Source organism: Bianquea renquensis (assembly GCF_014384895.1).
Classification (GTDB): domain Bacteria; phylum Bacillota; class Clostridia; order Lachnospirales; family Bianqueaceae; genus Bianquea; species Bianquea renquensis.
Genome location: NZ_JACRSQ010000021.1, coordinates 1 through 53,074, shown reverse-complemented (window position 1 = coordinate 53,074; position 53,074 = coordinate 1). Strand labels below are relative to the sequence as shown.

General features: G+C 53.2%; 42 protein-coding genes and 1 riboswitch. Of the genes, 33 read left to right on the top strand and 9 right to left on the bottom strand.

Annotated features, from left to right (window positions below; translation table 11 throughout):
* Positions 1-143: 143 nt before the first annotated feature.
* Positions 144-1,121: a helix-turn-helix domain-containing protein gene (locus H8730_RS12910; protein ID WP_177718911.1), complete on the top strand. Its 978-nt coding sequence runs from the start codon at positions 144-146 to the stop codon at positions 1,119-1,121.
* A 148-nt stretch (positions 1,122-1,269) separates the two neighbouring features.
* Here H8730_RS12910 and H8730_RS12905 read toward each other — a convergent pair whose 3' ends face one another.
* Complete coding sequence (locus H8730_RS12905) at positions 1,270-2,544, bottom strand: hypothetical protein (RefSeq protein ID WP_177718914.1); 1,275 nt, start codon at positions 2,542-2,544, stop codon at positions 1,270-1,272.
* 641 nt (positions 2,545-3,185) lie between these two features.
* Between H8730_RS12905 and gyrB the strand changes: the two genes are divergently transcribed.
* From gyrB to H8730_RS12800, 21 genes are all read left to right on the top strand, one after another.
* Complete coding sequence (gyrB, locus tag H8730_RS12900) at positions 3,186-5,096, top strand: DNA topoisomerase (ATP-hydrolyzing) subunit B (RefSeq protein ID WP_346726582.1); 1,911 nt, start codon at positions 3,186-3,188, stop codon at positions 5,094-5,096.
* A 19-nt stretch (positions 5,097-5,115) separates the two neighbouring features.
* Entirely contained in the window at positions 5,116-7,635 is a 2,520-nt protein-coding gene (gyrA, locus tag H8730_RS12895; protein WP_177718916.1) for a DNA gyrase subunit A, read from the top strand.
* A 47-nt stretch (positions 7,636-7,682) separates the two neighbouring features.
* Positions 7,683-9,215, top strand: coding sequence for a CAP and S-layer homology domain-containing protein (locus tag H8730_RS12890; RefSeq protein WP_177718918.1), 1,533 nt, complete (start codon positions 7,683-7,685; stop codon positions 9,213-9,215).
* 18 nt (positions 9,216-9,233) lie between these two features.
* Positions 9,234-10,544: a class II aldolase/adducin family protein gene (locus H8730_RS12885; RefSeq protein ID WP_177718921.1), complete on the top strand. Its 1,311-nt coding sequence runs from the start codon at positions 9,234-9,236 to the stop codon at positions 10,542-10,544.
* Positions 10,545-10,564: 20 nt separating this feature from the next.
* The gene (locus H8730_RS12880) at positions 10,565-11,710 is read left to right on the top strand and encodes an NAD(P)-dependent malic enzyme (RefSeq protein WP_177718924.1); all 1,146 of its coding nucleotides are present in this window, start codon (positions 10,565-10,567) and stop codon (positions 11,708-11,710) included.
* A 71-nt stretch (positions 11,711-11,781) separates the two neighbouring features.
* Positions 11,782-13,269 carry a glycerol kinase GlpK gene (gene glpK, locus H8730_RS12875; protein ID WP_177718926.1) on the top strand — a complete coding sequence of 496 codons (1,488 nt, stop codon included), beginning with the start codon at positions 11,782-11,784 and terminating at the stop codon, positions 13,267-13,269.
* A gap of 111 nt (positions 13,270-13,380) precedes the next feature.
* A riboswitch (cobalamin riboswitch) is annotated at positions 13,381-13,602 on the top strand.
* A 109-nt stretch (positions 13,603-13,711) separates the two neighbouring features.
* Positions 13,712-14,950, top strand: coding sequence for an ABC transporter substrate-binding protein (locus tag H8730_RS12870; protein WP_177718928.1), 1,239 nt, complete (start codon positions 13,712-13,714; stop codon positions 14,948-14,950).
* A gap of 61 nt (positions 14,951-15,011) precedes the next feature.
* A complete protein-coding gene (locus H8730_RS12865) occupies positions 15,012-16,040 on the top strand; it encodes a FecCD family ABC transporter permease (protein WP_346726581.1) in 1,029 nt (342 codons plus the stop codon).
* Between the two features lie 13 nt (positions 16,041-16,053).
* Complete coding sequence (locus H8730_RS12860) at positions 16,054-17,214, top strand: ABC transporter ATP-binding protein (protein ID WP_177718930.1); 1,161 nt, start codon at positions 16,054-16,056, stop codon at positions 17,212-17,214.
* Between the two features lie 3 nt (positions 17,215-17,217).
* A complete protein-coding gene (locus H8730_RS12855; RefSeq protein ID WP_177718933.1) occupies positions 17,218-18,225 on the top strand; it encodes a magnesium chelatase ATPase subunit I in 1,008 nt (335 codons plus the stop codon).
* Complete coding sequence (locus tag H8730_RS12850) at positions 18,218-20,131, top strand: VWA domain-containing protein (protein WP_177718936.1); 1,914 nt, start codon at positions 18,218-18,220, stop codon at positions 20,129-20,131. Before H8730_RS12855 ends, H8730_RS12850 begins: the two co-directional genes overlap by 8 nt.
* A gap of 11 nt (positions 20,132-20,142) precedes the next feature.
* Entirely contained in the window at positions 20,143-23,748 is a 3,606-nt protein-coding gene (locus H8730_RS12845; RefSeq protein ID WP_177718938.1) for a cobaltochelatase subunit CobN, read from the top strand.
* Positions 23,736-24,761: a radical SAM/SPASM domain-containing protein gene (locus tag H8730_RS12840; protein ID WP_177718940.1), complete on the top strand. Its 1,026-nt coding sequence runs from the start codon at positions 23,736-23,738 to the stop codon at positions 24,759-24,761. The genes H8730_RS12845 and H8730_RS12840 overlap by 13 nt, the downstream gene beginning before the upstream one ends.
* A gap of 40 nt (positions 24,762-24,801) precedes the next feature.
* The gene (gene cobN, locus H8730_RS12835; RefSeq protein WP_177718942.1) at positions 24,802-28,545 is read left to right on the top strand and encodes a cobaltochelatase subunit CobN; all 3,744 of its coding nucleotides are present in this window, start codon (positions 24,802-24,804) and stop codon (positions 28,543-28,545) included.
* Entirely contained in the window at positions 28,542-29,390 is an 849-nt protein-coding gene (locus H8730_RS12830; RefSeq protein WP_177718944.1) for an ABC transporter ATP-binding protein, read from the top strand. Before cobN ends, H8730_RS12830 begins: the two co-directional genes overlap by 4 nt.
* Positions 29,390-30,127 (top strand): ABC transporter permease, encoded by a 738-nt coding sequence (locus H8730_RS12825; RefSeq protein WP_177718946.1) that lies wholly within the window; start codon positions 29,390-29,392, stop codon positions 30,125-30,127. Before H8730_RS12830 ends, H8730_RS12825 begins: the two co-directional genes overlap by 1 nt.
* A 20-nt stretch (positions 30,128-30,147) precedes the next feature.
* Positions 30,148-30,924 (top strand): sirohydrochlorin cobaltochelatase, encoded by a 777-nt coding sequence (locus H8730_RS12820; RefSeq protein WP_177718949.1) that lies wholly within the window; start codon positions 30,148-30,150, stop codon positions 30,922-30,924.
* The gene (locus H8730_RS12815) at positions 30,921-31,577 is read left to right on the top strand and encodes a precorrin-8X methylmutase (RefSeq protein ID WP_177718951.1); all 657 of its coding nucleotides are present in this window, start codon (positions 30,921-30,923) and stop codon (positions 31,575-31,577) included. The genes H8730_RS12820 and H8730_RS12815 overlap by 4 nt, the downstream gene beginning before the upstream one ends.
* 217 nt (positions 31,578-31,794) lie before the next feature.
* A complete protein-coding gene (locus tag H8730_RS12810; RefSeq protein ID WP_177718953.1) occupies positions 31,795-32,862 on the top strand; it encodes a LacI family DNA-binding transcriptional regulator in 1,068 nt (355 codons plus the stop codon).
* A 100-nt stretch (positions 32,863-32,962) separates the two neighbouring features.
* Positions 32,963-34,180 carry a hypothetical protein gene (locus tag H8730_RS12805; protein ID WP_177718955.1) on the top strand — a complete coding sequence of 406 codons (1,218 nt, stop codon included), beginning with the start codon at positions 32,963-32,965 and terminating at the stop codon, positions 34,178-34,180.
* 16 nt (positions 34,181-34,196) lie between these two features.
* Complete coding sequence (locus H8730_RS12800; RefSeq protein ID WP_177718957.1) at positions 34,197-35,558, top strand: alpha-L-fucosidase; 1,362 nt, start codon at positions 34,197-34,199, stop codon at positions 35,556-35,558.
* A 45-nt stretch (positions 35,559-35,603) separates the two neighbouring features.
* On the opposite strand, the gene H8730_RS12795 is transcribed toward H8730_RS12800, so the two are convergent.
* From H8730_RS12795 to uxuA, 6 genes are all read right to left on the bottom strand, one after another.
* Positions 35,604-35,804 (bottom strand): hypothetical protein, encoded by a 201-nt coding sequence (locus H8730_RS12795; RefSeq protein ID WP_249289893.1) that lies wholly within the window; start codon positions 35,802-35,804, stop codon positions 35,604-35,606.
* A complete protein-coding gene (locus H8730_RS12790; RefSeq protein WP_249289892.1) occupies positions 35,791-36,018 on the bottom strand; it encodes a hypothetical protein in 228 nt (75 codons plus the stop codon). The genes H8730_RS12795 and H8730_RS12790 overlap by 14 nt, the downstream gene beginning before the upstream one ends.
* An 84-nt stretch (positions 36,019-36,102) precedes the next feature.
* Positions 36,103-36,447, bottom strand: coding sequence for a hypothetical protein (locus H8730_RS12785; RefSeq protein ID WP_249289891.1), 345 nt, complete (start codon positions 36,445-36,447; stop codon positions 36,103-36,105).
* A gap of 3 nt (positions 36,448-36,450) precedes the next feature.
* Positions 36,451-36,768, bottom strand: coding sequence for a hypothetical protein (locus H8730_RS12780; protein ID WP_249289890.1), 318 nt, complete (start codon positions 36,766-36,768; stop codon positions 36,451-36,453).
* Positions 36,769-37,140: 372 nt separating this feature from the next.
* Complete coding sequence (locus H8730_RS12775; protein ID WP_177717540.1) at positions 37,141-37,989, bottom strand: SDR family NAD(P)-dependent oxidoreductase; 849 nt, start codon at positions 37,987-37,989, stop codon at positions 37,141-37,143.
* Positions 37,990-38,001: 12 nt separating this feature from the next.
* Positions 38,002-39,045 (bottom strand): mannonate dehydratase, encoded by a 1,044-nt coding sequence (gene uxuA / locus H8730_RS12770; RefSeq protein WP_177717539.1) that lies wholly within the window; start codon positions 39,043-39,045, stop codon positions 38,002-38,004.
* Positions 39,046-39,207: 162 nt separating this feature from the next.
* Here uxuA and H8730_RS12765 point away from each other — a divergent pair, with 162 nt between their 5' ends.
* The 11 genes from H8730_RS12765 (at position 39,208) to H8730_RS12715 (ending at position 50,717) form a co-directional block, all read left to right on the top strand.
* A complete protein-coding gene (locus tag H8730_RS12765) occupies positions 39,208-40,089 on the top strand; it encodes an AraC family transcriptional regulator (RefSeq protein ID WP_249289889.1) in 882 nt (293 codons plus the stop codon).
* A gap of 64 nt (positions 40,090-40,153) precedes the next feature.
* Positions 40,154-41,110, top strand: a complete 957-nt coding sequence (locus H8730_RS12760; RefSeq protein ID WP_177717538.1) for a DUF4349 domain-containing protein — start codon at positions 40,154-40,156, stop codon at positions 41,108-41,110.
* A 246-nt stretch (positions 41,111-41,356) separates the two neighbouring features.
* Positions 41,357-42,403: a DUF3829 domain-containing protein gene (locus H8730_RS12755; RefSeq protein WP_177715487.1), complete on the top strand. Its 1,047-nt coding sequence runs from the start codon at positions 41,357-41,359 to the stop codon at positions 42,401-42,403.
* Between the two features lie 111 nt (positions 42,404-42,514).
* Positions 42,515-42,790, top strand: coding sequence for a metal-sensing transcriptional repressor (locus tag H8730_RS12750; protein WP_177715489.1), 276 nt, complete (start codon positions 42,515-42,517; stop codon positions 42,788-42,790).
* 159 nt (positions 42,791-42,949) lie between these two features.
* Positions 42,950-44,845 (top strand): heavy metal translocating P-type ATPase, encoded by a 1,896-nt coding sequence (locus H8730_RS12745; RefSeq protein ID WP_177715491.1) that lies wholly within the window; start codon positions 42,950-42,952, stop codon positions 44,843-44,845.
* Positions 44,846-44,957: 112 nt separating this feature from the next.
* Positions 44,958-45,611 (top strand): class I SAM-dependent methyltransferase, encoded by a 654-nt coding sequence (locus H8730_RS12740; RefSeq protein ID WP_177715493.1) that lies wholly within the window; start codon positions 44,958-44,960, stop codon positions 45,609-45,611.
* The gene (locus H8730_RS12735; protein WP_177715495.1) at positions 45,586-45,843 is read left to right on the top strand and encodes a heavy-metal-associated domain-containing protein; all 258 of its coding nucleotides are present in this window, start codon (positions 45,586-45,588) and stop codon (positions 45,841-45,843) included. The genes H8730_RS12740 and H8730_RS12735 overlap by 26 nt, the downstream gene beginning before the upstream one ends.
* A 278-nt stretch (positions 45,844-46,121) precedes the next feature.
* Positions 46,122-47,123, top strand: a complete 1,002-nt coding sequence (locus tag H8730_RS12730) for a uroporphyrinogen decarboxylase family protein (RefSeq protein ID WP_177715497.1) — start codon at positions 46,122-46,124, stop codon at positions 47,121-47,123.
* Between the two features lie 20 nt (positions 47,124-47,143).
* Complete coding sequence (locus H8730_RS12725) at positions 47,144-48,466, top strand: amino acid permease (protein WP_177715499.1); 1,323 nt, start codon at positions 47,144-47,146, stop codon at positions 48,464-48,466.
* A gap of 158 nt (positions 48,467-48,624) precedes the next feature.
* On the top strand, positions 48,625-49,581 hold the full coding sequence (gene msrB / locus H8730_RS12720) for a peptide-methionine (R)-S-oxide reductase MsrB (RefSeq protein WP_177715501.1): 957 nt from the start codon (positions 48,625-48,627) through the stop codon (positions 49,579-49,581).
* A gap of 83 nt (positions 49,582-49,664) precedes the next feature.
* Entirely contained in the window at positions 49,665-50,717 is a 1,053-nt protein-coding gene (locus H8730_RS12715; RefSeq protein ID WP_177715503.1) for a patatin-like phospholipase family protein, read from the top strand.
* Here H8730_RS12715 and H8730_RS12710 read toward each other — a convergent pair.
* The gene (locus H8730_RS12710; RefSeq protein WP_177715505.1) at positions 50,712-52,253 is read right to left on the bottom strand and encodes an ABC-F family ATP-binding cassette domain-containing protein; all 1,542 of its coding nucleotides are present in this window, start codon (positions 52,251-52,253) and stop codon (positions 50,712-50,714) included. The two genes, H8730_RS12715 and H8730_RS12710, sit on opposite strands and share 6 nt — an antisense overlap.
* A 276-nt stretch (positions 52,254-52,529) precedes the next feature.
* Positions 52,530-52,838 (bottom strand): hypothetical protein, encoded by a 309-nt coding sequence (locus H8730_RS12705; protein WP_177715507.1) that lies wholly within the window; start codon positions 52,836-52,838, stop codon positions 52,530-52,532.
* Positions 52,839-53,074: the final 236 nt, after the last annotated feature.

Here is a 53,074-nt window from a genome sequence, read left to right as displayed (position 1 = left end):
TGGCGATAGACATTATACCAGAAAAGGGAGGTCAATGCTCTTTTTATAGCAAATTTCCCTTAAAATCAAGGTTTTTATTAGATTTTGCAACAAAAAAACAGGTAGTTTTTGACACTACCAATCATCAAACGGAGGTAATGGAAATGATTTTAGCTGATAAGATAATCAGACTGCGAAAAAAGAATGGCTGGTCGCAGGAAGAACTTGCCGGGAAAATGAATGTGTCCCGTCAGGCGGTATCCAAATGGGAAGGTGCGCAGGCTATCCCCGATCTTGAAAAAATTTTGCGGCTCGGTGAACTTTTCGGTGTAACCACCGACTATCTGCTCAAGGATGACATAGAGGACGAAGAATTCACAGATCCCAATCTTGACTCCAGTGTAAAGCGTATCACACTCGCAGATGCAAATGAGTTCATGGAATGGAGGAAGTCAGCATCTATCTGGATTGCCACGGCGACCTTCCTCTGTATTCTGTCAGTCATACCGCTTTTCATTCTCGGCGCAGCATCAGAGATTCCTTCTGTTGGTATATCGGAGAATTTTGCCGGCGGTGTTGGTCTTATCGCTTTATTTAGCATCGTTGCGATTGCAGTGGGCATTTACATTTACACCGGCATCAAGAACGCTCCCTATGAGTTCCTCGATAAAGAACCCTTTGATGCCGAATACGGCGTCAGAGGGATGGTACGAGAAAAGCAGAAGGCGTATCGGAATACCTATGTAAAGGGAAACATCATCGGTGGATGCTTTTGTGTTCTTTCCCCCATTGCCCTGTGTGCAGGTGTTTTTACCGAAAACGAATTTTTGATCACTGTGATGCTTTCGGTTACTATGCTGATTGCAGGCATCGGTGTTGTCTTCTTTATCATCGCAGGCGTCCGTTGGGCCAGTATGCAGAAGCTCCTCAAGGAAGGGGAATTCTCTGTTCAGGGGAAAAAGGTAAGCAGAGTAAAAGAGTCCATGGGGACAATATACTGGCTTGTCGTTACGGCTGTTTATCTCGGATGGAGTTTCGTTACAAACAGCTGGCACTCGACTTGGATCGTGTGGCCGGTTGCCGGTGTCCTCTTTGCGGCAGTGATGATACTGTGCAATCTGTTTGTCGATAAAAACCATTGAGCTTGGCCTTCAGAATCCATGTGCATGAAAAGCGATCCCCCTTTCTTCATCAAGGGCAAAAGAGAAAGGGGGGTTTTTCTAATTCAAGATTCCACTTGCACAGTAAACGTTAGCCCGTCCGCTGTCGGGCAAAGTTGGGAGGTGGGGATTAAGGGTCCGTCAGCTCCAAATCTCTCGCCACCATACCGTGAAACATGTCCATCGCCCATGACAGTTGCGCCGGATCTGTGTAGGAGGCGATCACGGAGAGCAGGCGGGGGCCAGCGACAACCTGAGCGAAAGCCTGAAAGAAGACTTGCCCCTCTTCCTCCATCCGTCCCAGGGAGACAGCGCGGCAGATGCCGTTTCCCACGGGAAACTCCTCGGGCGTCTCATCGGTGAATAGGGTAAACATCTCTTCGATAAAGGAGGCATTGCCGTCTTCGGAGACCCCGGAGAAAATTCGGATGCGCCGCCAACCGTCGGGCTCCGCGTCATAAAAGACATGGTGGACACGGCCGTTGATCGCATCCCTGCGGTACAGGAAAGATCCGGGAATCGAGATTGTAACATGGCCGATGGTATAATCCAGACGGCCCCGGCGGTAGCCGATGGGGTATTCCGACACATAGGGGGGAAGCGTTTGGACATCTATGGGGGGATGTCGGTTTAGCTTACACAGCTCGAGATATTCTTCTTTTGGAAATGGGAGCGTGGGGGAAGCGGAAGCGGCCAGCTCCAAATAATCCAGAATCGTTTCGTTGATCTTTTGATCCTCCTCGCTTCGGATCCCCGGGCGAAAGCAGCAATCCTCCCATAGCATAGTCAAAGCGTTATTGCGGTAAAACCGGCCGTCGATGCGCTGATGGAACCAAATGAAAAATTCCTCTGCAAAAGGCCGTATGCCAACCTCTTGTACTTGCTGAACCACAGACGCAATGGAAAACCGACCGGTGGGAGTGTCAAAGGTGCCCCCGACAGACTCTGGACAGGGGGCATCGAGCGAGCGGCACATGACCATGCTCTGCGGAGGGCCAGATCCCCGCAGATAGCACTCGCCAATGGCGACGAGCTGCCTCAAATGATGCTCATAGGCCGACTGAAGCTCCGCGAAATCTCGATGGCCGTAGTACCCTGTAGCGTCCACCATGCGAATGTCGAGCCCGGATCTTGCCACAAAGACGTCGATGAGCTGGATCAGATAAGCGTGGTACCCGGGCCCCGCCGGGCATCCGGAAAAGTCGCCCACGAGAAACGTCGTAGTCCCCTTCACTGTCTGCCTTTTCTCAAAGGACAAGATGAGATGTCCCGTGTGCATAAAGGAAAGGAGCATACAGTCCTCCTTGTCCTCGACTGCATGCCCGAACTCCCTAGCAAGCCCCCTCAATAATTGCCGGCAATCCTGCTCCTGTGGTATTGGCGTATCGAATACAAACCCGATCATGGTGTTCTCCTTTCTTGTATTTATGAAACACCATAATTATATCCGATACAGGTTTGCAAAAACAGAACATCCCAAGTCAAAAAAGTGAGAAAATTTGACATGAGAGATCAAGTTTTTTGTCTTTGTTTGTAAATATTATGTGAACAGGGATACACGGCAGCTCTCGAATGTATAGGGAGATACGCAATGGCTTTGTGCGAAGATCCTTGTAATTTACTAGGATTTATGGTATAATATGCGAAAAGGGTGGAGCCAAGCCATCGGCAACAGTGGAGCTCATGCGAGCGCTGTCGCACTGTTGCCGGCGATTTGGTGAGCGAAGCGAACACGGAAATCTTTGCAGTTTCGTGTGTGCCCGGATGCCGTCAGACATATCTGGCGGTTCCAACAATTGCGCTGCGCTTCGAGATACGGTTGACGCGATTGATATGACATAAAGTAAAACAGGAGTGGAATGAATGAAAAATAACGATACGATGGACCAGATGGGGTTGCAGGGCGAGGGCCTGGACGCCAAAGATGTAGAAGCTAGAGAGATCCTCCTGTCCAAGAAGGATGAGCAATGGGGCGAAGAGGCCGGTGCCGGGGAGCCGGTTCGAGACTATCATGAACAGAGCAGCGCGGCGTCGGCAGACCTGACGGTGACAGGAGAGTACAGCGCTAGTCAGATCCAGATTTTGGAGGGACTGGAGGCGGTCAGACGCCGGCCAGGCATGTATATAGGCAGCACATCAGCCCGCGGGCTGCATCATCTAGTCTATGAGATCGTGGACAATGCAGTTGATGAAGCATTGGCGGGATATTGTGATAAGATTGCCGTCACGATCAACGAGGACAATTCCATAACGGTCATTGACAACGGGCGAGGAATCCCGGTGGATATCCAGCCCCAGGCTGGAATTTCCGGCGTCGAGGTCGTCTATACCATTCTGCACGCCGGCGGAAAGTTCGGCGGTGGAGGATATAAGGTATCGGGAGGTCTCCACGGCGTTGGCGCCTCCGTTGTGAATGCGCTCTCTGAGTGGGTGACAGTCCAGGTCCATCTCGGAGGAAAGATCCACGAGATCCGCTTTGAGAGAGGGAAGACGGTACAGCCTCTTCATGTTGTGGGTGACACGGACATTACAGGGACCCGCGTGGATTTCATGGCGGACAGTGAGATCTTTGATGAGGTCAACTACGACTTCGAGACCCTTCGGCAGAGATTGCAGGAGATGGCCTTCCTGACCAAGGGACTTAACATTGAGCTAACAGATCTGCGCCCTGGGCTGGAGCAGCAGATGACCTTCCACTATGAAGGCGGAATCCGAGAGTTTGTGGCGTACTCCAATCGGAATAAAGAACCCATCTACGATAAGATCATGTACGCCGAGGGCATGAAGGATAATGTATACGTGGAGGTCGCCTTCCAGCACAATGACTCATACAATGAAAATATCTTCAGCTTTGTGAACAATATCCATACGCCGGAGGGCGGGACGCATCTCGTTGGATTTAAAGCTGCGTTCACACAGGTTCTCAATGATTACGCCCGAAAGAATGGGCTGATCAAGGAGGCGGATAAGAATCTGTCCGGCGAGGACGTCCGAGAGGGACTGACGGCTGTTATCAGCGTAAAGCTGGAGGAGCCGCAATTTGAGGGACAGACGAAGCAGAAGCTTGGGAACGCGGAAGCGAGAGGGGCTGTGGCCGCGGTTTTAACCGATGGACTGACCTTTTTCCTCGAGCAGAATCCTCAGGTCGCAAAGCTGATTCTGAGCAAGGCGATTTTAGCTTCCAGAGCTAGAGATGCGGCGCGGAAAGCGAGGGAGCTCACCCGGCGCAAGACGGCGCTGGAAAGCACCAGCTTGCCCGGTAAGCTGGCCGACTGTTCTGACAAGGACCCGAAGAACTGTGAGATCTACATTGTTGAGGGGGACTCCGCCGGGGGCAGCGCAAAGTCCGCAAGATCAAGACAGACGCAGGCGATCTTGCCCCTGCGGGGCAAGATCCTTAACGTGGAGAAGTCACGGCTCGACCGGATTCTCGGCAACAATGAGATCAAAGCCATGATCACGGCATTCGGAACCGGAATCTCGGAAGATTTCGACATCAGCAAACTGCGCTATGACAAGATTATTATCATGACCGATGCCGACGTTGACGGGGCCCATATCCGCACCCTCATGCTGACATTTTTCTATCGTTTCATGCCGCAGCTTATCGAGCAGGGAAAGGTCTATATCGCGCAGCCGCCCCTTTTCCGCGTGGAGCGCAGCAAAAAGGAAGTCCATTACGTCTACAACGAGAAGGAACTGGACAAACTGATGGAGCGCCTAGGCCGGGATGAGAACAACACGGAGATTCAGCGGTACAAAGGGCTGGGAGAGATGGACGCCGAGCAGCTCTGGGAGACAACCATGGACCCGGCTAAGAGAATCCTTCTCCAAGTACACCTGGACGACGCATCGGCGGCGGATCAAATCTTCACCATGCTCATGGGCGACAAGGTGGAACCGAGGCGGGAATTCATAGAAGCCCATGCGAAGTTTGCCAAAAATATCGATATATAGGAACGAGGGGTAACCACAGATGGATGAAAATAGCAATAAGCAGCACGACCGGATCGAGGTTGTCGATCTGGAACAGGAGATGCGCAAGTATTACATCGATTATGCCATGAGCGTTATCGCGGCCAGAGCGCTACCTGACGTCCGGGACGGGATGAAGCCAGTGCATCGGCGCATCATGTACGCCATGAGTGAACTGAATTTGAGCCCGGACAAGCCCTACCGCAAGTCCGCGCGTATCGTCGGTGATACCATGGGTAAGTATCATCCCCACGGCGATTCCTCTATCTATGATGCCATGGTGCGAATGGCGCAGGATTTTTCCACCCGCTATATGCTGGTGGACGGACATGGCAATTTCGGCTCCGTCGACGGGGACGGCGCTGCCGCCATGCGATACACGGAAGCCAGGCTCTCCAAGATCTCCATGGAGCTGCTGGCGGATATCAACAAGAATACAGTGGATTTTGTGCCCAACTTCGATGATTCCCTGAAAGAGCCATCGGTACTGCCCTGCCGGTTCCCCAATCTTCTCGTCAACGGGACGGGCGGCATTGCCGTCGGCATGGCCACCAACATTCCACCCCACAATTTAAACGAGGTCATCGACGGCGTGGTCAAAATCATCGATAACTATACGCTGGAGAACCGGGAGACGACCATGGAGGAGCTGCTGGCAATCATCAAGGGGCCAGACTTTCCGACCGGCGCCACCATCTATGGCACCCAGGGGATTGAGCAGGCGTACCGCACCGGAAGAGGGCGGGCGGTAGTCCGCGCGAACCTGGAAGTCGAGGAGATGCACGGAAACCGACAGCGCATCGTAGTATCGGAGATCCCGTATCAAGTCAACAAGGCGCGGCTTGTGGAGCGCATCGCAGAGCTGGTCAAGGAGAAAAAGATCGAGGGGATCTCGGACCTGCGCGACGAGTCAGACCGGAGTGGAATGCGGATAGTCATCGAGTTAAAGCGGGACGCCAATGCGAAGCTTTTGGTCAATCAGCTCTATAAAAATACACAGTTGCAGGATACCTTCGGCATCAACATGTTGGCCCTTGTGAATAATGAGCCAAAGACGCTGAATTTGAAGCAGATGTTGACCTACTATCTGGAACACCAGAAGGATGTGGTGACGCGCCGCACCCAATATGATCTGGAAAAGGCACAGGCTAGAGCCCATATATTGGAAGGCCTGCTGAAAGCGCTGGACTATATCGATGAGATCATCCGCATCATCCGCGCATCCAAGGTGGTGGCGGAGGCCAAGGAAGGCCTCATGAACCGGTTTGATTTCACCGACGCGCAGGCGCAGGCCATCGTCGATATGCGGCTGCGAGCGCTGACGGGTCTGGAGAGGGAGCGCCTGGAGAACGAATACAATGAACTGGAAGCCAGGATTGAGGAATACCTGGCCATCCTGAGCAATGAAAAGATTCTATATGGCGTCATCAAAGAGGAGCTTCTGGTGATCAAGGCAAAATATGGCGATGAGCGCCGGACCTTCATCACCTACGAAGAAGGGGAAATCAATCTGGAGGACCTTATCAAAAATGAGCGCAGTGTCATCACCATGACCAACCTAGGCTATATTAAGCGCACATCGCTGGACATGTACCACAGTCAGAACCGTGGAGGAAAGGGAATCAAGGGGATTGAGACCCGGGACGGCGATTATGTCAAACAGCTGTTCATCGCCTCCACCCACGACTATCTCATGTTCTTCACCAACAGGGGCAAGGTCTACCGGATGAAGGCCTATGAGATTCCGGAGGCGGGCCGGACAGCCAGAGGGATCGCCATCGTCAATCTGTTGTCCCTGGATGGGGAGGAGCGCGTCAGTGCCGTAATCCAGGCGAAGGACATGGAGGAGCACGGCTATCTGCTCATGGCCACGCGGGGAGGACAGATCAAGAAGACGGACCTATCCGAGTACAGCAATATCCGAACCAATGGGTTGATCGCCATATCTTTGCAGGAGGGGGATGAGCTCATTGAGGTGAAGAAAACCGATGGACGAAACGATGTCTTTATGGCTACCCGCAAGGGACAGCTCATCCGTTTCAACGAGGCAGATGTGCGGGCGACTGGGCGCAGTTCCATGGGCGTCCGGGGGATCACCCTCAATGAAGAGGATGAAGTGATAGGAATGCAGTTAGGCAACCAGGGCGACTCCGCGCTGGCGGTGACGGAAAACGGCATGGGAAAACGCACGGCTCTCTCCGAATTCTCACTGCAGCACCGCGGTGGAAAAGGCAATCTGTACTACCGGATTACCAAAAAAACTGGCGATGTGGTGAGCTTCAAGCTCGTCAATAAGGAACAGGATTTGATGCTGATCACCGACGGCGGCATCATCATACGCCTTAGGGTGGAGGATATCTCCGAGATCGGGCGGATCACGTCGGGCGTCAAGCTCATGGGTCTGGAGGGCGACACAAAAGTTGTCAGCATCGCGAAGATCCGTGAAGAGCAGGTCGAGGAGGATACCGACGACCCACTGGCCGGCATGGATTTTGACGACGTGGCGCCTGAGGACGAGTAAACAAAAAGCAGATACAGCTGGATGCGCATAAGAGAGAGGGATTGTTCATGAGATCAGGTCGGCAGACGACATCCACCGGAAAAACCATGATGGGCAGATTCCTACAGAGTGTTGGCATCCTGTTGTGTCTGCTTGTTTTCATATCCCCCACTGCCATATTGGGGAGCAGCATCCCTGCCAACAAGGCGGAGCAGGGAGATCTTGAGGAAGGCGGCAACCAGGATATCACGGATATCGAGCTTAAGTACAACGCCCTAGATCAGATCAACGCAATCAGGAGTCACATGGGGCTACCCGGATTTTCCATCGCATCGGCCCTCAACAATATGGCGAAGAACCATAGCCGCTACATGAGCTCCGGCAATATCACCAGCTGGGAAGAAAACCCGGACGATGCCGGTTTCACCGGCGTCTACCCCCTGAATCGCGCCCAGTACTGCGGGTACGACAAAGGATATGTTGTGGAATTCAACGGATATCGGAAGAAGGATTACCAGGATTTTTTAGAGTCGTGCTTGCAGGACCCGATTCTGCGGATTTCGCTTCTTAACCCCTCCTATACCGATATCGGGTTTGGAAAGGAAGGCGAGTATTACTGCATCGTCGTGGGGGGAAGTTCCGACCAGACAGACGGGCAGGCACAACTTGTGATCTACCCCTACGCAGGGCAACAGGATGTCAAAAATGTAATGGCCACCAGTCTCACGAAGCGCCCGGAGGATATGTCTGTGCTTGCCGGTCAGGTGGGCTTGCCCATTACCCTGAGCTATTACAGCGCAGGCAAGCGGGAACTGCGTTTTGAGAATGTAGAGGTGTCCGTGACGGGCTCCAAGGAGGGGCAGGACTGGGACGTGCAGATCCGCTATATGCTGCCGCAGAGTGAGCGGGACTTGTGGTACAGCATGATCATGTATCCGGATGAAAATTTTCGGACCAATACGAAGTATACCGTCAAGGTTCGGTTTGAGGTCTGGCATCAGGAAGAATTCCAGGAGATTGTGCAGGAGGAATGGTCCTTCACAAGCGCTGGTTCAGCCTACATTGGGGAAGTGACGAAGATGGCAGCGCTGGAGTATCTGGCGCAGGCAGTGGAACTCCCTGTCCAGGAGGATATTCTCGACACAGTATCGGAGCCATACCAGGATCTGCTCCCCAGCCAATTGAGTGAGGAGGACGTGGCGCTGGCACAGATCGTGTATACGCTAAAGGAAGCGGGCGTGCTGGGAGATTCCGCGCTGCTGGACCGGTTTGGATATACCACGAGGGAACAAGCTGTCATATGGCTCATGCGGATCCTTGAGATCTATGGAGCGCCGATTTACAACTCTGTCGTTCTCAATTATCGGAATACCTTCGAGGATATCAACCAGTGCTCAGAGGAGGGAAAGCCTTATGTGCAGCGGGCGTATCAGCTGGGATTGATCCGCGACCAGGGCGGCGGCGTCTTTGCCCCGCAGAGCTATATTACAAAGGCGGAGATGGAAGAGCTGGTGGCACTGGTGAAAGAGCGAGTCACCATTCCATGGCCCCAGGGGGAGGAGGAGCCAGAGGAGTCGGGTCGCGAAGATGAGGGGTTATAAAAGAAAGGAGTGGATTGCATGAATTTTGAAATGTTGCACCCGGCGGATCAAATCGTCATGATCATGAACCGGATTTATAGCTATGGGATGACAACCACATCCGGCGGGAACCTATCCATCATGGATGAGGAGGGCGTTATGTGGATAAGTCCCAGCAGTATCGACAAGGGGAGTCTGCGCCGGGAGGACATCATGCGGGTGCTGCCGGACGGGACGATTGAGGGGATCCACACTCCCTCGGTTGAATACCCTTTTCACCGGGATATCTACCGCAAACGGCCAGACCTGAAGGCGGTTTTGCACGCCCACCCGCCGGCGCTGGTAGCGTTCAGCATTGCCAGGAAGACGCCGGACACAGCACTGATTCCCAACGCAAGGCTGTTGACCGGCGATATTTCCTACGCGCCCTATGCGACTCCCGGCAGCCAGCAGCTGGGGGATAATATCAGCGCAGAGTTTGAGAAGGGCTACAACACGGTGATGATGGAAAATCACGGCGTCGTGATCGGTTCGGATCAGGGACTTTTCAAGGCCTTCATGGTCTTTGAGACGCTGGACTTTTGCGCGCGCCTGGAGATCAACGCCCGGACCATTGGAAAGACGACGAGACCTTTATCCAATGCGGAGTTGGAACTATTTCAACAGAAAACTCACCCGGCCCTCGGAGAGTTTGAGGCGGAGGGGCATACCAGCAAGGAACTGGAGATACGCCGCGATATGTGCCGGATGATCAGCCGGGCGTATGACAATCAACTCTTTACAAGCGGACAGGGAACATTCTCCTGCCGGCTCCCCGACAACTCTATGATCATCACGCCCTACGCCATGGACCGCAAGTACCTGAACCCGGAGGACCTGGTTCTGGTTCGAGAGACTCCAAAAGGAACCCTCCGCAAGGAGGCTGGCAAGATACCGTCCCGGTCGCTATTGCTGCACCATGAGATTTATCGCCAGCATCCGGGGATCGGGGCGGTGATCGTGGCGCATCCTCCCAATATCATGGCCTTTGCCGTCACAGAGTGCTCTTTTGACGCGCGGCTCATACCCGAGAGTTACATCATGCTGCGCACCGTTGCCAAATATCCTTTTGGCTGCACCTTCCTGGAGCCGGATCGGTTGGCGGAGGAGCTGCGGGAGGAGAATCCGGTGGCCATCATCGAGAATGACTGCGTGATCACCACAGGCGAGACGCTGCTAAAGGCATTTGATCGCCTTGAGGTCATGGAGTATAGCGCGAAATCAGTCATTGACGCGGCATCGCTGGGCGGAATCGTCAAGATTTCCAGCGCGGAAGTGGACGACATTGAGGACGCCTTTGGCTTACATTAGAAAAGTGGAGGAAAGGAAACATGACACAACTGGAGAAAGCATTAGCCCTTCATGAACAGTGGAGAGGAAAGCTTACCATCGAATCCAAGGTGAAAGTCGATTCCAGGGAGCAGCTTGCCCTGGCATACACACCGGGGGTAGCGGAACCCTGCAAAAAAATTCGGGATAACAGGGACGATGTCTACACGTATACGATGAAGGGCAATACAGTGGCGGTCGTCACAGACGGGACAGCGGTGCTGGGGCTGGGCGATATCGGCCCGGAAGCCGGTCTGCCGGTTATGGAGGGAAAGGCCGTCCTGTTTAAAGAATTTGCCGGCGTGGATGCATTCCCCATCTGTCTTGCCACCAGGGATACCGAAGAGATCATTGAGACAGTCAAGCGGATCGCACCTGGCTTTGGCGGCATCAATCTGGAAGATATCGCAGCGCCCCGATGCTTTGAAATCGAGCGGCGCCTAGCGGAGGAATTGGATATCCCAGTGTTTCACGATGATCAGCATGGAACCGCTATTGTTGTGCTGGCGGCTCTGATCAATGCCCTGCGCGTCACCGGAAAGACCAAAGAGGCGGCGAGAGTCGTTGTCAACGGTGCAGGCTCTGCGGGAATCGCCATCAGCAAATTATTGTTGGCGGATGGATTTGCCGATGTCACCCTGTGCGACCGCGCAGGAATTTTGGAGGCGGGAATGGCGGGCATCAACTGGGCGCAGGAGGAGATGATCCCCCTGACCAATCCCAGGGGGTTAAAAGGAGGGTTGGCGGATGCCATGCGGGGCGCCGACGTCTTTGTGGGCGTTTCGGCGCCGGGAATCGTGACGGCGGAGATGGCATCGTCCATGAACCAGGACGCCATCTGCTTTGCCATGGCCAACCCGGTACCGGAAATCATGCCGGATGTGGCGAAGGCCGCAGGGGTTCGGGTCGTGGGAACCGGCCGGTCTGATTTTCCCAACCAGATCAACAATGTCTTGGTGTTTCCTGGTCTATTTAAAGGCGCGTTAAAGGCGCGGACGAAGATTACCGATGCCATGAAACTGCGGGCCGCCTATGCCATCGCGGATCTTATCCCGGAAGAGGAACTGTCAGAGGAGTGCATCATAGCACAGCCCTTTGACCCGCGGGTTCCGGAAGCGGTGGCACAGGCGGTCATGCGTGAGGCTTAAGGCGCGGAGCAATCGCTCCAGAGCGGAGATTACAATGAAAAGGCGCTTGCAGAGGAGGCGAAAAAGAGAAGATGGCAAAAATTTTGGCGCTGGATTCCGGCACCACCAGCGTGCGCGCCATGGTATTTGACGAGCGCGGCCGCGAGCTGGGAATGTGTCAGCAGGAAATTCAGCAAGCCTATCCTCACACCGGATGGGTGGAGGAGGATCCCATGGAGATTTGGGATAAGCAGATGCGGGTGTGCGCGCAGCTGTTGAAACAGCTGAATATGGAGGCCAGGGAGATTGACTGCATTGGGATTACCAATCAGCGGGAGACGCTGGTGGCATGGGATCGGACTACCGGAAAACCCATCTATCCCGCCATCGTTTGGCAGTGCCGCAGGACGGAGGCGTACTGTGGGCAGCTCAAAGAAAGGGGGCTGACCGAGTGGTTCCAGACAAAGACAGGATTGATCCCGGACGCTTACTTTTCCGCGACAAAGGCCGCCTGGGTTCTACAATATGTGGAAGGCGCCAGGGAGATGGCGGCCAGAGGTGATCTGCTCTTTGGCACCATCGACACGTGGCTGATCTGGAATGCCACCGGCGGTAAAACCTATGCCACGGATTATTCCAATGCATCCCGCACCATGCTCTTTAATATTCAGGATTTGGATTGGGACGCGGAGATCCTGGAATTCTTTGGTCTATCGCGGGACAATCTGCCGCAGATATACGAGAGTGGCGCTGACTATGGCGTTGTGAGATCGGATATTCTGGGCGCGCCCATCCCGATCACGGCTGTTCTGGGAGACCAGCAGAGCGCCTTATTTGGGCACTTGTGTCTGGAGAAGAGCGAGGCCAAGTGTACATATGGCACAGGCGCGTTTATTTTAGCCAACATCGGGCAGAAGCCCATTGCATCGAAACAGGGACTTCTCACCACTGTCGCGTGGGGATACAAGGGCCGCGTGGATTACGCCTTTGAGGGCAGCATTTTCATGGCGGGCGCAGTGGTCGGGTGGCTTCGGGACAATCTGGGCATTATCCGCAAGGCGTCAGATACGGAGGCCATGGCCACATCGGTGCCCAGCAGTGAAGGCGTTTATTTCGTATCCACCTTTCAGGGGCTGGGCGCACCCTGGTGGCAGAACGGCCGCCGGGCCAGCATTCAAGGCATGAGCCGCAAAACCAATGGGAACCACATCGTCCGAGCGGCGTTGGAATCCGTGGCCTACCGGGTGCGCGATGTGGTGGGAGCCATGGAGCGGGAGATGGGAATGCCCTGCAAGACACTGCGTGCAGACGGCGGAATGACAGCCAATCACTTTTTAATGCAATTTCAAAGCGATATTTTACAAATTCCCGTGAGTACGGGGACGGAGGCGGAAGTCACCGCCCTCGGGGCGGCCTACATGGCGGGACTCGCCGGTGGCGTCTGGCGGGATGCCGCAGAGCTGGCTGGCTTTGTGGCGGAGGCCGAGCGGTTTTATCCTCAGATCAGTGCGGTAGCCGCCGATGAGCTTTACGATGGTTGGCTGGAGGCCATCGGCATTTCCGCCAAAGAGATAACATAAAAGTACAAAAATTACCTGCTTTTGTCTATACCAAAACAAAAACAAGGGTGCTATAATGAAGTCGAAATACAGGAAACAGCCGATTGTAACCACGTGCTTATAAATGACAATTGAATTAAGAATCTTTTAAGTGTCTGCCGCGGCCGACGACTGCGGCAGAAGAATAGTGAATGGGGTATAAGCCTCAACGGAACCGCCGCTGTAAGCGCAGAGTCTTTGTTCCTTGACGCAAGTCAGTCACTGGGAAACTGGGAAGGCAGAACAGAGACGCAGGAGAGATGGATGTTCTCCCTATGCGCGAGTCAGAAGACCTGCTTAAAAGATGTGCCAGAATGCGCCTGCGATATTTGGGTGCTGGTACACGCTTATTTGTGTGGGAAAACGGCCGCGCAGCCAAATGGGTTACGCGGCTTTTTTTAATGAAAAAAATTGGAGGCAAAGTATGAAATCACGACAGGTAAAACAATGGATGGCTTTTTTATTGGCAATGGGGCTGGTGTTATCAGCTTTGGCGGGCTGTGGCAAACAGAGCAAGGAGTCGTCAGAGGCAAACGCCTCTGTGGGCGATTCTTCGGAGGTGTCCCAGGAAGAGTCTTCCCAGGCGGAGAGTTCTGATGCGGATTCCGCCGCTGAGGATGTGGACGGCGAGCTGGTTTTCGACTACACGCTGGAGCTGGAGTATGCCACAGGATTCCATGTGGACTACTACAAGGGCGGATATATCATGTTCACCGCAGGGTCTGAGGCCGACCGGCAATTTCTCATTGTGCCGGAAGGAAAAAGCGTTCCAAAAGATTTGGATGCGTCGGTTTCCGTCCTGCAAAGGCCTATCGACCGGATTCTCATGTCCAGCAGTGGAATGGCCTCTCTCTTCGCAGCCTTCGGGGGATTGGACCATATCAAGCTTGTGAGTACCGATATCGACGGCTGGTATGTCGAGGATGTTGTAAAGAAGATGGAGGCGGGCGAAATTTCCTTTTCTGGTAAATACAAGGAACCGGATTACGAGATGATTACAGCCAACAATATTCAGCTGCAAGTCGATACCACCATGGTCAATAGCTACCCGGAGGTGCTGGAAAAGTACACAGAATTGGGGATCCCCTATATCGTGGAGACCTCATCTAAGGAGGATCACCCTCTGGGCCGAGTGGAATGGGTCAAGCTGTGGGGAATCATCTGTGATATGGAGGAGGAAGCCAACGCCTACTTTGAAGAGCAGAAGGCCATTGTAGAGAGTGTTACATCTGCGGAGAAGTCCGACGTCACCATCGCCATGTTCTATACCACCAGCAGCAGTGGAAAGTGCTACGTGCGAAACGGCGGCGATTACATGGCGAAGATGATCGATTTGGCTGGCGGCAAGTACAATCTGGCGGATCTCAATCCGGACAAGACCGGCACCAGCACCGTGACCTTCGAGGAGTTGTATGCGTCCATACAAGATACGGATTACATTTTCTTTGTCAGCTTTTCCGATAAATATACAACCTTGGACGAGATGATTGCCGGAAACGAGTTGTATGCTTCCTGCAAGGCGGTGAAGGAGCAGCACGTTTGGTATACGTCGGCTGATTTCACCCAATCCACGGCGGCGATCGGATCGATCATCAAGGATATGAATGACATCATTGCCTCTGGAGGTACAATCACGACAGAGCATTTGATCAAGATGGAGTAAGCTTCCCTTGTGCGGCCGGAGGCAGTGCCTTCGGCCATATTTCATATTTGGAGGTAAAATTGTGAAACGAGACCGTGTCAAGACAGTTTTTCGCTATGAATGTATTATCGTGGCGCTGTTTCTTCTTTTCTTTGTCTTGGTGATTGTCAATATCAATTCTGGAACGGTGTCCATTCCGGCAAAGGAGATCATCCGAATCATTCTACTTCGAATCCGAGACGAATCGGTGGAGAGTAATATTATCTGGAAGATCCGGCTTCCCAGGATTCTGCTGGCCGCGATTTTGGGAGGTGCACTTTCTGTATCGGGTTTTCTGTTGCAGACCTTCTTCCGCAACCCCATAGCCGGACCCTTTGTTCTGGGAATCTCATCGGGAGCGAAAATGGCGGTGGGATTTGTCATGATCATTGCGCTCCAATATTGGAAGAGTGTGCCGTCCTCGGTCATGGTGGCGGCGGCCTTCGTCGGGTCACTGCTGGTCATGGGCATGGTTCTTCTATTTTCCCAACGGATCGGCAGTATGTCCATGCTGCTCGTCATCGGCATCATGGTCAGCTACATATGTTCTGCGATTACGGATTTCTTCATAACCTTCGCAAAGGAGACGGACGTGGCCAACCTTACATCCTGGTCCATGGGCAGCTTTTCCGGCGCCTCCTGGAGCAATGTTAAGTTTTCGGCAGTCCTCTGCCTCTTTGGTCTGGTGGCGGCCTTTCTACTGTCGAAACCTATCGGCGCATATCAGCTGGGAGAAGGGTATGCACAGAGCATGGGAATCAACATCAAGGCCTTTCGAGTCGCGTTGATTCTCCTGTCAAGCTTATTGTCCGCCTGTGTCACGGCTTTCGCCGGTCCCATTTCCTTTGTGGGCATCGCGGTTCCCCACATTACCAAAATGCTGATGAAGACATCCAAACCCGCTTGGATTATCCCGGTCAGCTACCTGTGCGGTTCAGTATTTTGTCTGTTCTGCGATCTGATTTCCAGGACAGCCTTCGCGCCGACGGAGATGGCGATCGGCACCGTGACGTCCATCTTTGGCGCGCCGGTGGTGATCTGGCTCATGATCAAACGCAAGAAAAATGCCTGAGAGGAGGGATCGCATGTATTTTCGCACGGAGGATCTGGCGGTAGGATACCACAAGAAGGCGTTGATCCATGATATCAACATCGCCATTGAAAAGGGAAAAATTCTGACGCTCATTGGGCCCAACGGATCAGGCAAGTCTACGATTCTCAAAACCGTCATCAAGCAGCTGCCAAAGATTCGCGGGAAGATCTATATCGATGGCGTGGATCTGGATGAGATGACCAATCACCAATTGGCGCAGCAGGTGGCCGTTGTGTTGACGGACCGAATTCGCACAGAGCTCATGACATGCGGGGAGGTTGTGGCGACGGGGCGATACCCCTATACCAATCGCCTTGGCAAATTAACCAGGCGAGACCATGAGATCGTGCAAGAATCCTTGCGGAGGGTTCACGGGGAGGAGCTGGAGGATCAGGATTTTTCAGCGATCAGCGATGGACAGAGGCAGCGGATCATGCTGGCGCGGGCTATCTGCCAGCAGCCGCAGATGATTATTTTGGATGAGCCCACGGCATTTTTGGATATCCGCCACAAGATCGAGCTGCTGGATATTCTCCGGGAGATGGCGCAGGAAAAGGGGATCACGGTCATCATGTCGCTCCATGAGATTGACCTCGCCACCAAAATTTCGGATTACGTCTGCTGCGTCAAGGGAGAGGTCATCTCAAAGTGCGGACCGCCGGATGAGATCTTTGACGATCAGACGATCAACAGTCTCTACGAGGTGAGCCATGGGTCTTACAATATGCTCATGGGCAGTGTGGAGCTGACGAAGCCGGAGGGCAGTCCAAAGGTATTTGTCGTGGCGGGGGACGGGAGCGGTATTCCCTGTTACAGAGCTTTACAGAAGAAAGAGATTCCCTTTGCCACAGGCCTCCTCTATGAAAATGATGTGGATTATCAGGTGGCAAAGGAACTGTCGGACCGGGTAGTCAGCACCCCGGCTTTCGCACCTGTGGAGGAGGAGAGACTCCGGCAGGGAGAATCCCTGATTCGGGAAGCATCGCTGGTCATCGACGCAGGCGCCTGGGAGGAGCGGGGCAATGCGTATAACCGTCAGCTGCTGAGGGTGGCAAGAGAGGCGGATATACCTGTGATCCGCGATTATCCGGCGTGGCTGAAAGACGGTCAACATTCAATAGAGGCGGCCGCGAAGGCGGCAGAACGGAGGTAACGGATGGAACGCAATGTTTATCCATTTTCAGCCATCGTGGGGCAAGAGGATATGAAGCTAGCACTGCTTCTCAATCTGATCAATCCTGCCCTGGGCGGCGTGCTCATACGAGGTGAAAAAGGCACAGCCAAATCCACGGCAGTGCGTGGATTATGTGATCTGACGGAGGAGATCGATGTGGTCAAGGGCTGCGCTTTTCACTGCCAGCCGGGCCGTCCGCCCCTGTGCGCGGACTGTGAGGGGAATGAGCACCCGGAGACTGTGCGGTATCGCCGCCGGGTGGTGGAATTGCCCATCAGCGCTACGGAGGATCGTGTCGTAGGCTCTCTCAATATTGAGGAAGCCATCCGGAAGGGAAAGAAAGAGTTTGAACCGGGGATCTTGGCGGAGGCCAACGGAAATATTCTCTACGTGGACGAGATCAATCTTCTCGACGATCATCTTGTGGACATTCTTCTGGATTCCGCAGCCATGGGTGTCAATACGGTGGAGCGGGAAGGCGTCTCATACAGCCATCCCTCCCGGTTTGTGTTGGTGGGCACCATGAACCCTGAGGAAGGGGATCTGCGGCCCCAGCTGTTGGACCGATTTGGATTGGTGGTGGAAATTCGGGGAGAACAGGATTTGGCACTGCGCAGCGAGCTTATTCGCCGCCGGCTGGCATTTGAGAGGGATCCGGAGGACTTTGCAAATCAGTGGCGCCCAGAGCAGGCAGCACTGCGAGAGCAGATCCGCAGGGCGCAGGAGTCGCTGGATCAGATTGTGATTCCAGAGGAAATGTACTTGGATGCGGCTAAGCTTGGCGTGGCACTAGGGGTGGATGGACATCGAGCGGATATTACGCTTCTGAAGACAGCGCAGACGTTGGCCGCCTTCTGGGGGGACGGGGCTGTGGCGCGGAACCACATTGTGAAGGCCGCAAGGATGGTATTGCCACACAGAATGCGAAAGCTGCCCTTTGATAACACGGACGGGCTGCCATCCGATCTGGAGGCGCTGCTTGATGCATAGTCAGCTGTATCCCTTTGTAGCCATTGTGGGACAGGAGAAAGTGAAGAGAGGCCTGATTTTAAACCTCATCGAACCGAGGATTGGCGGGATTCTGCTCTGCGGTGAGAAGGGCTGCGCCAAATCCACCATTGTCAGGGCGCTGGGCGCGTTGAGCGGCGTCAAGATCGTGGATCTGCCGCTCAATACAACAGAGGATATGCTCATCGGGAGCCTCGACTTTGAGACGGCTGTGCGGGATGGCAGGCGGGCCTTCAGCGGCGGCCTGCTGGAGCGGGCAGACGGCAATATCCTCTATGTGGATGAGGTCAACCTATTGCCGGACAGCATTGTCAGCACTCTGATCTGTGCTTCTGTCAGCGGCGAAAATTTGGTGGAGCGGGAAGGAATCTCCTATCGCCACAGCTCCCGCTTTGCACTTGTGGGAACCATGAATCCCGAGGAAGGGCGGCTGCGCCCACAATTCTTGGACCGATTTGGCCTATATGTTCCCGTCGCAGGGGAATGCGAGCTGGAGAAGCGAACGGAGATTATTCGCCGCCGGCTGGCTTTTGAGAAGGATCCGGTTTCTTTTGTGGAGCGGTACGCCCAGGACACAGAGGAACTGGCGGAGCGGATTGCAAAAGCTCGGAAGCGGGTTCCATTCATTGAGCCGGACCCAGCGGTGCGGGAGCTTGCGGCTAATTTTGCCGCCCAGGCGGGCACAGAGGGAAACCGCTGTGAGATCATTTTGATTCGCACGGCCGCCGCCATTGCGGCATATGAGGGCCGCGAGTATATCAATGCCCAGGACATTAAGGAAGCGGCAGAATATGTTATGCCCCACCGCCGGCGGCAGACCTGGGAGAAGCCTGATGAGCAGGGCTCTTCGGAGCAACCGGAACAGGAAAATCGCCAGCAGCAGGAGCAATCCCGGGATGAGACAGAGCAGTCCCCGAATCAAAATTCCATGCCGGACTACCGACATGACGAGGAAGGCCAGCAAGATGGCCAGGAGATGGAGACGTCCGGGGTGCAGGAGTTTGAACGGCCGGACGGGGGTGAGGAGCAGCTGGAGGAGGGAGAGCAGATCTATTTGCTTTCTGCAATTCCGTCGGCTCCCCGGGATCGGCTGCTGCGAAAGGGCAGTGGCCGCCGGAGTAAGAGTAAAAGCGGAACGAACAAAGGGCGGTATGCCGCTTTTACCCAGCACAAAACGCCAAAGCAGCGGGATCTTGCGCTGGACGCGACGCTGCGGACAGCGGCCGTGTACCAGAAAGACAGGCGCCCCACCGGCGGAGTTCTAGCCATCGATGAGTCAGATTTTCGGTACAAAGTGCGGGAGAATCATGTGGGCGCAACGGTGGTCTTTGTCGTGGATGCCAGTGGCTCCATGGGGGCGTCAAAGCGGATGAAGGAGACGAAGGAAGCGATTCTCTCCATGCTGTATGATTCCTATCAGAAACGGGATAAGGTGGGGATGGTGGCATTTCGCAGGCAACAGGCAGAAATTTTGCTCGATGTCACGTCCAGCGTCAACCTGGCCCAGAAAAAGTTGCAGCAATTGCCCACGGGTGGGCGGACTCCCCTGGCATCAGGTTTGTTTCAGGCATGGCAGATGCTGAAAGGCCGGCGGTATAAAGATCCGGAGATGCTTCCCATCCTCGTCCTCGTCACCGACGGCCGCGCCAACGCGCCGCTGTGGAGCAGTGATCCCGTGGAAGACGCGCTGAAAGTGGCGGGTCAGATTCAGGCGGATCACATACAATCCATCGTGGTGGATACAGAACAGGATTTTATCTCCCTGCATATTGCGAGACAGGTGGCCGACGCGCTGGATGCTACGTATTACAAGGTTGATGAGCTCCGGGGGGAGGTTTTGAAGTCCATGGTAAAGCAGGAGACGCGGCGGGCGGCGCTGCTGGATTGAGGAGGAATTCCATGCGGGTCTTGATCATTGGGGATGTATTCCACACAAAACAGCTGGAGGCGATTTTGCGGCAGGCGGGGATTGCGCCTGTATTTGCTAATTCACGCCAGCTGCCTACAACTCCGGCTGATGTGCTGGAGGCGGATATGGCCATTGTTGGGGCAGACCACGGGGATCACCGGCCGGTGAAGGGATATTCTTTTCTTCAGAAGATTCCGCTGGTCATTCCCATCACGGGGGAGAACATTGCCGCGGGAATCGCCACCGTTCCGGAGGAGGATGTCCGCACCCTGAGTCTGTATTTTGGCTACGGCGGCAAGGAAAACCTAGAGAACGCCGCCCTCTATATGAGACGCATAGCCGGTGAACAACTGCCCATCCCCGCAGCACCGGTGAAGACTCAGTTTGCCAGTATGTATTCTTTGGATGGCCAGCTGTATGACAGTCGGGATGAGTTCTTCCAGGCGCAGGGGCGAACATACCCTGTCTATGTGGGCATGCTGAGCTATCGCTCCAGGTGGACGGATGCGGACATGGACACAGAATATCAGATTATTCGAGCGCTGCAGGAGCGAAATATCGGTGTGATTGCGGCGTATTCGGAAAGCACTCCGGACCGGGAGATTGGCTGCCCCTCCTTTGAGGAGACAGTGGAGGCATTTTTCTGTCAAGAGGGCCGGCCTGTCATTTCTCTGCTGATTAATTTTCAATTTTTTGGAGTCAAGGGTGGGGCCGGACAGTCCATGTTTGACAGGGCGGCGGCGTATTTTGCTGGGCTGGGTATCCCAGTCCTGCGGCCCACGGGGAGCAACGGACTGGGGTTGGAGGACTGGAGGGCCAGTCAAAACCCGCTGGCGTCGGAGCTTGTTGTGAATTATCAGGTTCCAGAGTTACAGGGAATGATTGAGCCAGTCTTCATCAGCTATGGGGGAGGAAAGCGAACCCATCTGGCCATTCCGGAGCGGATTTCCCGGCTGGCCGGCCGCGTTGAGAAATGGGTGGGGTTGCGCAGCAAGCCAAACCGGGAGAAAAAAATTGTCCTCATCCTACACAATGCGGTGTGCTCAGGGGTGGAGGCTACCATTGGACAGGCCTCGGACCTGGACGCCTTTGAGAGCGTGGTCCAGATCTTAAAGCGAATGCGGCAAGAGGGCTATACTCTGGAGAATGTACCGCCGGACGGGAAGGCGCTATATAGGCAGATCATGGACCGCAAGGCCTACAGTGATTTCCGATGGACGAGCGCCGAGGATATCCAACACAGCGGCGGGGTCTTGTATGCCATGCCCCAGGAGGAGTATGAAGAGTATTATCAGAGCTTGAGCGAAGAGGCGCGGGCCCGCATGGAGGAGAGCTGGGGCGCCGCACCGGGGGAGGCTATGGTGCTGAACGGGCGGCTTCTGATCACAGGCATTGCCTATGGAAATGTGGCAGTTATGGTACAGCCGAAGCGGGGCTGCTATGGCGCCAAATGTACAGGCGAGGTCTGCAAGATCTTGCAGGACCCACATTGCCCTCCGACGCACCAATACTTGGCAAGCTATTGGTATATGGAACGCAGATTTAAGGCCGATGGGTGCATCCACGTGGGGACCCACGGCAGCCTGGAATTTTTGCCTGGAAAGGCTGTCGGGTTGGGAGAGTCCTGCTTTAGCGATGCCGCGCTGGGGAGCTTGCCCAATCTATACCTGTATAATACAAGCGCTACAGCGGAAGCTCTTGTGGCAAAGCGGCGGAGCTACGCGGTGACGTTGGGACATTTGCCGTCCCCCGGCAGCGCTGGGGACCAGGAGGCACGGAAATTGGCGGCGCAGATCAAGGAGTATCTGGACGCAAAAGGGCAGGAATTGGGGCAAGCGGAATCACTCCGGGAAATCATCTTGGAACAGGTGGCAAGTCTGCCCGCGGCGAAGAAAATCCTGGACCGGGAAGAGGATTTTGATGTCGGGGTCGGTATGGTGCGCGACCTGATTCTTCGGTCGGAGACAGGGCGCCGGGGAGCCAGACGGCACATATTTGGCGCCGTGCCGTCGGACCAGTGGATGGAAGAGTATATCCAGGAGGTCTGGCTGTCGGATCAACAGCTGATGGAACAGCTGGATTCAGAATTGGACGCTGTGGAGAGAGGTCTTTGGCTCAGCCAGTGGATTGCTATGGCCCGCCAGGGGCGGACACCGGAGGAAAGTCCCTTTGGGCAGATCCTGACGAGGGATGCAGCGCGGCTTGTGGGGCAACTCGAAAGCAGTGCGCGCCATGAGATGGAAAGTCTAATGGGCGCCCTCTCCGGGGCCTATGTCAGCCCAGGGCCCGCCGGGGATGCGATGAGCAATGGCCGTGGCATCCTGCCCACGGGGCGCAATCTCTATGGCGTGGAAACGGATAAAATTCCAACCCAAGCAGCGTATAAGCGAGGGGAACAGGCGGCGGAGGCCCTTCTCGCTGCCTATCGGGAAGATGCAGGGCGGATACCGGAAAAAATCGCCATGAATCTAATTTCCATGGATATCGCCCGCACAGGCGGCGAGCAGATGTCTCAATTTCTATCCCTGTTGGGCGTCAGACCCATATGGGATGGGGAAAATCGTGTCATCGGCCTACGGCCTGTGCCTTTGGAAGAACTGAAAAGGCCACGCCTCGACGTAACGGGCCATATCTCCAGCGTTATGCGCGACGCCTGGCCATCCGCCATTGCTATGCTGGACCGGGCGGTCCATCTTGTGGCGGAGTTGGATGAACCGGAGACCATGAACTATGTCCGCAAAAACGCCCAGACCATGGGCGAGGCGCGGATTTTTGGCGGAGCCCCCGGCACCTATACCAACAGTGTAGGGCTAGCCCTCAAGGCCAGCGCGTGGAAAGATGAGCGGGATCTGGCCCGGTATTTTATCGATTCTTCCTCCTACGTCTATGGGGATGGAAAACAGGGGGAACAGGATGTGGAGGCATTTGTCGCCAATGTAAGGCAGATCGATGTATCCTGTGATATAACCAGCTCCCGCAAGACAGACGGGGGAGCCAGCAGCTATAGCGCAAGGGTTCAGGGTGGACTGCAGATGGCGGCCCGCCTGGTGGGAGGCAAGGAAATCCGCCAGTATATGGGGGAGAGCAGCGCTGCCAGGGAGATTCGAGTCGTCAGGATGCAGGACCATGTGGAGAATGCCATTGCGGATACGCTCCTCAATGATTTTTGGAGAGAGCAGATGATGGGACAGGGATATAGCGGCGCGGCGGACCTCATGCGGCGCATCCAAACTGTATTCGATACACAGTGCGTTCTTGAGAGTGTGTCCCATGAGACGCTAGACGCGATTGCACAGCAATATTTCCTGGATGAGAACATGCGCCAGTGGTTTACTGAACACAACTCCTATGCTCTGGAAGAGGGGATGCGGCGCTTTCTGGAATTGGAGACGAGAGGAAAGTGGAAAGCCGAGCCGGAGACATGGCGAAAGCTGAAAAGTGTGTATCTCCAAGCGGAAGGAGATCTGGAGGATACGATTTCCGGTTTCGGGGAGATTCAGGCTGGAAATGTGGATATCGTGACGGACTCCCAAATGGGGCAGTGGGCGGAGAGGCTGAAGAAGACAGACGAGGAGATTGGAAAATGGGACCGTTAGCCTTGCTGGTTTTGCGGATTACCCAGCGGTGCAACCTCGCCTGCCGCTATTGCTATGCGGCTGGCGAGAGGGAGACGGCAGAGGAAGATATGACGGCGGAGATGGCGATTCGCGCAGTAGAGGAAGCGTGTCCACCGGGAGGGACGCTAAAGATTCAATTTACTGGCGGGGAACCCCTGTTAAACCTTCCTGTGATGGAGGCGGTCTGGCAGTACGGACAAAGAAGCGGCCGGCACCTGCGGCTCGCCGTGCAGACCAATGGTACGCTTTTGACGCCCCAGACCTTGAGAGCCCTGGAGAGGATGGGGTGCGCTTTGGGAGTCAGCCTGGACGGCAACGGTGACGCCAATGGGCTGCGCGTCTTTCCTGATGGAAAACCAGCCTTTTCGTCCATCATCGAGGGTATCCGGGAGGTGGCGAGGGCAGGGATGCGCTGTAATCTCACCGCAGTGGTGTCGGATGTCAGCGCACCGCATTTAGGTGGCTTGTTGGAGTTAGCGCTCTGGCTGGGCTGTGTAGGGGGGATTGGTTTAGACCTCTTTCGCCCCATGGGCCGCGGGGCGATACAGGATCATGCCCCCTCCCCAGAACAGTTGGACCATGGTTTGCGGGCGCTGCTAAATCAATATACCCTTTTGAGGGAACTAGGTGTACCCCTTGTGGTGAAAGAGCTGGAGCGAATCCGGCGGCTTCAAGATCATCCCGGGGTGGAAGAGGCGTACTGCTATGCACAGACGGAGAGATCTTTGGCGGTGGATCCGGGGGGAAGGATCTATCCGTGCTCGTCCTTCGTGGGCCAGGAAGACTATTTGCTGGGAATTCTGGGCCAGGAACTGGACCGAGCGGGCGCGGTGAGGAGCCGGCTAAAGGCCCCCGCCCTTTGTCAGGAGTGCGGCCATAGGGCTCTATGCCGCGGCGGGTGTCCGGCAGGCCGAATTGGGACGGCTGGATGTAGGAGTGACTTAGATTGCAGAATGCACCAAATTATGATGGAGTATTGTGCTGGAAAATAGTTAGCTAGATGAACGGTTAGCTTCAGAATGGAGGGTTACAATGCGTTTTTTTTGTCTGATCGCTACGGAAGACCGGCTTTGGAACATGAAGAAGGCCTTTCGCATGTTGCAGCAACAATATGGGGATGTTATCCAAGGAAGCTGCTATTCTCTCTGGGATGTGTGCCAGAAGCCGGATGCGTATGCGGCCATGATGGAGGAGGCAAGAGGATGTCAGTACGCCATCGTGTATTTTCACGGAGGTGCTCAAATCCTGCCGGATTTTCGGGGCTTTTGGAAACAGATTACAGCCTGGATGCCGGCTTATTTCGAATCCTCACTCCCCGACGAGATCGCGGAGTTAATGCCCTCGTCCGGTGTGACTCCGGAGGAGTACCGCACGGTGCAATCCTATTTCCAGTATGCGGATGCGGATAACTTTGCGGCCATGTTTCTGGCGATTGCCAGCGCCCGATTTGATATGCCGTGTCCGGTTCCACCGCCGAAACCGCCTCTGAGCCGGGGATTCTACCGGCCTGGTGGACCGATTCCCAGAGAGGAGGAGGAGGCTGTGCTGCGGGGAGCCGCCGAAAGCGGCCGGCCTGTAGTGGGCCTGATCCTCCACCAATCGCAGGTCCTCAACGGGAATACAAAACATATCGAGGCCATCATTGAGCGGTTGGAGGCGTTGGGGGCCTACCCTCTGCCGCTGTTCACGCGAATGGCAAACGACGAGGATGATAAACAGGGAATCAAGTATGCCATGGGGGAGTATTTTATCTGGCGAGGACGAAAACTGCCGGATGTGATTCTCGTATTAGCGGGTTTTTCCCTGACGCAGATGGGTTCCCCCGGCGATGGCAACAAGGTGCAGGACCACAGTATCTTTGAGGAGTGGGATGTCCCTGTCCTCCAGGTGATGAATACACGGTTTTCCAAGGAGGAGTACGAGGTGCGGCCAGAGGGAATCGACAGTATGTCCCTGGCCACCACAGTCTTTCAGCCGGAGTTGGATGGACAGATCATTACAGTGCCTTGCGCCACACAGGAACTGGTGGAGGAAGATGGGATCACGCGAAAAGTATGGGTCCCAATCCCTGACCGAGTGGACCATCTCTGCAAGTTAGCCCTCCACTGGGCGAACTTGCGATATCGGAAGCCAGAGGAGCAAAAGATCGCCATTTTATTCCACAATACGCCTGGCAATGACAAGATTGGCTGCGCCGAAGGGCTTGATACCTTTGAATCCGTGTACCGAATGGTGAAGCAGCTGGAAGCGCGAGGTGTCCTGACGACCATTCCGCTGCAAAGCGGGCAGGATATAGCAAACCATCTGTTGTCGGCCCTGACCAACGACACGAGATTCCTCTCCCCGGAAATCATGATGGAGCGGGCAGCGGACCGCATTCATCCGGATCAATGGGGACAATGGTTTTCCTCCCTCAGTGGGCGGGTCCAAGCGCAGATGGCGGATTGTTGGGGCGAGGCTCCCGGTACGGTTTTGACGGAGCAGGGCCAGCTGATGATTCCGGGATTTCTCGATGGAAATATCTTCATTGGGCTCCAGCCCTCCCGCGCCTTTGGGGAGCGAGCCGCCGAATTGTACCACAGCACGGATGCCACGCCGCCCTACAGCTATGTGGGATACTACCGATGGCTGGAGGAGGTGTTCGGCGCGGATGTGGTGTATCACATTGGAACCCACGGCAGTCTGGAGTGGCTGCCGGGCAAGGAGGTGGGTCTCTCATCTCAGTGCTACCCGGATATTTGCCTGGGAACTGTCCCCAATCTCTATCTCTATCACATCGGAATTACGGGCGAGGGGATTCAGGCTAAGCGGCGGTCGGCTGCCGTGATTCTGGATCACTTGATTCCCTCCATGGAGGAAGCGGAGAGCTATGAAACATTGGCGGTCCTGGATGAGGCGTTAAAGGAGTATTATCATGCCAAGCAGACGCGGCCTGTACAGCTTCCGCAACTGGGGAGCCGGATCTATGAGCTGGCGCAGGAGACGGAACTGCTGACGGATCTGTGCCTGACCAAAGAGGAATTTGAGCGGGATCCGGATGGCGCCATCGGTAGAATCCATGTCTGGATGGGGGAATTGAAACAGTCGGCGGTGCGGGATGGACTTCATGTCTTTGGGGAGACTCCGAAGGGCAAGCTGTACGATAATCTTATGCGGCTGTTGGTGAGGGTAAAGAATGGCTCTGTCCCTGCACTCAATGACAGCGTGCTGATGGCTCTCGGCTACAACGCCAGCGAGATCAAGGATCAGCCCTCCACACTTTTTGGGCCCAAAACGGGGCAGGAGGTTTATGAGGAGGCCATCAGCAGGGCCAGGGAGATGGTGGGCCAGCTCGCCCAGGAGGAATACAACCCAGCTGCTATTGCGGAGGTTGTAAAGGCGCAGCAATTTCCCGGCCCTGTGTCAGACGTGAAGATGGTCCTGCGGTTCCTCTGTGAGACCGTCAAGGATAAGCTGGATCACACAGCGGATGAGATGAAGTATTGTCTGGCCGGAAATGAGGGGCGATTTGTTCCGCCATCCCTGGGAGGGAATCCTACAAGGGGCAATGTGGCACTTTTGCCCACGGGGCGAAACTTTTACGCCAGCGATCCGTCTCAGATTCCCTCCCGCGCCGCATGGGAGATCGGCCAGCAGCTGGCTGCCCAGATGCTAAAGCATTACCAGGAAGAGGAGGGCGGATACCCGGAGAGTACCGCCATGGTCATTTGGGCGGGAGGAACGCTGAAGACTTGCGGGGAGGATTTTGCGGAGGCGCTGATGCTCATGGGCGTGCGCCCTGTCTATTTGGGCGAAACAACAAGGGTCATTGGGGTGGAGCCGATTCCACTTGAAGAGCTTGGCCGTCCACGTTTGGATGTGACCCTCCGGATCTCCGGCCTATTCCGGGATATGTATCCCAATCTGATCCGGTTGATGGATGAGGCCGTGAAATGTGTGGCGGCCTTGGATGAGAGCGAGGACGTTAACTTTATAAAAAAACATATGAATGCAGATGTGCGGGCCATGGTGGAATCGGGGATGCCGGAGGACAGAGCGGTGGACCAATCTCTGGTTCGCGTGTATGGCTGTGCGCCCGGCGGTTATGGAGCAGGGGTCTCTCATTTGATTGAGAGCCGCCAGTGGACGGATTACCAGGATTTGGCTAAGGTGTATGAGACCTGGAGCGGGCATGGCTATAGCGCAAAAGCCCATGGCGACGTGATGACGGAGATGTTTCGTCAGCGCATGTCCACCGTATCCATGACCATTAAAAATGAGTCCACCATCGAGATTGACATGTTGGACAGCGATGATTTCTATTCCTACCACGGTGGGCTTATCGCCTGCGTCAAAGCCAATTCTGGAAAGACGCCGATATCGCTGACTGGCCACAGCGAGGACCCGGAGAGGGTCAAGATTCGCGATACGAAGCGGGAGACGGCGCGGATCCTGCGGAGCAAAATTCTCAACCCGAAATGGCTGGAGGGGTTGAAGCGCCACGGCTTTAAAGGGGCGCAGGAAATCTCAGCGGCGCTGGATGCGCTCTTTGGGTGGGATGCCACGGCGGAGGTGGCGCAGGACTGGATGTATCAAGGCATTGCCCAGCGGTTTTTATTTGACGAAGAGACGAGAAAGTGGATGGAGCAGGTCAACAGCTGGTCAGTCCACGCAGTCAGTGAGCGGCTGCTGGAGGCAAATCAGCGAGGAATGTGGAATGCTTCCCCGGAGACGCTGGATAAAATTCGGGCCATCTATATGAAGGTAGAGGGAACCATTGAGGAGAGTAGTCTATGATTGATATTATACATGTTTCGAAGACATATCCAAAACAGCAGGTGAAGGCGGTGGATGATGTGAGCCTTCATATTGATTCAGGGGAGTTTTTTGGTTTGTTGGGGCCCAACGGGGCCGGCAAGACAACGCTGATTCGAATCCTGGTGACACTGCTCCTGCCCACATCCGGGGAAGTGCAGATCAACAACCAGGTGCTGACACGAAAGCGAGCAGATTTGAAAAAGAAGCTGTCGATTATCACCCAGGAAAATTCACTGCGCTATGACATGACGCTTGACCAGGTGATGGAGTGGCAGGCGCGGCTCTATCATATTCCCCTTGCGGTCATGCGGGAGCGCCGGGAGGAATTGTTGGACTTTTGTGGTCTGACAGAGCACAGAAAAAAGACGGTGCGCAAGCTCTCGGGCGGTATGAAGCGCAAGCTCATGCTGTGCCGCGCGCTTTTGACAGATCCAGAAATTTTGATTCTCGATGAGCCGACCATCGGCTTGGATCCCGCTTCCCGGCGGCAGATGTGGGATTTGCTCCGCCGACTGAATGAAAAGGGGCTGACGGTTTTGATGACCACCCATTACATCGAGGAGGCGCAATCCTTGTGTCAGCGGGTGGCCCTAATCAATAAGGGAAAGGTGGTTCGGCTGGATACGCCCGCAGAGTTAATATCGCAGCTCGGCCCGGTGGCGGTGGATGAATTTGACGGCAGTCAGACCAGGAGCTCTTTCTTTCCCACAAAGGAGGAGGCGCTGGCTTACGCGGAATCCATCACCAACAAATTCAATATGCGCAGTACAACATTGGAAGATGTATTTTTAGATATTGTAGGCAGTGGCCTGGAGGTGGTATAATGGGAATTGTGACAGTCCTGTGGGAGAAATGGGTGGAGTTTAAATATGAGTGGTTCAAGATTACCACGTCGGCGCTTATCAGTCCGCTGTTATATATGATCGCCCTGGGGTGGGGATTGGGCGCGACGACCACGGTGACGGACCGCCCGTACATTGATTTTTTAGTTCCAGGCATTATTGCACTGACAACCATGAACACAAGCTTTTCCGCGGTGGGGCTCTCCCTGAACGTACAGAGGCTTTTTGAGCATTCCTTTGATCATATCATCATATCGCCGACGCCCATCTCCCAATATATTGTGGGGCAGATGTTAGGGGGATCGCTGCGGGGAATGTACAGCGGCTGTTTGATCTTACTGCTCTCCATTCCCTTCGGCGCAACGATGCACATATCCCCCATGTTTTTCCTCGTGATGTTGCTCAATGGAATGGTGTTCGCGGCGCTGGGGGTGTTGGCGGCGGTCTTGGCCGCCACCCATTCCGACATCAGCAGATTTTCCACCTTTGTCATTCTCCCCATGACGTTTCTCTGTAACACCTTTTTTCCTCTGGACCGCATTCCAACTGCGATTAAGGTCATCATTGACGTCCTTCCGCTGACCCACGCTAGCGGGCTGCTTCGATCCATGGCCTACGGATCAGCCCCTAACCTTTGGAGCGTTCTAATCTTGGCCCTCTACGCGTTGGTCTTTATGGTTCTAGCGAATGCCGTCATTAACAGGCGAAAAAATATTTAAGACATGTTGAGGAGGTACAGATGAGACAGGCAATCGTAATCGTCAGTTTTGGGTCAAGTGTGGAGACGGCGCGAGTCCAGCAGATCAGCGCAGTGGAGGAGGCGATCAAGGCGGAGACGCCTGGATCGTTGGCATACACGGCCTATACGAGCCCTACCATACGGAGAATCCTCCGGGGCAGGGGAATTTCGATTCCAAGCCTGGAGGAGGCGCTGGACCAGATGTTGGAGGACGGCATCACCGATGCCCTGGTACAGCCGACGCACCTGCTATATGGAATCGAGTACGATAAAATGAAGGCGACAGTGGACGCGTATGCAGGGCGATTTGCATCCCTACAGTTTGGCATACCGCTGCTGGCGACGACGGAGGACCTCCGAGAGTTGGCCGCCATATTGAGTGAGGCCTATCCGCGGAAAGAGGGTGAGGCACTTGTGTTCCTGGGACATGGCACGGATCACTTTGCCAATGTGGTGTATCCGGCTTTACAGATGATCTTTCACATGCAGGGGCGCGAGGATGTGCTGATCGGGACGGTGGAGGGTTGGCCGTCGTATGAGGAAGTGCGCGCGCAGCTCCATGTGTCCGCGCTCCGGATGGTTCCCCTTATGTTGGTAGCAGGGGATCACGCGATCCACGATATGGCTGGCGACGGGGAGGACAGCTGGAAGCGCCGCTTTGAGGAGGACGGACTTGCAGTTCAATGTGTCCTGCAAGGGCTGGGAGCTATGCCGCCAATACAAGAACTGTATCAGAAACATATTCGGACACTGCAAAAAGGAGACAGATATCTATGAAACATTTTCAGTATCATCTTCCCACAGATATTGAGCGGGAGAGCATGGCCACCATCGCGAGGGAGCTAGGGCAGATGGGAGCCGTGATTCCGGAGGAAAATGAAGCCGTAGTCAAGCGAGTCATTCACACGACGGCCGACTTCGAGTATGCGAAGAATCTTGTCTTTACGCCACAGGCCGTATCCCATGCCCTGTCCGCTATGAAGGATAGGCCGGTCATTATTACGGACACGAATATGGCGCTGGCCGGAATTAATAAGCCGGCGCTGGAACAGGTAGGCGGGAAAGTCCATTGCTTTATGGCTGACGCCGATGTGGCAGAAATGGCCAGGGAGAACGGAACGACCAGGGCCACAGCGGCGATTGACAAGGCCGTTGCCCTCTACCCCAAGGCCATCTTTGCCTGTGGCAATGCCCCTACCGCACTGATCCGCCTGGCCCAGCTCATGGAGGAGAAGGGTGTGCGCCCGTCCCTTATCATCGGAGTTCCCGTTGGGTTTGTGAATGTGGTGGAGAGCAAGGAGGAAATATTGGCGCTGGCGGAGGAGAAAGGGGTATCCGCCATCGTAGCCCGAGGGCGAAAAGGCGGCAGCAACGTGGCGGCGGCAATCTGCAATGCCCTGCTATATGAGGCGGTGGGGCGAAGGCTGTAAGGCCGCCGCGGGGCATCCAGGGGCATAGAAACCCAAAAGAAAATGATAGAAACGATGGAGCTGTCCATATTGCAATCTATGTAGACACCGCAGGCGTCGCCGCTTAGCGGTGTCATTTGCTGTTTGGAGATAAGGCACAAATAGCGTCTCGTTGACAAAAATACGCGCCCATGCTATAGTAAACAAAAAAGAAACAGCATGTAAGGAGAGATGATCATTGAGCGATACAAGCGCTCGAAATTCAGTAACCATCCGGGATTTGGCTAAGGCATGCGGCTTTTCACCAGCGACGGTTTCCCGCGTACTATCCAACAGCGATTATCCCGTCCGACAGCAGGTACGCGAGATAATTTTAAAAACCGCGAGGGAGATGAACTACACCGTTCCGAGGGAGCCGTGCGGGGCGAAAGACAGTGAGGTCGCCATCCTAGTGCCAACAATTGCAAATCCGTTTTACGCCTCCATGATTGAAGGGTTTGAATCCTCCATGGTACGTGAAAACATGAGCGTAGTGGTCTACGATACATCCACCGGATTCCCCCGTGGCGGATATGATCGTATCATACGGAGTCTGCTTGCAAAGAAGTTCAGGGGGATTGTGATCTCGGCCTCCAACAATAACGCAATGTTAGATAGAGGAGCGGAAGAGCTGATTCAACATGGTGTTAAAGTGGTGCTTGCAGACTGTCCCCAATCCAACAACCGCTTTAACTGTATCTCGTATAATTATGAGAAGGGAGCCTTCCTCGGAACGCGGTATCTCATTGAGCAAGGCCATCACCATATTGTTTATGCGGGGCTAAAAGTCGATCGGGAAAGCCGCAGGCTCCGTATTCTTGGGTTTCAGAGGGCGATGGAAGCCTATCATCTTCCTATCCAGAAGGAAAACGTCCTATTGCATGATATTGGTGACTATGAAGAGGGATCCCAGCTGGAGAGCGGAGAGCGGCTGGCGCAGCAGATCATGGCACGTTCCACCTACCCGTCAGCGGTCATGGCCATTAATGATATGGTGGCGTTTGGACTGCTCCGCGGATTTCAGCGGAGTGGACTGCGGGTGCCGGAGGATATCTCGGTGATTGGGTTTGATGACAGTCCATACAGCGTCATGACATCGCCGCCGCTGACTACCGTTTGCGTCCAATCGACACAGATGGGCCATATGGCGGCAATGCTGCTCTTGGACGACATCCGTGGAACATGCAATAGGCCGATGTGTCTATCTCTGGAGCCGTATATCGTGGAGAGAAATACGGTGCAGTCGCTCCATGAAACAAAAGCTTGACTTCCCTGTATAAGTGTGATATAGTTAAATCCATTTAAGAAACGGCATAGAAATATAAAGAAACAAAATCTCAATACCCAGCTGGAAAGGAACTACGACAATGAAAATCAACCCTAAGGTCGTAACAAAAGGACTGCTTACATTTACAAACTGGTTTTCTGCCCATTCGGTGTGGAATTGCGGAATGGCCCTCACCATGGAATCGAGCTTTGAAGAATCGTATGCTGTCCGTGCGATGCTCAAAGCCGGGAAGATTCTCGGCCTGGGCAGGACAGAGAAGGTCGCACATGCCTGTTGCGACCGTTATCTACAGTTCCAGGGAGTTCATGAGAAGGACATGTTTGATATGGGATACGGCTATAACATCGACGATAAAGGAATGGTAGCCTGCTCCTGTGTGGCGGATGCGGCATCGGTAGCTGCGTCCATTATAGAAACGGTGATGGCGTACCCGGATTACCCTGGCAATTCGGCCTATCTGGACAGCGTTCGGCGCTATATCGACTATGTTCTTGAAACCTACACGACGGAGGAAGGCGTAATCGGTGTGGGGATTTTGAGTCACCAAGTCAATCCCATGCGGACCTACTGGTGTGCGAATGCTTTGTTTACAGAGGTGCTAGTGCTGTTTGCCGCTGCCACGGGGGAGACGAAATATTTTGACGCTGCCGTGGCACCGTGTGAGTATTTGGCGCTTTTTGATTACAAGAATACCCAGTGGAAGGAGTGGGATTCCTCCCCCTCCGAAGTGATCCTTTACACCAGCTCAGGAGTCCTGCAGGGCCTCAGTTCACCTGAAATGAAGAAGCGCCTTGCCATCAAGCCTAAAGGTGTCTTACGAGAGTCGGGTTTCGCGCAGGCGGAGGATGGGGTGAAAGAGGCTTCCAACAAGCTGACTGCGCAGGAGATGACAATCGCCAATTATAATGAAAACAAAACGGTTTATGAGCTTCTCCATGCCAGGTGGAAAGAATTTAGCGAGTGGCTATACAAAAATCAGGATTCGACTGGATATTATACACAGCCCCATACAAAAAACGCCAGAAGCTATGAGGCTGGCCTCTCCTGGACACTGTGCAATGCGTACAGAAGCGGCTTGGCCGGGGAGGAGGCTCTCGCGGCCATAGGGCGGCAGCTCTCGATTTTCTGTACCGACAATGCAAAGATCTATCTTGCGCTCTTTGCCAACGATTTTGCCACTTCGCTGGCCTATCTCTCCTTTGCGGCGGCGGCGGAAATGCTGGCGGAGAATATGGGGGAGGAATTCCAGCTGATGCTGGAAGACGGAATGCTGTGCCCTGAGAAGTATGTATGGTAGGGAAACGGAGATGGGTATGACACCGGAATGGTTTGAAAAAGCGAAGTTGGGAATCTTCATCCACTGGGGAATTTACGCGGTGCAAGGCACCAAAGAGTCCTGGGCCTTTGCCTATCCGTCCATGAGCTATGTGGATTATATGAAACAGCTGGACGGATTTACTGCAAAAAACTATGACCCAACCTACTGGGCGGAACTGTTTAAGAAGGCCGGTGCAAAGTATGCGGTTCTGACGGCAAAGCATCATGACGGGGTTGCGCTGTGGGATACGAAGTGTAACGATTTGAGCGTTGTAAAGCGGACTCCTGCTGGGCGCGACCTTGTCACGCCCTACTGTAAAGCTATGCGGGAAGCGGGAATCAAGGTCGGGCTCTACTACTCCCATACGGATTGGTCTATGGATGAACATCTGTCTGTCCTGTGTGACAGGACGAAAGATGAGATCCGGGAGATGAGGCAGAAAAAGACAGCCTTCGTTGAAATGTGGTCGGAGGTCAAGAATCGCACGTTTGAGCAGGCAAATCGATCAGAAGATCATGTCCGCTCGTGGGAGACGTTCATGGATTTCTACTTCAGGCAGCTCCATGAAGTTGTCCACAATTTTGGTCCACTGGATGTATTCTGGGGCGATGGAATGTTTGAGATGAAGGGATTTGACTGGCAGAAGAAGCGAGCCCATGATATGATCAAGGCGGCAAATCCAGATACGGTGATCTCACGGCTGCCGGAGTACAGCGATGTGGAGACGCCGGAGGTGCGCATTCCCTGCTCGCGGCCAAGCGCCGGAGTGTGGGAATACTGTACGCCCATCAACGGGTCATGGGGATACCGCCCATCGGACAATAACTATAAGTCGCCGCTCCAGGTGATGCGCTTGTTCTGTGATATCCTGTCGCTGGGAGGCAATATGCTTTTGGATATAGGCCCCCGGGAGGATGGAACCATTGATGAGCGCCAGGAGGAGGTCCTTCTTCGGATAGGAGATTTCATCCGAAAGAATGAAGAAGCCATCTATGAGTCGGAGCAGGGGCTCGACAGGAGGTTCTACGGGGGAGGCAGTGTATTTAGCCGTGACAGAAAGAGACTCTATCTGTTCGTACACGAGATCCCACGGGAAGGAATTATGGTGAAAGGGGTGGACACGCCCTATACAAAAGCTAGCATTCTGTCCAGCGGTCAGGAGCTACGAATTCAAGAATTTTTCGACGGAAAGTATGGGTGCTTTTGGATTCATATGACCCCGGATATGGTGGATCCGGCCATGCCCACGGTGGTTAAAGTTGAGTTCGCGGAGCCCTGCGTGCCGGTGGACAAGTGGGGAATGCTGTGGGAGAATGAAGCGGCGCAGGCCAAAGAACCTTCGATTCTTCGAAATTAGGTCCGCCTGACGGCGGACTTTCCTGTAGGATAAATAAGGGATGGCCTAAAAGCGATCCATGTTGATTTCAACAAAAACCAAGAGGGTGTCGGGAAAAGGATCGTCCTGCCGGGAGACTGCGCGCCTAGCCGGCGTGCATTTTTCATGACGTTTCTCCGCCGGCATGATCGTTTCGACGGTGATGGCGGGGAATTTGGCTGCGTGTGCCCGCTGGTCCCTGCTGTTGCGCGCCTCACCGGCGTGCATTTTTCATGACGTTTCTCCGCCGGCATGGTCGTCTCGACGGTGGTGGCGGGGAATTTGGCTGCGTGTGCCCGCTGGTCCCTGCTGTTGCGCGCCTAGCCGGCGTGCATTTTTCATCCTGTTTCTCCGCCGGCATGGTCGTCTTGACGGTAGCGGCGAGAAATTTGGCTGCGTGTGCCCGCTGGCCACAGCCGTTGCGCGCCAAGCCGGCGTGCATTTTTCATGACGTTTCTCGGCCGGCATGATCGTTTCGACGGTGATGGCGGGGAATTTGGCTGCGTGTGCCCGCTGGTCCCTGCTGTTACTCGCCAAGCCGGCGTGCATTTTTCATCCTGTTTCCCCGCCAGCATGGTCGTCTCGACGGTGATGGCGAGGAATTTGTTTCTGTGTGCCCGCTGACCGCAGCCGTTGTGCGCCAAGCCGGCGTGCATTTTTCATGACGTTTCTCCGCCGGCATGGTCGTCTCGACTGTGATGGCAGGGAATTTGCCCCCCTTATGCCCGCTGACCGCAGCTGTTGCGCGCCAAGCCGGCGTGCATTTTTCATTCCATTTCCCCGCCGGTATGATCGTCTTGACGGTGATGGCGGGGAATTTGGCTGCGTGTGCCCGCTGGTCCCTGCTGTTGCGCGCCAAGCCGGCGTGCATTTTTCATTCCATTTCCCCGCCGGTATGATCGTCTTGACGGTGACGGCGAGGAATTTGGCTGCGTGTGCCCGCTGTCCGCAGCCGTTGTGCGCCAAGCCGGCGTGCATTTTTCATTCTGTTTCCCCGCCGGCATGGTCGTCTCGACGGTGATGGCAGGGAATTTGCCACCTTTTGCCCGCTGACCGCAGCCGTTACTCGCCTAGCCGGCGTGCATTTTTCATGACGTTTCTCCGCCGGCATGATCGTTTCTACGGTGATGGCGGGGAATTTGGCTGCGTGTGCCCGCTGGTCCCTGCTGTTGCGCGCCAAGCCGGCGTGCATTTTTCATGACGTTTCCCCGCCAGCATGGTCGTCTTGACAGTGGTGGCGGGGAATTTGGCTGCGTGTGCCCGCTGACCGCAGCCGTTACTCGCCTAGCCGGCGTGCATTTTTCATCCTGTTTCTCCGCCGGCATGGTCGTCTCGACTGTGATGGCGAGGAATTTGCCACCTTTTGCCCGCTGTCCGCAGCCGTTGCGCGCCTAGCCGGCGTGCATTTTTCATGACGTTTCCCCGCCGGTATGGTCGTTTCGACTGTGATGGCAGAGATTTTGCCTCCGTGTGCCCGTCTTCGCCTCGCCGGCGTGCAAAAAAGGGGCTGTCGCTGAACTACGTTTTCAGGACAGCCCCTTACTTAATAGCCGTTTAAAGACAGTTAAACCCCTGAATAAGCGCTGAATCCGCCGTCAACAGGAATCACCACTCCGGTGACGAAACCTGCCGCTTCATTGCACAGCAGATATAACAGTGTGCCCACCAGTTCTTCGGACTCCCCGAAGCGGCCCATGGGGGTAGCGGCTAAGATTTTATCCGTCCTCGGTGTCGGCGTTCCGTCTTCATTATACAGAAGCTTCTCATTCTGTTTGGTGACGAAGAAACCGGGGGCAATCGCGTTGACCCGAATTCCGACCTTGGAGAAATGTACCGCCAGCCACTGGGTAAAGTTGCTGATGGCAGCCTTTGCGCCAGAGTAAGCGGGGATTTTCGTGAGGGGAGTAAAGGCATTCATGGAAGACACATTCAGGATAGTACACCCCGGCCGCTGGATCATATCCTTTGCAAAAACCTGGGTGGGGATCAAGGTGCCGAGAAAGTTCAGGTTGAATACAAACTGCACGCCGGCGTCGTCCAAATTGAAGAAGGTCACAATATCTTTGTCTATATCGCCAGGCATATAGTATTCATTGGTGGTGTTGGCGCGGGGATTATTCCCGCCAGCGCCGTTGATCAAAATGTCGCAGGGGCCGAAATCCGCCAGAACCTTCTGATGGACCTCCTCCATAACCGTTTTGTCCAAAACGTTGGCCATGTAAGCCTTTGCCTGACCGCCGGACGCAGTGATTTCATCGGCAAAGGACTGGGCCGCCTCCTGGTTCAGGTCCAGAAGAGCAACCTTCGCACCGCACGCCGCCAAAACCTTTGCAAACATACTACAGAGAACGCCACCGGCGCCAGTCACCACAGCCGTCTTCTCAGATAAATCAATTTGAAAAGGTAAATTCACAGAAAATGCCTCCTATCCTAATTTTTGTAATGTTTCCCAGATACCATTGATATACGAAGCCCCCAACGCTCGGTCAAACAGACCGTAACCAGGCTTGCCAGTCTCGCCCCAGATCATGCGCCCATGGTCAGGCCGCACATAGCCGTCAAAACCATTTTGATAGAGCACTTTCATGATCGCCACAATATCAAGGGAACCACAGGCAGAGAAATGAGCGCTCTCCTCAAAGCTTCCATCGTCGAGAATCTTGACGTTTCGCACATGCATGAAGTGAATCCGTCCCATTGCGGAGTATTTATCCACTAAATGCACCATGTCGTTGGCTTTTGTGCAGCCGAGGGAGCCCGTGCAGAGGGTCAGACCATTGTAAGGGCTGTCAACCAGCTTCAGGAAGCGGTCCACGTTGGCCTCGCAGGTTATAATGCGGGGGAGTCCAAAAATTGGCCATGGCGGATCGTCGGGATGGATGGCCATCTTGACGTCGGCCTCCTCGGCGACGGGTATGATCTCGGATAAGAAATACCGAAGATTTTCCCACAAATCCTCTTCCGTAATTTTGTTGTACTCAGCAAAAACCGCAGCCAGACTTTCTTTCGTATAGCTGGAATCCCAGCCGGGCAGAGACAGCTCCCCAGTCAGAGGATCCATCTTCTCAAGCTGCTCCTTATAATAGACCAGGGCGTTGGAGCCGTCGGGCAACTCCTTGTCCAGTTGAGTCCGCGTCCAGTCAAAAACCGGCATAAAGTTATAGCAGATGCAGCGAATACCAGCCTCGCCCAACCGCCGGATATTCTCCTTATAATTCTCGATATACTGTTGACGGGAAGGCTTGCCCAGCTTGATATCCTCATGTACAGGGACACTTTCAATAACTTCAAAATGGAGGCCAGCCGACTCAACCTCCTGCTTCAATGCGGCGATGCTGTCCCGGCTCCACAATTCTCCGGGGGGGACGTCATAGACAGCCGTTACAATGCTGTGCATATTGGGGATTTGGCGGATATGATTCAGCGTCACCGGATCATCGCTGCCATACCAGCGAAAGGATAATTTCATGAAATACCTCCTTTTAAAAACATGCGAATCGCTCTACTATTTAGCATACTGCAAAAATATACAATATAAAATGCTTTACTTGCTTGACATATTGCGGATCTTGCTGTATCCTCTATACTGTGGAATATTTTGAAAGGCTGCTTTCGAGAGGAGGACCAGACGTTGAAGACAGCGATTCATCCTTTCAGCCGGCGACAGCAGATGGAAGTTGGAATTCCCTATGAGATCCATCACTACCGGGATTCCTACTTGAGTGAGGTCGCCATGCATCACCATGATTTTTATGAGATCTATTTCTTTTTGTCAGGCAAAGTGAGTTATCGGGTGGAAAACAGAACATACCCTTTGCAGCCAGGCGATATTCTGTTGATCTCGCCGTTGGAGCTCCATCAACCTATTATTGCCAAAGAAAAGCATAGTTATGAGCGAATTGTACTTTGGGTGAGCAAATCTTGTATCGATCGGCTTTCCAGGCCGGATTGCGTCCTGGACCGCTGTTTTGACATCTATGAGCCGGAATATACCAATTTGTTGCGCGTGGATGCCATCACCCGGCAGCGGATCTCCAACATTATGGAATTGCTGCACCAGGAGACATATGGAGATGCATTTGGCTCCCAGGTGGCGTCGGAGGCGGCGCTCACCCAGCTTCTCATCGAGCTGAACCGCCAGATGTTTTACAGCCGCAGCCGGGGGCGGCGCTATGAAGCGCTGGATCCTTCTGAGGCCGTCATCTCAAAGGTTCTATCCTATATCAACGAGAACGCAGGGGATGATATTTCGCTGGATGATCTGGCGGAGCAGTTCTATATCAGCAAATATCATCTCTCCAGAGAGTTTAAACGGCTCGTCGGGACATCGCCGTACCGATACATTATCCAGAAGCGGCTTATCATGGCAAAGCAGCTCCTCCTGGCGGGAGCCAATCCTACGGATGCCTACTGTCACTGCGGATTTGGCGACTACTCCAATTTTTATCGCGCTTTCAAGGCGGAGTACGGCATTGGGCCGAAAGAATTTGCAAAGGAAATTCAAAAAGAATAGCCGGGCAGAGCGTGACTTTTCCTCTCAACCGCTACATATATAAGCAGAGAGGAGATGAACGAATATGAAATTGAAGAGATGGACCGCCGGCCTTGCATGGATTGCACTTGTCTGCGCCCTGATTACAGCCTGCGGAAGCACAAATAAGTCTGACATTGCCGCCGAGAGAGAGAACGGGGGAAGTGCCGACATGTATACTTCCGAAACGGCGCCGGGGGAAACGGGAGAGGGATTGGAAAGCGATCTGACATTGGCGGCGACGCCAATACCCGATGATGGGCGAAAGCGAATCCGCCGGATTACCATGGACGTGCAGACAAAGGAATTTGAGCCTCTGCTTTCCTCCTTAACGCAGACGGTGAGCGAGATGGGCGGTTACCTGGAGACGTCAGAGATCCAAAATAATGGCTACTACGGCGGTGGAAACCGGTACGCGTATATGGTAGCCAGGATTCCCAAGGACCAAGTGGACGATTTTGTGAAGGTGGTCGGTGACGCCGCCCTGATTGCCAATAAACAGGAGACTGTGGAGGATGTGACGCTGGCGTACACCGATACCCAGAGCCGGATCAAGGCGCTGGAGGTAGAGCAAGAGCGGTTAATGGCGCTGTTGGAGCAGGCGGATACACTGGACTCTATCATTGCGCTGGAGAGCCGGCTTACAGAAGTGCGCTACGAGCTAGAGGCGTATATGTCTCAGCTGCGGACCTACGACAATCAGGTGGAGTACAGTTACATCACCATGAATATTGCGGAAGTGGAGCGGTTGGTGGAAGTCCAGGAACGGCCCTCCCTATGGACTAGAATGAAAAATGGCTTGTCCGATACCATGCACTCCATTGCCCGTGGAGCTGAAAACTTTGCCGTTTGGTTTGTCGTCAATCTCCCCTATTTACTCATCTGGGCGGCAGCGCTTGCCCTCTGCGCCTTACTTCTTCGGAAGATCGCGCGGAAGCGGAGAATTCAGAAAGCCAAAAAAGCCGAGCCCACGGCGGTAGATCCAGAGAAAAAGACCCCTTGATTCCTCTGGGATGGTCCAGCAGCCAAAACGGAAAAAGGGCATGGCCCAAGCTCTCGGGTTTGGGCCATGCCCTTTAGCATTTCGGATAAATTTATTTATGATACATTATTAAAATGCATTAATATTCAATATATACTTTTTTAGAATTTTATGGTATACTAAGTGAAAAGTTTGCATACCGCGAACTATTGGAATTAACTTTCCTATAGGATAAAAAATATGCCCATAAAAAAGGAGAAGTCTACATTGAAACAACACATAGTTAAAGGATTGCTGGTTTTTTGTGTATCACTGTCAATCATGCTGGTGAGCGGCTGTTCAAAGTTAAACTCTGGCGACGAAGACAGCGTGAAAGATTCATCAACGGTTTTTTCGGAATCGATAGCCGAGTCTGAGGCCGAGTCAAACTCAGAGTCTGACTCTGAGGATCTGGACGTGGAAACCATGGATTTCATCAAATATAATATCTATGTAGAAATGAATAATTACATGATCAGAGTGTTAGATAATATCAATAGCTATTATACCGTGGTAGAGGACTCGAGCGAATTTGCTCTGATCCCAGACAGCGGGTATACATATAAGTATGATATTTCACCTCTTGACAGCTCGATTGTCGATGATGCCGTAACCGTAGCTTCTATGGAGCCCACCTTTGAGGTGCTGGACGATCTAGCTCAGAAGATCGCCGAGCCCATGAAAATTTTGATGGATACCTTCTCCGAAATCTACAGTTGCTATGATTTTGCAGATAATCAGTATGCCAGGGCAAAAGAACTTCATGTCCCAATTCAGGAAAATGTAGCGGCCTTTGAAGAGCTGGCATATGCGTTCATGGACGAAATTAGCAACATCAGCGATGAGAGAGTGAGCGCCAGCGAGCAGAAGATGCTTGACGAAGGTCAGCTGATCGCATATAATGCCAGCCATATGATCACAGTTGCGAATCGTATCCTGGATGAGTGCTATAAGCAGGGAATCGACGATGCGAATATCACGGAGCTGGATCTTACGAACATTAGGCCTCTGTATGAAGAATTGACCGAGACTGTGGCCGCCTTCCATGAGGCCACCAGCGATAGCGACCAGCTAATGAAAGAATCCCTCAGCAGCTCTACTCCTCTCTACGGTCTGCCGGACAGCCTGGTGCAGTCTGTGGAATGGATGATCAAGCAGGTGGAAAGTCAGGTTCCCATCCAGGATCCCGGACGAGAGTACCTTGGAGGTATTATCCATATTGAGCAAGAGCTTTCAGAATGCATCGATCAGTACAATGCCGTATTTGCAGAATAGTATGTATCACCGGACCTGCCTGCTGGAATAGAATTCAGTTACACACTTGACAACGTATCAGGGGCTCCATATAATATATACATACCCCTTATTGCATATGGAGGCGGAATGATGAGACAATGCATGGATGCGGACAATCTGCACCGCAGATTGAGCAAAATTATTGGACAGGTACAAGCAATCGACAGAATGATTGATGAGGATATACCGTGTGAAGATGTCCTTGCGCAGATCAATGCGGCAAAGTCAGCGCTTCACAAAGTGGGGCAAGTCGTATTAGAGGGGCACATTAATCATTGTGTCCGCGATGGCATCGAACACGGTGACGCGGATAAAACCATCGAAAGTTTTACAAAGGCCGTGGAGCGATTTGCAAACATGAAATAGAAAGGTTCGCGGAACGCGAATTTATGAGGTATGTCCGCCTCAGCGGATTTTCCTTTAGAAAACAGTCAGGGATGGCTGTTTTTTTCTTTTGCCCCTTGACAGCTTATACCCGTATAAGTATAATATGGGTATACCCATATAGGTATAAGGAGGATTTCGATGAGACAGTGTATGGACAGATTGGAACATATCTTGGAATTCGGCGGCACAAAAAAAGAGATTGTCGTATTAGGCATTTCAGGAGCCGCCTTGGTTTTCAGCCTTTTTGGACTTAATCCCTTGCCCTTTGATGTGGCTTGGATTGCCATTGTGCTGTGCGGTATCCCCATCATTTTAGAGGCAATTATTGGCATGACCACTGCGTTTGACATAAAAGCGGATGTTCTCGTATCCCTGGCGCTCATTGCCTCGGTCTGTATTGGAGAAGTTTTCGCCGCAGGCGAGATTGCCTTTATTATGCAGCTGGGGGCCTTGCTGGAGGATTTGACAGTGGCTAAGGCAAGAGCTGGCATTGAAAAACTGATTCACCTTACGCCACAGACGGCAAGGAGACTCACAGGTACAAATGAGACTATAATCCCTGCTGAACAGGTGCAGGTAGGCGATATCCTTAGGGTGTTGCCTGGAGAAAGTGTTCCCGTGGATGGCGTTATCATCGGGGGGCAGACATCCATAAATGAGGCGGTGATGACAGGCGAATCACTTCCCATAGATAAGACAATCGGGGATGATGTTGCAAGTGGCACTGTCAATCAATTCGGCTCATTTGAAATGAAGGCGACGAAAGTCGGCAAAGATAGTTCCATCCAGCGTATGATTCAGCTTGTACAGTCCGCAGATGCAGGGAAGGCGAAGATTGTAGGGATTGCGGACCGATGGGCCACGTGGATTGTTGTGATTGCCTTGTCGGCGGCACTTTTGACTTGGCTGATTTCAGGACAGATCATTCGCGCTGTCACGATTTTAGTTGTATTTTGCCCTTGTGCGCTGGTCCTTGCCACTCCAACTGCGATTATGGCGGCCATTGGAAATGCCGCAAAACATGGGTTCCTTGTGCGCGAGGGCGATGCACTGGAACAATTGGCAGCAGTTGACAGAATAGCCTTTGATAAAACAGGAACTCTTACCTATGGTATGCCTCAGGTTACCGCCATCAAAAGTATCCAGTCAAAATACTCGGAAGAGACGGTTTATTCCCTGGCAGCTTCCGCAGAACAATTTTCGGAACATCCTTTGGGAAAAGCCATAGTCCGGTGTTACCGGAGGACATCCACTGCCAAAATCTTGGATGCCAGACAATTTCAGATGATACCAGGGCGCGGTGTTTCGGCTTGGGTTGAGGGGGAGGAGGTTTTGGCCGGCAACAGGGAGATGCTTTCAGAGCGCCGTATCGCACTACCGGATGGGGTCCTTTTGGAGACAGAGCAACATTTTCAAAAGGGTAGTACGGTGATATATATCGCGGTTGGCCAGTCGCTGATTGGCTATCTTGTCCTCTCCGATACCCTTCGAGCGGAGAGTGGTGAGATCATCCATCAATTGACTGCACTCGGCGTTCGGCCTGTCCTTTTGACGGGAGATCAGGAAAAAGCCGCCAACACCATAGCAGGGCAGCTTCACATTCAAGAAGTGCACGCAAACTGCCTGCCAGAGGATAAGCTGAAATGGATTGACGCCTATCAGAAAGGGCGAGAACGGATCTGTATGATTGGCGATGGGATAAATGATGCTCCGGCACTGAAAAAAGCGAATGTGGGAATTGCAATGGGCGGGGTTGGAAGTGACATCGCAGTCGATGCGGCGGATATAACCCTTGTCGATGACGAAATAAAGGAACTGCCCCATTTGCTTGCGCTGTCCAAACGAATGATGGTTACCATAAAATTGAACCTTTCCTTCTCAATGAGCCTAAATTTCCTTGCCATTGTTCTTGCGATTACTGGGATACTAAACCCTGTTGTCGGAGCACTGGTCCACAATGCGGGCTCCGTGTTTGTAATCATAAATTCAGCCGTACTTTTAAAATGGAGATCCGATCGTGGATTGACAAATTAGCTTTCAGGTGATATTATACTAGTTAGTTAGGGAATGCTAACTCAGGCGATCCCTTATAATAATGCTAAGTTTGTGCTAACTTTGAATCCACAGAAAGAAATCAGGGATTGAGATGGATAAGGGGAATAAAGGCTTTTGGGATAGATGGGCTGGGCGGTATGACAGAACCATGTCTGGAAATCAGAATACCTACATACAGATAGTAGACCGGATAAGGCAAGCGTTGAATCGAAAGATGACAGTGCTGGAACTCTGCTGCGGAACAGGGATTCTATCTGTCCAAATTGCGGGTAGCACGCGCCTCCTGGAAGCGACAGATTTTTCTGAGGAAATGATACGCCAGGCAAGAAGGAAAAATGGATCTTCCCGCTTGCATTTCTCAGTGCAGGATGCAACCCATCTGCCCTATGCGCCGGAGAGCTTTGACGCGGTTATCATATCCAATGCGCTGCATATTATGCCGGAACCAGAGGCGGCACTCCAAAATATCCGCCGGGTTTTGAAGCGGGAGGGTCTTCTGATTGCGCCTACCTTTACTGCGGCGGGCAGTTTCTTTGGCCGGATTAAAATCCGGATGATGGAGTTGACTGGTTTCAAAGTGTTCCATAAATGGTCGCCGGAAAGCTATCTGGCATTTTTGTATGAAAACGGCTTTCAGGTCACCCGCAGCGAGATTTTCGGCGGGCCCCTGAAGCTGACATATGTGGAAGCGAAACAAATTTGGAAAAGGAGCGAGTATCATGATCAAGATCACGTTACAGGTTGACGGTATGCAGTGCGGCATGTGTGAGGCGCACGTGAACGATGCAATCAGGCGCGCATTTCCAGTGAAGAAGGTCACATCCTCCCACAGCAAAGGCCAGACCGTTATTCTCTCTGAAGACGACATTGACGAGCAGGATCTCCGAGACGCCATCGGCAAAACGGGATACGAGGTTCTCGCCGTGGCCAAGGAGCCGTATGAGAAAAAGGGGTTATTTTCAGCTTTCAGAAAATAGCGCTGTCGAGAATATAGGAAAAGGCGGAAGTGCAATGGTGTTCCCTAGCCGCAAAACCGCCGTGATGTTCAGCATTACCAGGTCGCTGCAAAATAGATGGTTCGTCTATGGCAGCGACCTTTTGATTCCGATTGAAAGGCCACCGGGAGGCGGCCATAATTCATATAATTTCTATATGAATAATAAGGATATGCAAAAAATCGTGGGATAGTTCAAGATTCTCCTAAATCACTTCGCTATAATAGATTCCAGATTCCAATAAAAGGAGAGGGATGTTGATGAATGGTTATGAGCGCACGGTTCGATTTGTGAAAGGCGAGGCGGTTGACCGGCCGCCCTTTATGCCCCTGGTGATCGAGTGGGTTTCGCGGACGCAGGGAATCGCGTACCCAGACTTTGTGTATGACCCTGAGATACGGGCGCAAGCGTATGAACGGTGTGTGGAGCAATATGACCTGGATTGTGTTCTCCCCGATGCTGACTTCTATGAACAGCTGGAGGATTTCGGGGCGAAGCCAGTCTATGATGGCAAAGGCTATTCCGCTGCACCTATCATCGAGGATGTCGAGGATCTCAGCCATCTTACATTGCCGGAGTATAGCCAGGGAAGCCGCATGGGGAACCGCCTGGAGATCCTCCGCCGGGTTGCGGCGAAGGAGAAGGGAAAACGGTACATTTTTGGTATCTGCATCGGCCCGCTGACAGAATTCTGTAATGCGCGGACAACGGAAGAGGCCATGTGCGACCTGCTTTCGGAGGAAGAGGCAGCGCAGAAGGCCATTGACATATTCTTTGAAAATGGTATGCGCTTTATCGAGGCACAGCTGGAGGCCGGCGCTGATGGCATTCAGATTGTGGAACCATGCTGCTCCCTGATTTCGCCCGAACTGTATGCGCGGTTGATTTTGCCCTATCACAAAAAAATGGTGGATCGGATTCAGCGCGATGGTGGCTTTGCCAGACTCCACATTTGCGGGGATACCAATGGGTTGATTCCGTATACCCTAAGTACAGGGACGCACATTCTGGACGTGGACAGTGCGGTGGATATGGGAAAAGCGGCAGCCCAGCTGGGGCCACAGCAAGTTTTATGCGGAAATCTGGATCCCACTGTGGATGTGCTGAGCGGCAAGCCGGAGGATTTTGGGGAGAAAGTGCGGCGGATCTATCAACAGACAGGGAACCGTACCATCATGGCAGCTGGGTGTGATGTCCCACCCGATACGCCGGAAGAAAATGTCCGCGCATTTTATCAGGCGTGCGTGAATCTAGAAAGATAAAATCGTAAGGGGTGATAAAAGTGGCCGAAACACAAAAAGAGCAAGTACAAAATTTAAAGCAGGACAGTATTGGCAAACTGGATGTGATCATCATGTCCGTGTCCGCCGCAGCGCCGGCCATGTGTCTAGGCGGGTCCTTCGGCACGATTATGCAGGGAGCCGGTTCGGCGGTTGCCTTAGCCTTTCTTCTAGCGACCGCGGTGATTGTCATGATCGGTCTCAACTATGGCCAGCTGAGCAGTCGGTACAACAGCGCAGGCGGGACTTACTCCTATGTCCGCAGTGTATTTGGAGAGAAGGCTGGGTTTGTATCAGGGTGGATCTACATGGGTGTCAACATCTGTACAGGTGTGATTGGCGCTATTTTCGCAACCTATCTTCATGAACTATTTCCGGCGATCCCTCTGTGGGCGGGCGTGCTCATTCTCTTAGTTCCCATTTTTTTCGTGGGATGGAACGGCGTCGAGATGACGACAAAGGCTTTGATCGCTGTGTGGGTAGTTCAGATGCTCTTGCTGATTATTCCCGCGATCAAAATCATTTTTCTGCGGTCCGGTGAGGTTGAAAACATAATGGCCAATTCCGTACAGGCATTTGTGCCGAGCTACGGCATTTCAGGATTGATGCTGGGCGTGCTAGTCTGCGTTTGGGCCTTTGTTGGCTTTGAATGTCCGGCCTACATGGGAGAGGAACTTAAAGGCGGCAGCAAAGCGGTGAAGATTACCATGACGGTCAGCGCCATTGCGATTGGCCTCGTCTATGTCGTCGTGTGCTGGCTCTGGTCGGCGGGGATGACAGCGGAGAATATAGAAACCATTAAAACCTCACCCACAACCCTGACCGATTATGCGCTTCTCGTGGGCTATACCATGGGCGGCAAGCTGATCTCCATTGCCACCATTGTATCCTGCATTGGCTGCTTCTTCGCATTCTCCACATCGACGCCGCGCTGTCTGTACGATATGGGCCGAACCGGCTATCTCCCCTCAGCGCTATCCAAGGTCAACAGACATCAGACGCCCCATATTTCCCTCATTGTCTACTGCGCCGTCTGGGCAATCGTAGCCCTGTTTGGGGCCTACGGCAATACGGACATTCTCTTTACGCTGATGGCACTGTTTGCCAGCGTCTCCTATATTTTGATCTGTGCTGCCAATATCAAAGATCGATGGCATGAGAAAGGAGCCAAAGCTCTGATCATGAACAAGCTTGTTCCATTGGTGGCGGCGGCCATCCTTCTATACATGATTTTTTCCTCTGATCCAGTGTACGTAATAGGGGTTGCCCTCTGGGCCATTGCGGCTTGGGTCGCCTCCCTTATCTGGGCCAGGCACAAAGCGTAACGCCAATAGCAGAAGCCGATTGTAACCGAGATCGGCTTCTTTTATTCAATAGGAAAGTCCGGCGAGAGGTGGACCTAGTAAAAAAGCAGTCAGCCGTGCATACCGCACTTCATTTTACACAAAATATGGATGTAAAATCCATGGGAGGGATATAAAGTATGGAAAAAACAGTGTATTTTGGGGGTGGATGCTTCTGGGGCGTGGAAAAGTACTTTTCCTATGTGGAGGGCGTCACGGAGACGGAAGTAGGGTATGCCAACGGCCATACGGCGAACCCAACTTATGAGGAGGTATGCCGCGGACATACCGGCCACGCGGAGACGGTTAAGGTGGTATATGAATGCCAAAAGATTGGGTTGGAACAGTTGTTATCTCTATTTTATCAGAGTATCGATCCTACGGCTGTCAACCGGCAGGGCAACGATATAGGGCCCCAGTATCGCACAGGCATTTATTATACGGATCCAAAGGAGAAGTCTTTGATTTTGCAGTCGCTAGCACAACTGCAAAAATCCTATCAGGCCCCCATCGCGGTTGAGGTTGGACCGCTCCGGAACTTTTGGCCTGCGGAGGAGTACCACCAGAAGTATCTTGATCGAAATCCGCTGGGATATTGCCATATCGGGAAGGAAAAATTGAAAGCGGCTCAGAAAGCCGGGAGAGAGTACCGGCGAAAATCACAGGAAGAACTGGCCAAGAGCCTGACGCAAATGCAGTATGAAGTAACGCAGAATAAGGGGACAGAGCCCCCCTTTAGGAATTCTTACTGGGATCAATTCGCGGAAGGGATCTATGTGGATATCACCACAGGGGAGCCACTTTTTCTCTCCTCGGATAAATTTGACTCCGGCTGCGGATGGCCCAGTTTTTCAAAACCTATAGAACCCTGGCTCCTTGAGGAATTCCGCGATAGCAGTCATGGGATGGAGCGAATTGAGGTGCGGAGCAGAACCGGGAATAGTCATCTCGGACATGTATTTACCGATGGTCCTCGGGAAAGGGGTGGGCTGCGGTACTGCATAAACAGCAGTTCCCTGCGCTTTATTCCAAAGGAAAAGATGGAGGAAGAGGGGTATGGAGCGTATCTGGCATTGCTGGATCGCGGATCAAGATAATTTTTTTGTCAGGTGGCGGCGCAACGTGCAGATTGCGAAATAACACAGATCACCCCGGCATATACTGCTACGGGGTGATTTTTTTGGCGATAAAAGCGAATGCTGTATTTGAGGGCGGGGGCATACGGGGGATCGGGCACGCTGGAGCGGCTGGTGTTTTCGAAGAAGAGGGCTATAGATTTGAAAGTGTTGCGGGGTCGTCGGCGGGTGCCATTATCGCTTCACTCATAGCAGTGGGCTATACCTGCGCCGAGCTTAAGACCATTATGGAGAACACCGATTACCTGAAATTCCGGCAGGAAAGTTTCCTCGACCATCTGGGTGTTTTCGGAAAGCTCATTGAAATCCTGTTTGACTATGGGATATACAGTGCCGACTATTTTGAAAATTGGCTGCACGCACTTTTGCAGAGGAAAGGCAAAACAACCTTCGGTGATATTTGGCGCTCGCCCCAACTGGGGGACGACGGGTGTAGGCTCCATGTGACCGCTTCTGATCTGACGGACAAAAAGCTCCTTGTGTTTCCCGAGGACTTACGTGCTTTCTGCGATGATCCCAATAGCTTCAGCATTGCAAAGGCAGTCCGCATGAGTATGAGCATTCCACTTTTTTATGAGCCGGTGAAATTGAAGGACAAACATGGAAAAGTCCACTACATTGTCGATGGCGGACTTCTAAGCAATTATCCCATGTGGATCTTGGATGATGGCAAGAGCAATCCTGAGCGGCCGGTCTTCGGGTTCAAGTTTGTTGACGACCCTGGCGGGAAAGAGCATAAAGATGCCGGCAAAATGAATGTGTTCAGCTACCTGACGTCCATCGTATCCACCGCTGTTGATTCCCTGGACCAGCGGTATATTTCAACGTCCAGGGGGGATTATCAGAGAACGGTTGCCATACCCGCCACGATTGAAACCGAAGGGGGGAAGAAGCTCTTGAGTGCAACGGATTTTGATGTCACTCGGGAGGAGAGCGCGGCGCTCTACCAAAATGGCAGGGAGGCCGCGCAGCGTTTTCTGGCTGGCTGGGATTTTCAAAGGTGGAAGGCCGTGTACCGCAATCCGGCTGCGGCAATGGCGCGGGTAAGAGGACAGCGGAGAGAGCCGCTGGATTTTACACAGAGAGGGATTTCATAGAGACGTCCTCACCTGCTGTAGCCCTTGCTCGCTGAGCTCATATACCGTGTCCGCCACCTCCCGGATATAGTTTCGGTCATGAGAGACGCTGATAATGGACCCACCGAAGTTCTTCAGCACTTGCCGTATGATAGGGTTGGAAAGGGGAGAGAAGTTCCGAGTGGGCTCATCTAAAAGTAACACGTTGGCGCCGGAGAGGATCATGCTGAGAAATAAGATTTTCGCTTTCTGGCCTCCGGACAGCTCCTCCATGGGATGAAGCATCTCGTCGGGCGTGTAGCGCATGCTGCCAAGATAGGTGCGGATTTGGGTGGTCTCCTCCTTATCGCCCGTCTTCGAGAGCCATTCCAGTGGCGATTGAGACAGGTCCAATTGCTCCTCATAGTTCTGAGGCATATAGCAGACCTTGAGGTCGGGCCGCGGCAATAGTTCCTGTGCCAGCAGCTTCATCAGAGTGGACTTGCCACAGCCGTTGCGGCCGATGATACAGACCTTTTCCCCTCCCATGACCCGCAGGGACAGAGAGGGGGCCAGCGTTCGGCCCGCCACAGTAAGCGCCTCGGTAGAATAATCCAGGACACGTTTACCTGCAGGCAGGCGAATGGCATCATCAAAAGAGACCATGATGGCCTGTTCTGTGTGTGGAAGCTCCGTGCGGTTCTCTTGCTGGCGGTCAAACCGGTGCTCCATGGATTTGACAGCTTTCATTTTCTTTTTCAGAAGACGGCCGCCGGATGCATTCTGGCGGGTAATGGTCTTAAGCTGATACTCCACTTGCTGTTGAATCCGATACAATTTTTCCATTTGTTTCTGATGCTCTCGTTCCTCGTTTTGTGCCAGCTGGGTCTGTTTATTCAGGTTGGCCAGCCGTTGGGTGATATAGTCCTGATATGGAAGACGGGCGATGGTGTGGCGGACGGTGCATCCCCGCATGAGCCGTTCTAGGTGAATGACCACATTGGCAGTGTTTTCGATAAGCCTCTCGTCGTGGGACACGAAGAGAATGGGCATGGAAGCCTGGTTGATGAATTGTTCCAGCCATTGCAGGGCGTCGATGTCCATGTCATTGGAGGGCTCATCCAATAGCAGAATGTCAGGTTTTTCCATGAGGATCCGAGCCAGCTGCATTTTTACTTTTTCTCCACCTGACAGCAGGCAAATGGGCTGATCCCCATAGCAAAAGTCCGCGGGTAAGCTGAGCTTACCGGCGATATGCGCCATCTCTTTCGGGGTGCGGTCAAAAAAGACAGGGCTATGGCAATAGTATTCATAGATTGTCATCTCTTTTTCCGCTTTCGTCAGCTCCTGGGGAAGGTAGCCGAGGATGTTCCCGTGGAGTATGCGTTTTCCACTTGCCTGGGCATACGAGTGGACCAAAGCGGGATCGTAAATCCATTTTAATAGAGTTGATTTCCCGTCGCCCTCTTCCCCGATAACGACAGCTTTATCGCCGGGCTGTAGGCTGAAGGAGACATCATCCACGATGGTCCGCAAGTCCTTTCGATGAACAAGACTGACATGTTGAATCTGTAGCATACCATGATACCTCCTAATAAAAATCTGCTCCCGGCCATCCGAAAGCAGATTTATTCCACATATAGGGCGACTCACCTATTAGACAATAAAAAAGAAGGCGTCATAATCTAGTTTCGGCAGCGAAAAGAAGCCTGGCCGCAGCGCAGACGTAAATTCCAATGCAACAAATCCTAGATCAGTTGAACATCCTTCCACCCTTTTCTTGAACTGAATATCGCGCCCGCGGGGCGCATTTACAGACACGTAGACAGATTCGGTCAGCGTGTCTCTATGTATTTACGAATCACCAATGGCAATTGCGAGATTTATGGCTGATACCACAGTTCCTACCCATACAAAACTGTCCAGAAATCCCTGGCCCCATCCCATATGTAAGGCAAAGTGACAGATCAGCATCCCGATCACGGATAAAAGAGGGAGTAAAAAGATGCGCACAATAATCATTTCCACCATTGAACCGTGCTCACGACAGAGTAGAAAACAGACCACTGCGCCAGCGATCAAGAGTGCCGGAATGTCCATGAAGATTCCGACAATGCCCGCAATCCCGCCAAGAGTTCCTAAAATCTGTAAAAAGATTACCACGGTATAAAACCCCTTCCTCATAAAATCATACCTAGAATAGCACATTCTCATGGGAAAGTCAACTTGCGTTTTACAGCGAGTCTGTTTACCTGATACAATAATAGGGTAATATTAAGTGGTAGTGTCAAGTAATCTATGAAAAACTGAGCCGAAAAAAACAGGCTCAAATGAACCTTGAAAATTGCAGATATTGATTCCGAAAAGCTCTCCGAGGGCTCAGGGCGCTGCCCTGAGAA

What these genes read in the sequence shown, in the direction of transcription:
- H8730_RS12910 (WP_177718911.1), top strand. Translation starts at nt 144, where the DNA reads ATGATTTTAGCTGATAAGATAATCAGACTGCGAAAAAAGAATGGCTGG.
- H8730_RS12905 (WP_177718914.1), bottom strand. Translation starts at nt 2,544, where the DNA reads ATGATCGGGTTTGTATTCGATACGCCAATACCACAGGAGCAGGATTGC.
- gyrA (WP_177718916.1), top strand. Translation starts at nt 5,116, where the DNA reads ATGGATGAAAATAGCAATAAGCAGCACGACCGGATCGAGGTTGTCGAT.
- H8730_RS12890 (WP_177718918.1), top strand. Translation starts at nt 7,683, where the DNA reads ATGAGATCAGGTCGGCAGACGACATCCACCGGAAAAACCATGATGGGC.
- H8730_RS12885 (WP_177718921.1), top strand. Translation starts at nt 9,234, where the DNA reads ATGAATTTTGAAATGTTGCACCCGGCGGATCAAATCGTCATGATCATG.
- H8730_RS12880 (WP_177718924.1), top strand. Translation starts at nt 10,565, where the DNA reads ATGACACAACTGGAGAAAGCATTAGCCCTTCATGAACAGTGGAGAGGA.
- glpK (WP_177718926.1), top strand. Translation starts at nt 11,782, where the DNA reads ATGGCAAAAATTTTGGCGCTGGATTCCGGCACCACCAGCGTGCGCGCC.
- H8730_RS12870 (WP_177718928.1), top strand. Translation starts at nt 13,712, where the DNA reads ATGAAATCACGACAGGTAAAACAATGGATGGCTTTTTTATTGGCAATG.
- H8730_RS12860 (WP_177718930.1), top strand. Translation starts at nt 16,054, where the DNA reads ATGTATTTTCGCACGGAGGATCTGGCGGTAGGATACCACAAGAAGGCG.
- H8730_RS12855 (WP_177718933.1), top strand. Translation starts at nt 17,218, where the DNA reads ATGGAACGCAATGTTTATCCATTTTCAGCCATCGTGGGGCAAGAGGAT.
- H8730_RS12850 (WP_177718936.1), top strand. Translation starts at nt 18,218, where the DNA reads ATGCATAGTCAGCTGTATCCCTTTGTAGCCATTGTGGGACAGGAGAAA.
- H8730_RS12845 (WP_177718938.1), top strand. Translation starts at nt 20,143, where the DNA reads ATGCGGGTCTTGATCATTGGGGATGTATTCCACACAAAACAGCTGGAG.
- H8730_RS12840 (WP_177718940.1), top strand. Translation starts at nt 23,736, where the DNA reads ATGGGACCGTTAGCCTTGCTGGTTTTGCGGATTACCCAGCGGTGCAAC.
- cobN (WP_177718942.1), top strand. Translation starts at nt 24,802, where the DNA reads ATGCGTTTTTTTTGTCTGATCGCTACGGAAGACCGGCTTTGGAACATG.
- H8730_RS12830 (WP_177718944.1), top strand. Translation starts at nt 28,542, where the DNA reads ATGATTGATATTATACATGTTTCGAAGACATATCCAAAACAGCAGGTG.
- H8730_RS12825 (WP_177718946.1), top strand. Translation starts at nt 29,390, where the DNA reads ATGGGAATTGTGACAGTCCTGTGGGAGAAATGGGTGGAGTTTAAATAT.
- H8730_RS12820 (WP_177718949.1), top strand. Translation starts at nt 30,148, where the DNA reads ATGAGACAGGCAATCGTAATCGTCAGTTTTGGGTCAAGTGTGGAGACG.
- H8730_RS12815 (WP_177718951.1), top strand. Translation starts at nt 30,921, where the DNA reads ATGAAACATTTTCAGTATCATCTTCCCACAGATATTGAGCGGGAGAGC.
- H8730_RS12805 (WP_177718955.1), top strand. Translation starts at nt 32,963, where the DNA reads ATGAAAATCAACCCTAAGGTCGTAACAAAAGGACTGCTTACATTTACA.
- H8730_RS12800 (WP_177718957.1), top strand. Translation starts at nt 34,197, where the DNA reads ATGACACCGGAATGGTTTGAAAAAGCGAAGTTGGGAATCTTCATCCAC.
- H8730_RS12795 (WP_249289893.1), bottom strand. Translation starts at nt 35,804, where the DNA reads ATGCACGCCGGTGAGGCGCGCAACAGCAGGGACCAGCGGGCACACGCA.
- H8730_RS12790 (WP_249289892.1), bottom strand. Translation starts at nt 36,018, where the DNA reads ATGCACGCCGGCTTGGCGCGCAACGGCTGTGGCCAGCGGGCACACGCA.
- H8730_RS12785 (WP_249289891.1), bottom strand. Translation starts at nt 36,447, where the DNA reads ATGCACGCCGGCTTGGCGCGCAACAGCAGGGACCAGCGGGCACACGCA.
- H8730_RS12780 (WP_249289890.1), bottom strand. Translation starts at nt 36,768, where the DNA reads ATGCACGCCGGCTTGGCGCGCAACAGCAGGGACCAGCGGGCACACGCA.
- uxuA (WP_177717539.1), bottom strand. Translation starts at nt 39,045, where the DNA reads ATGAAATTATCCTTTCGCTGGTATGGCAGCGATGATCCGGTGACGCTG.
- H8730_RS12760 (WP_177717538.1), top strand. Translation starts at nt 40,154, where the DNA reads ATGAAATTGAAGAGATGGACCGCCGGCCTTGCATGGATTGCACTTGTC.
- H8730_RS12750 (WP_177715489.1), top strand. Translation starts at nt 42,515, where the DNA reads ATGAGACAATGCATGGATGCGGACAATCTGCACCGCAGATTGAGCAAA.
- H8730_RS12745 (WP_177715491.1), top strand. Translation starts at nt 42,950, where the DNA reads ATGAGACAGTGTATGGACAGATTGGAACATATCTTGGAATTCGGCGGC.
- H8730_RS12740 (WP_177715493.1), top strand. Translation starts at nt 44,958, where the DNA reads ATGGATAAGGGGAATAAAGGCTTTTGGGATAGATGGGCTGGGCGGTAT.
- H8730_RS12735 (WP_177715495.1), top strand. Translation starts at nt 45,586, where the DNA reads ATGATCAAGATCACGTTACAGGTTGACGGTATGCAGTGCGGCATGTGT.
- H8730_RS12730 (WP_177715497.1), top strand. Translation starts at nt 46,122, where the DNA reads ATGAATGGTTATGAGCGCACGGTTCGATTTGTGAAAGGCGAGGCGGTT.
- msrB (WP_177715501.1), top strand. Translation starts at nt 48,625, where the DNA reads ATGGAAAAAACAGTGTATTTTGGGGGTGGATGCTTCTGGGGCGTGGAA.
- H8730_RS12710 (WP_177715505.1), bottom strand. Translation starts at nt 52,253, where the DNA reads ATGCTACAGATTCAACATGTCAGTCTTGTTCATCGAAAGGACTTGCGG.